General features: G+C 41.0%; 53 protein-coding genes and 1 pseudogene (1 of these 54 running past the window's edge). 22 read left to right on the top strand and 32 right to left on the bottom strand.

The genetic code is table 11. The features are described from left to right. The 9 genes and pseudogenes from E0H87_RS12595 to E0H87_RS12555 form a co-directional block, all read right to left on the bottom strand. Positions 1-452: pseudogene (locus E0H87_RS12595) on the bottom strand (protein TolA); the annotation flags it as partial. A gap of 1 nt (position 453) precedes the next feature. Then, complete coding sequence (gene tolR, locus E0H87_RS12590) at positions 454-903, bottom strand: protein TolR (protein WP_131323920.1); 450 nt, start codon at positions 901-903, stop codon at positions 454-456. Next, positions 903-1,601, bottom strand: a complete 699-nt coding sequence (gene tolQ / locus E0H87_RS12585) for a protein TolQ (protein ID WP_131323919.1) — start codon at positions 1,599-1,601, stop codon at positions 903-905. Before tolQ ends, tolR begins: the two co-directional genes overlap by 1 nt. Positions 1,602-1,624: 23 nt before the next feature. Then, positions 1,625-2,032, bottom strand: coding sequence for a tol-pal system-associated acyl-CoA thioesterase (ybgC, locus tag E0H87_RS12580; RefSeq protein WP_131263820.1), 408 nt, complete (start codon positions 2,030-2,032; stop codon positions 1,625-1,627). A 480-nt stretch (positions 2,033-2,512) separates the two neighbouring features. Then, entirely contained in the window at positions 2,513-2,917 is a 405-nt protein-coding gene (locus tag E0H87_RS12575) for an ExbD/TolR family protein (protein ID WP_131323918.1), read from the bottom strand. Next, positions 2,918-3,652: a MotA/TolQ/ExbB proton channel family protein gene (locus E0H87_RS12570; protein ID WP_131323917.1), complete on the bottom strand. Its 735-nt coding sequence runs from the start codon at positions 3,650-3,652 to the stop codon at positions 2,918-2,920. Positions 3,653-3,683: 31 nt separating this feature from the next. After that, positions 3,684-4,517, bottom strand: a complete 834-nt coding sequence (locus tag E0H87_RS12565; RefSeq protein WP_131323916.1) for an energy transducer TonB — start codon at positions 4,515-4,517, stop codon at positions 3,684-3,686. A gap of 441 nt (positions 4,518-4,958) precedes the next feature. After that, entirely contained in the window at positions 4,959-5,579 is a 621-nt protein-coding gene (locus E0H87_RS12560; protein ID WP_131323915.1) for a glutathione S-transferase family protein, read from the bottom strand. A 136-nt stretch (positions 5,580-5,715) separates the two neighbouring features. Next, on the bottom strand, positions 5,716-8,253 hold the full coding sequence (locus tag E0H87_RS12555; RefSeq protein WP_131323914.1) for a TonB-dependent receptor plug domain-containing protein: 2,538 nt from the start codon (positions 8,251-8,253) through the stop codon (positions 5,716-5,718). Positions 8,254-8,568: 315 nt separating this feature from the next. Between E0H87_RS12555 and E0H87_RS12550 the strand changes: the two genes are divergently transcribed. From E0H87_RS12550 to E0H87_RS12505, 10 genes are all read left to right on the top strand, one after another. Next, positions 8,569-9,573 carry an MsnO8 family LLM class oxidoreductase gene (locus tag E0H87_RS12550; protein ID WP_131323913.1) on the top strand — a complete coding sequence of 335 codons (1,005 nt, stop codon included), beginning with the start codon at positions 8,569-8,571 and terminating at the stop codon, positions 9,571-9,573. 13 nt (positions 9,574-9,586) lie between these two features. After that, positions 9,587-10,738 carry an amidohydrolase gene (locus E0H87_RS12545; RefSeq protein WP_131323912.1) on the top strand — a complete coding sequence of 384 codons (1,152 nt, stop codon included), beginning with the start codon at positions 9,587-9,589 and terminating at the stop codon, positions 10,736-10,738. 1 nt (position 10,739) lies between these two features. After that, positions 10,740-12,083: an LLM class flavin-dependent oxidoreductase gene (locus tag E0H87_RS12540; protein WP_131323911.1), complete on the top strand. Its 1,344-nt coding sequence runs from the start codon at positions 10,740-10,742 to the stop codon at positions 12,081-12,083. Then, positions 12,070-13,071: an ABC transporter substrate-binding protein gene (locus E0H87_RS12535; RefSeq protein WP_131323910.1), complete on the top strand. Its 1,002-nt coding sequence runs from the start codon at positions 12,070-12,072 to the stop codon at positions 13,069-13,071. Before E0H87_RS12540 ends, E0H87_RS12535 begins: the two co-directional genes overlap by 14 nt. Position 13,072: 1 nt before the next feature. Beyond that, entirely contained in the window at positions 13,073-14,041 is a 969-nt protein-coding gene (locus E0H87_RS12530) for an ABC transporter substrate-binding protein (protein WP_131323909.1), read from the top strand. Between the two features lie 9 nt (positions 14,042-14,050). Next, a complete protein-coding gene (locus tag E0H87_RS12525) occupies positions 14,051-14,599 on the top strand; it encodes a GNAT family N-acetyltransferase (RefSeq protein WP_131323908.1) in 549 nt (182 codons plus the stop codon). Beyond that, a complete protein-coding gene (locus tag E0H87_RS12520) occupies positions 14,596-15,513 on the top strand; it encodes an amino acid ABC transporter permease (protein ID WP_119063594.1) in 918 nt (305 codons plus the stop codon). The genes E0H87_RS12525 and E0H87_RS12520 overlap by 4 nt, the downstream gene beginning before the upstream one ends. Next, positions 15,503-16,291 carry an amino acid ABC transporter ATP-binding protein gene (locus tag E0H87_RS12515; protein WP_131323907.1) on the top strand — a complete coding sequence of 263 codons (789 nt, stop codon included), beginning with the start codon at positions 15,503-15,505 and terminating at the stop codon, positions 16,289-16,291. The genes E0H87_RS12520 and E0H87_RS12515 overlap by 11 nt, the downstream gene beginning before the upstream one ends. A 182-nt stretch (positions 16,292-16,473) precedes the next feature. Then, on the top strand, positions 16,474-17,649 hold the full coding sequence (locus E0H87_RS12510; protein ID WP_131323906.1) for an aminotransferase class V-fold PLP-dependent enzyme: 1,176 nt from the start codon (positions 16,474-16,476) through the stop codon (positions 17,647-17,649). A gap of 466 nt (positions 17,650-18,115) precedes the next feature. Next, positions 18,116-18,688, top strand: a complete 573-nt coding sequence (locus tag E0H87_RS12505) for a hypothetical protein (protein WP_131323905.1) — start codon at positions 18,116-18,118, stop codon at positions 18,686-18,688. 103 nt (positions 18,689-18,791) lie between these two features. On the opposite strand, the gene E0H87_RS12500 is transcribed toward E0H87_RS12505, so the two are convergent. From E0H87_RS12500 to E0H87_RS12485, 4 genes are all read right to left on the bottom strand, one after another. After that, positions 18,792-20,144: an amidohydrolase gene (locus E0H87_RS12500; protein ID WP_131323904.1), complete on the bottom strand. Its 1,353-nt coding sequence runs from the start codon at positions 20,142-20,144 to the stop codon at positions 18,792-18,794. A gap of 219 nt (positions 20,145-20,363) precedes the next feature. Then, on the bottom strand, positions 20,364-21,371 hold the full coding sequence (ruvB, locus tag E0H87_RS12495) for a Holliday junction branch migration DNA helicase RuvB (RefSeq protein WP_044739349.1): 1,008 nt from the start codon (positions 21,369-21,371) through the stop codon (positions 20,364-20,366). Between the two features lie 273 nt (positions 21,372-21,644). Beyond that, positions 21,645-22,247: a Holliday junction branch migration protein RuvA gene (gene ruvA / locus E0H87_RS12490; protein ID WP_131323903.1), complete on the bottom strand. Its 603-nt coding sequence runs from the start codon at positions 22,245-22,247 to the stop codon at positions 21,645-21,647. 109 nt (positions 22,248-22,356) lie between these two features. Continuing rightward, on the bottom strand, positions 22,357-23,694 hold the full coding sequence (locus tag E0H87_RS12485; RefSeq protein ID WP_131323902.1) for a deoxyguanosinetriphosphate triphosphohydrolase: 1,338 nt from the start codon (positions 23,692-23,694) through the stop codon (positions 22,357-22,359). 412 nt (positions 23,695-24,106) lie between these two features. On the opposite strand from E0H87_RS12485, the gene purL reads away from it, so the two are divergent. After that, a complete protein-coding gene (purL, locus tag E0H87_RS12480) occupies positions 24,107-27,940 on the top strand; it encodes a phosphoribosylformylglycinamidine synthase (RefSeq protein WP_131323901.1) in 3,834 nt (1,277 codons plus the stop codon). A gap of 83 nt (positions 27,941-28,023) precedes the next feature. Here the strand turns inward: purL and E0H87_RS12475 are convergent, their stop codons facing one another. After that, a complete protein-coding gene (locus E0H87_RS12475; protein ID WP_131323900.1) occupies positions 28,024-28,902 on the bottom strand; it encodes an alpha/beta hydrolase in 879 nt (292 codons plus the stop codon). Positions 28,903-29,091: 189 nt separating this feature from the next. On the opposite strand from E0H87_RS12475, the gene E0H87_RS16265 reads away from it, so the two are divergent. Beyond that, on the top strand, positions 29,092-29,217 hold the full coding sequence (locus E0H87_RS16265) for a KGW motif small protein (RefSeq protein WP_264757392.1): 126 nt from the start codon (positions 29,092-29,094) through the stop codon (positions 29,215-29,217). A 56-nt stretch (positions 29,218-29,273) separates the two neighbouring features. Here E0H87_RS16265 and E0H87_RS12470 read toward each other — a convergent pair whose 3' ends face one another. The 5 genes from E0H87_RS12470 to E0H87_RS12450 all read right to left on the bottom strand — a co-directional run bounded on the left by E0H87_RS12470 (position 29,274) and on the right by E0H87_RS12450 (position 33,476). Continuing rightward, the gene (locus E0H87_RS12470; RefSeq protein WP_131323899.1) at positions 29,274-29,663 is read right to left on the bottom strand and encodes a carboxymuconolactone decarboxylase family protein; all 390 of its coding nucleotides are present in this window, start codon (positions 29,661-29,663) and stop codon (positions 29,274-29,276) included. Between the two features lie 84 nt (positions 29,664-29,747). After that, complete coding sequence (locus E0H87_RS12465) at positions 29,748-30,929, bottom strand: thiolase family protein (protein WP_131323898.1); 1,182 nt, start codon at positions 30,927-30,929, stop codon at positions 29,748-29,750. Positions 30,930-31,013: 84 nt separating this feature from the next. Beyond that, a complete protein-coding gene (locus tag E0H87_RS12460; protein WP_131323897.1) occupies positions 31,014-31,670 on the bottom strand; it encodes a CoA transferase subunit B in 657 nt (218 codons plus the stop codon). Between the two features lie 2 nt (positions 31,671-31,672). Further along, positions 31,673-32,374: a CoA transferase subunit A gene (locus E0H87_RS12455; protein ID WP_131323896.1), complete on the bottom strand. Its 702-nt coding sequence runs from the start codon at positions 32,372-32,374 to the stop codon at positions 31,673-31,675. 208 nt (positions 32,375-32,582) lie between these two features. Next, complete coding sequence (locus tag E0H87_RS12450) at positions 32,583-33,476, bottom strand: LysR family transcriptional regulator (RefSeq protein WP_131323895.1); 894 nt, start codon at positions 33,474-33,476, stop codon at positions 32,583-32,585. 502 nt (positions 33,477-33,978) lie between these two features. On the opposite strand from E0H87_RS12450, the gene E0H87_RS12445 reads away from it, so the two are divergent. Continuing rightward, on the top strand, positions 33,979-35,409 hold the full coding sequence (locus E0H87_RS12445) for a GntP family permease (RefSeq protein ID WP_131323894.1): 1,431 nt from the start codon (positions 33,979-33,981) through the stop codon (positions 35,407-35,409). Positions 35,410-35,467: 58 nt separating this feature from the next. Then, entirely contained in the window at positions 35,468-36,253 is a 786-nt protein-coding gene (locus E0H87_RS12440; RefSeq protein ID WP_131323893.1) for a 3-hydroxybutyrate dehydrogenase, read from the top strand. 139 nt (positions 36,254-36,392) lie between these two features. Here the strand turns inward: E0H87_RS12440 and E0H87_RS12435 are convergent, their stop codons facing one another. Further along, positions 36,393-36,680, bottom strand: coding sequence for a hypothetical protein (locus E0H87_RS12435; protein ID WP_131323892.1), 288 nt, complete (start codon positions 36,678-36,680; stop codon positions 36,393-36,395). Positions 36,681-37,109: 429 nt separating this feature from the next. Beyond that, entirely contained in the window at positions 37,110-38,342 is a 1,233-nt protein-coding gene (locus tag E0H87_RS12430) for an acetamidase/formamidase family protein (RefSeq protein ID WP_131323891.1), read from the bottom strand. 356 nt (positions 38,343-38,698) lie between these two features. Between E0H87_RS12430 and E0H87_RS12425 the strand changes: the two genes are divergently transcribed. Next, complete coding sequence (locus E0H87_RS12425) at positions 38,699-38,956, top strand: hypothetical protein (RefSeq protein WP_131323890.1); 258 nt, start codon at positions 38,699-38,701, stop codon at positions 38,954-38,956. 83 nt (positions 38,957-39,039) lie between these two features. On the opposite strand, the gene lipA is transcribed toward E0H87_RS12425, so the two are convergent. Then, positions 39,040-40,053, bottom strand: coding sequence for a lipoyl synthase (lipA, locus tag E0H87_RS12420; RefSeq protein ID WP_131323889.1), 1,014 nt, complete (start codon positions 40,051-40,053; stop codon positions 39,040-39,042). Between the two features lie 195 nt (positions 40,054-40,248). Between lipA and sthA the strand changes: the two genes are divergently transcribed. Beyond that, positions 40,249-41,664 (top strand): Si-specific NAD(P)(+) transhydrogenase, encoded by a 1,416-nt coding sequence (gene sthA / locus E0H87_RS12415; protein WP_131323888.1) that lies wholly within the window; start codon positions 40,249-40,251, stop codon positions 41,662-41,664. Positions 41,665-41,739: 75 nt separating this feature from the next. Here the strand turns inward: sthA and E0H87_RS12410 are convergent, their stop codons facing one another. The 6 genes from E0H87_RS12410 to map all read right to left on the bottom strand — a co-directional run bounded on the left by E0H87_RS12410 (position 41,740) and on the right by map (position 48,532). Further along, the gene (locus tag E0H87_RS12410) at positions 41,740-42,696 is read right to left on the bottom strand and encodes a TauD/TfdA dioxygenase family protein (RefSeq protein WP_131323887.1); all 957 of its coding nucleotides are present in this window, start codon (positions 42,694-42,696) and stop codon (positions 41,740-41,742) included. Between the two features lie 107 nt (positions 42,697-42,803). Then, entirely contained in the window at positions 42,804-42,941 is a 138-nt protein-coding gene (locus tag E0H87_RS16075; protein WP_165493964.1) for a hypothetical protein, read from the bottom strand. Continuing rightward, positions 42,934-44,148, bottom strand: a complete 1,215-nt coding sequence (locus tag E0H87_RS12405; RefSeq protein ID WP_131323886.1) for an MFS transporter — start codon at positions 44,146-44,148, stop codon at positions 42,934-42,936. Before E0H87_RS12405 ends, E0H87_RS16075 begins: the two co-directional genes overlap by 8 nt. A 384-nt stretch (positions 44,149-44,532) precedes the next feature. Continuing rightward, positions 44,533-45,879: an MFS transporter gene (locus tag E0H87_RS12400; RefSeq protein ID WP_131323885.1), complete on the bottom strand. Its 1,347-nt coding sequence runs from the start codon at positions 45,877-45,879 to the stop codon at positions 44,533-44,535. A 429-nt stretch (positions 45,880-46,308) separates the two neighbouring features. Continuing rightward, complete coding sequence (locus E0H87_RS12395; RefSeq protein WP_131323884.1) at positions 46,309-47,379, bottom strand: OmpW/AlkL family protein; 1,071 nt, start codon at positions 47,377-47,379, stop codon at positions 46,309-46,311. Positions 47,380-47,686: 307 nt separating this feature from the next. After that, a complete protein-coding gene (map, locus tag E0H87_RS12390; protein ID WP_016167394.1) occupies positions 47,687-48,532 on the bottom strand; it encodes a type I methionyl aminopeptidase in 846 nt (281 codons plus the stop codon). A gap of 208 nt (positions 48,533-48,740) precedes the next feature. Here map and rpsB point away from each other — a divergent pair, with 208 nt between their 5' ends. The 6 genes from rpsB to E0H87_RS12360 all read left to right on the top strand — a co-directional run bounded on the left by rpsB (position 48,741) and on the right by E0H87_RS12360 (position 53,169). After that, positions 48,741-49,481: a 30S ribosomal protein S2 gene (rpsB, locus tag E0H87_RS12385; protein WP_131323883.1), complete on the top strand. Its 741-nt coding sequence runs from the start codon at positions 48,741-48,743 to the stop codon at positions 49,479-49,481. A 144-nt stretch (positions 49,482-49,625) separates the two neighbouring features. Beyond that, positions 49,626-50,501: a translation elongation factor Ts gene (gene tsf, locus E0H87_RS12380; RefSeq protein WP_131323882.1), complete on the top strand. Its 876-nt coding sequence runs from the start codon at positions 49,626-49,628 to the stop codon at positions 50,499-50,501. Positions 50,502-50,564: 63 nt separating this feature from the next. Beyond that, positions 50,565-51,041: a DUF3465 domain-containing protein gene (locus E0H87_RS12375; RefSeq protein WP_131323881.1), complete on the top strand. Its 477-nt coding sequence runs from the start codon at positions 50,565-50,567 to the stop codon at positions 51,039-51,041. Between the two features lie 96 nt (positions 51,042-51,137). Beyond that, positions 51,138-51,968, top strand: coding sequence for a helix-turn-helix transcriptional regulator (locus E0H87_RS12370; protein ID WP_131323880.1), 831 nt, complete (start codon positions 51,138-51,140; stop codon positions 51,966-51,968). 176 nt (positions 51,969-52,144) lie between these two features. After that, positions 52,145-52,858, top strand: coding sequence for an AzlC family ABC transporter permease (locus tag E0H87_RS12365; RefSeq protein WP_131323879.1), 714 nt, complete (start codon positions 52,145-52,147; stop codon positions 52,856-52,858). Next, positions 52,855-53,169, top strand: coding sequence for an AzlD domain-containing protein (locus E0H87_RS12360; RefSeq protein WP_131323878.1), 315 nt, complete (start codon positions 52,855-52,857; stop codon positions 53,167-53,169). Before E0H87_RS12365 ends, E0H87_RS12360 begins: the two co-directional genes overlap by 4 nt. Positions 53,170-53,231: 62 nt before the next feature. Here the strand turns inward: E0H87_RS12360 and E0H87_RS12355 are convergent, their stop codons facing one another. From E0H87_RS12355 to mltB, 4 genes are all read right to left on the bottom strand, one after another. Then, the gene (locus E0H87_RS12355; protein WP_131323877.1) at positions 53,232-53,687 is read right to left on the bottom strand and encodes a DUF962 domain-containing protein; all 456 of its coding nucleotides are present in this window, start codon (positions 53,685-53,687) and stop codon (positions 53,232-53,234) included. A gap of 181 nt (positions 53,688-53,868) precedes the next feature. Next, positions 53,869-55,647, bottom strand: coding sequence for an amidohydrolase (locus tag E0H87_RS12350; RefSeq protein ID WP_131323876.1), 1,779 nt, complete (start codon positions 55,645-55,647; stop codon positions 53,869-53,871). Between the two features lie 128 nt (positions 55,648-55,775). Then, entirely contained in the window at positions 55,776-56,387 is a 612-nt protein-coding gene (locus E0H87_RS12345) for a septal ring lytic transglycosylase RlpA family protein (RefSeq protein WP_131323875.1), read from the bottom strand. A gap of 292 nt (positions 56,388-56,679) precedes the next feature. Then, a protein-coding gene (gene mltB, locus E0H87_RS12340) for a lytic murein transglycosylase B (RefSeq protein ID WP_131323874.1) crosses the window boundary here: on the bottom strand, positions 56,680-56,885 show its 3' portion. Its footprint extends 796 nt past the window's final position; only the last 206 of its 1,002 coding nucleotides appear in the window; its start codon lies beyond the right edge, outside the window — the gene reads right to left on this strand; it ends in the stop codon at positions 56,680-56,682.

Below are 56,885 nucleotides of genomic sequence, written 5' to 3'. Positions count from 1 at the left end.
GCTTTTGCGGCAGCATCCGCCTGTGCTTTGGCTTTTGCGGCAGCATCCGCCTGTGCTTTAGCTTTTGCAGTAGCGTCTGCTTGCGCTTTGGCTTTCGCAGCGGCATCCGCTTGTGCTTTTTCCTGAGCTAAACGAGCTGCCTGTTGTTCAGCAGAGTTAGTTTTTGGCGGTGCCACAGGAATGACAGGAGCGGGTTCTATCGCAGGTTCAGCTGTTTGCGTAATTTCAGGGGCAATATTCTCATGCGCAGTTTCTGTAAATTCTGTTTCTTCAAGCGGAGTAGGTTGTAAATCTTGCGGTTTAATTAATATGGTTTTGATTTGCTCTGGTGGTTTAGGTGGTTTACTCATACCTAAATAAAGCAAGCCAACAACCGCAAGTACGTGTACACCGAAGGTAAAACCCAGTGCAATTGCGTTTTGTTTAAAAGGTGGCTTTTTAAAATTCTTCATATTACTTTAAAGGTTCGGTCAGTAAACCCACTTGGGTTAAGCCTGCATCTTGAAGGCTTGACATTAAAGCCATTACTTCTCCATATGGACGAGTTTGATGACCATTGATCACAACATTGAGTTTTTTATTATTTTGTTGAGCTTGTGCTTGAGACTCCACTAAGCGTTGCGTGAGTTCTGCAAGTGCAAGCGGCCCAGTCGTTTGACCTTTTTGTTCTAAGAAGTATGTGCCATCAGCTTTTAAAGAGACAATAGATGGAGCATCTTCAGACTGTAGCGGGGTGCCATTGGCTTGTGGTAAATCGACTTTAATGCCACTGGTGATCATGGGTGCTGTAACCATAAAGATCACCAAAAGCACCAACATGACATCAATGTAGGGGACGACATTCATGTCACTTTTTAAGGGTTTTTTAATGCGCTCAAAGCGTCCTGAACGTTGAATTGCCATCAGTCATTTTCCTGAACAGAACCAACTGATTGGCGTTGTAATAGCGCCACCATTTCTTCTGCGAATAAAGCACGATCTGAATAGACTGCTTCACCTTTCGCGGTGAAATGGTTAAATGCGAGTACTGCTGGAATCGCTGCAAATAAACCAATTGCTGTGGCAATTAATGCTTCTGCAATCCCTGGTGCAACAGTCGCTAAGGTGACTTGATCGACATCTGCCAGCCCAATAAAGGCATTCATAATGCCCCAAACTGTTCCAAATAAACCGACGTAAGGCGCGACTGAACCAATACTGGCTAAAGCGCCTAAACCATGTTCCAAGCCACCTTGGTCACGACTTAAGCCAACACGTAAAATACGTTCAGTACCTTCAATGGTTTGTTGTGATGGAGCTTGACGCTTTTTGAGTTTTAGGTATTCACCTAAACCTTGATAGAAAATATCTTCTAGCCCTACGCGTTTAGAGTTGAGTTGGGCATTGTTATAAAGCGTATTCAGTTCAGCACCAGACCAGAAGATTTTTTGGAAATGTTCATCATCCGCCTGAGCTTTTTTATAGCTCTGATGTAACTTGGCAATTAGAAACCAACTGTAGAGTGATGCAAGTAAAAGTAAAAGCATCACCAGTTGTACGACAGGACTTGCTTGTAAAATGAGGTCTGAAACGTGAAGAGTGGTGTCTAATTGATTTGCCATAGTTACACTGGAGCCGAGTTTTCTTAGATTTGTTCTAACTCTTTACGAATTAGATCGCGAATTACATCTGGCAAACGACGAGGTTTCATTTCTGCACTGATACATGCTAACTCGACTTCGCCAGAAGCCAATAAGATTTCACCACGATAAATATTTTGTTGCAATACAAAAGACGTAGCTTTACACGAAACTACACTTGCAGTAACAGTAATAAGGTCATCCATAAGAATTGGACGCATATATTTAACATTAATTTTGTGCACCACAAAGTTATAGTCTTTTTGGTGCCAGTAATGGTCTACACCAGAGGCACGTAACCATTCGGTACGGGTACGTTCCATAAAGCGAATATGGTTGGCATGATAGACAATACCGCCTGCGTCAGTGTCTTCAATATATACACGAATCTGAAATTCGAACTTATTCGCCATGATAGTGTTCCATGTCTAGATTTAATATTTCGTTTCAAAACCCAAGACTGTCCAAAGCTGCAGGGAGGAATTGCAGTGAATAGGTTGGTCAGTATTATGGGTTAGGTAATGCCATGAAGTTTAGCAGTTTGAAATGACGGTCCAATGGCACAAGTTTTCAATCTGAAAACCAGCAAGGCACGATCAAAAAACTAAAAACGGACATTTTCGATAAATATTTGAGGGCAATCTACACCGTAAGGCATAGTTGATAAGGCTGATATTGACTGTTGTTGAGCATTGCTCTTGCTAGAAATTTATGTCGTCGCTTCAAAGAAAGTGGAGTGATGCAGGAACGACGTACAAACAGTGGATAAAAATATCAAGATGCATTGGGGTGCTTAATACAGGATGTACTTGAGGTTTAAGGCTATTTCGTTTTATTTGATATAAAAAAGACCTATTCAAAAAATAGGTCTATCTAGAGAATGGATAAATGCATTATTGAGGTGTTGTGATCACGGATAATTTCTCTACCCCAACACGTTCTATACTGGCTAAAAGTTTGGCCACAGTGCCGTAGGGAACGGTTTCATCGGCATTTAAATTCAATGCTAACTTGCCGTTGGCATTTTTACGCTGTGTGATTGCTTGCTCAAAATTTTCGAGATTGACAGGGTCTTTATCTAAAAAGATAGCCCCATCTGGTTTTACACTAATTACCAGTGCTTTGTTTTGATCTGTAGATTGTGTCGGTGCAGCTTTGGGTAGATTGACCTTTACGCTATTGGTTAATAAAGGTGCCGTGACAATAAACACGATCAATAACACCAACATTACATCGACCAGTGGGGTAATGTTGATGTCACTGACCACATCGTCATCTTGAGAAGTTGAAATCGCCATTTAAGCCAAAGCCTCCTTGTCTTGAGATGATAACGGATGTGCTACCACAGGTTTTGCGGCAAGATGTGAACTTTGAGTTTTGGTTGGAAGTTGGAAACCTACTTTTTGAGTGAGGCTGACAAAGTCTGTTGCAAAGTCATCTAAATCTGCACCAATCCCTTTTACTTTACGGACAAAATAGTTATAGGCAAGTACAGCAGGCACAGCCACAGCAATCCCAATGCCTGTTGCAACTAACGCTTGACCAATTGGACCTGCAACTACATCCATACTGGCACTGCCAGATTGGGCAATTGCTTGTAAGGCATGAATAATCCCAAACACGGTGCCAAATAAACCAATAAATGGGGCATTATTTCCAATAGATGCGAGAACGGCTGAGCCTTTTTCGAGTTGGCGACGTTCAGCAAGAATTTGCTTGCGTAAGTGTCGCTCTAATAAATCCTGACGGCTCCAGGTTTGCTGTAAGTCTTGATGGGTTTTTTCATTGGCTTCAGTCAAGGTTTTAAAACCAGTTTGGGCAATACGTGCTGTCGGTCCCTGCGCATCTTCAGACTGACCAATTGCATCTGCCAAGTTCTGAGCTGACCAGAAACTATCGACAAACAGCTTACTTTGTTTAGTGGCTTTTGCAGTTTGTATGGCTTTCACCACAATTAACACCCACGTTACGATCGAGAACCCGATCAATAACCAAATGGTGGCATCATGAATAATCGTATTAATATCAGACATATCGAATTTTCCTAAGATAAAATTTTACAGTTTAATTGGGTAATTTGAAGTGAATCGGAACATCGACCCAACCTTCTATTGGTGTGTTGCCACGCAGTGCAGGTGAAAATTTCCAGCGTTTCACCGTTTTTACAGCCGCATCATCTAGTACTTTTTTGCCGCTACTATTTTTTAGGTTGATTTCTAAAGGGCTGCCTGTGGGTGAAACTTTTACACGCAACATCACAACGCCTTCCCAACCACGGTCTAACGCCACTTCTGGGTATTCAGGGGCAGGATTGCTCAGATAACCGGCATAACCTTTGGCTGCTGTCACAGGTAAGTTTTCTTGTGCGGGCTTACTCACAGGTTCAGCAACTTTTTGGGTCGGTGTGACGTTTTCTGTAGGTTCAGCCTGCGGTACTGGTTGCGTAACGGATTTAGCAACGGGTCTAGGCTGCTCAATTGGCTTCTGTTCGACAGGTTTCTGCACGGACTTTTCAACCACGGTTTTTTGTACAGGCTGAGGCTTTGCTGAAACAGGTGGAATGATCGGTTTTTGTATTTCCTGTTTGAGTTTGGGTTCAATCACCTTAGGCGGCTCTTCCTTGGGTTTTTCAATTACAATCGCGATAGGTTCGGGTTTTTTCACGACTAAGGGCGGTGTTGGAAGATGCTCTGCAAGATAAAAAATGCCGTAATGTAAAGCCAGAACAGCACCAATCGCCCAAAAGATCTTATGGGTTTGAACAGGTTTTTCTGCTGCGATAGGATTCGTCAAATGGGCAACAAATGGATCTACAGCATGAAATACATTGGACTGAACATTTTGAAGTTGTTCAAACAAAATTGCCTTTTTATAAGGACTTCGACTGACTTCACTCATATCAGTAATGCACCATTCAATAAGATTTAATTTGTATTGCAGAATATTTTTTATTTCATTAATTAAATTCGCTTAATTTGAATAAGGAAATATTCTTTCAATTTTAGATTTTTAATTAATTCACAGATGAGTGAGTTAATTTAAATAAATGAGATATTGAAAATATAATGAGTGATTTTTTTAAAATAGAAAAAGAACTTTTTTAGATTAGTATTTTGATAAAAAGGGATAGAAGAATAATCAAAGATCGTGTTTTAGAATAATTTTAGATAATTTATTTTATATTCAAGATATATTTATGGTTGTATTTGTTTTTTATTATGGGGCTGATTTTATATCTCTGCTAAATAAATCTTTTTATATGCAATAAGGCCGTCCATAGATAGAACAGCCTTATGCTATTTAAAGCTAAAATTTTTAAAATAAAAGAATAACGCTTAACTAAAGAATATTGGCCACTTTTAAAAAGTGCTCTCGTGCTCTAATGCGTTCGATCCATGCTTTTAAGTGCGTATGATCATGCTTGCGTTCAACATCTAAATTGAACCAGTGATTGAGGGCTAAAGCCAAAGGAATATCGGCAACGCCAAAATTTGAACCAGACAAATAGGGCTGTTTAGCCAGCTCGCTATTGGCCACATCCAATATCTTTTCTAGTTTTTCTGCTGCGATTTTAACGGCAGCTAAATCTCTTTTATCTTCAGGCTGTCGAACCAAATTAAAAAATACAATTCCAAACACAGGCAAAACTGTGGTGGTGTACCAATCAATCCATTTTTCTGCGCTAAAGCGTAATTTGGGGTCTTCAATCCATAATGAATTTTTCCCATATACTTCAGTTAGATACCGTAAAATGGTGTTGGATTCCCACAAAACTGTGTCACCATCTTGAATGACCGGAATCAGACCATTGGGATTGAGTGCTAAAAACTCGGCAGTATCAATCACACCATACTGTTGTCCCGCAGGAATATGTTCAAATTGAAGTCCAAGTTCGGCTGCTAGCCAAAGTACTTTGTGGACATTTAAAGAATTGGGTCTACCCCAAATGGTGATGCTCATATATTTTCTCTAAGATTTGGAATGTGAAGATGCCGTACTTTGGTGAAATCCAGTATTTAAGCAATCGCCATTCTGAACAGTCAAAATGGCTTAGGCGATATTGAAATTTCACCAAAGCATTCAGCTTTAAATATTTTTAGAAACGGTAGCTGACACGACCATAGTAATAGCCCCCATAGAGCCCAAAAGGTGAAAGCTGGGCATAATAGTTTTCACCTAAGCCATCGACAATGTTGGATTTTTCAGGGTAGGTGTTGAATAAGTTATCTGCACCTAAAGTCAAGGACAGGCTGTCTGTAAGGTTATAGGTTGCGTCTAGGTCTACAATCCATTTAGCATCAAAAGTTTGGTCTGTCGCCGCGGTTTCGCTGCGTGCAATGTAACTGCCATAACGGGACAGGCGCGTATTTAAATCCAGTTTTGCGTATTGCCAATTCGCAGCCAACGTGAATTTGGTTTTCGGATCTGCATCGGTGATCATACCTTTGGTACGACGGGTGATACGATCAATGTTGATACCGTCTAACTGGCTTGGATTATCTGCAATTGCTGTAATATCGGTTTCATTCCAGTTGAAGCCCAAGCTCCAGCGGATACGACCATATTTGTTTAACTGTTGAGTATAGTCCGCAATAACATCGACCCCATTAGTTTCTGTATCAAATAAGTTGGCATAGTAGGTGACATAGTTAACGTTAGAAAAACCGTTTGCCGCCAAGATGTTATTGATACCCGTTCCTGTAAGTCCCGCCGTGGATGCAATACGATCTTTCAGTTCAATTCGATAAGCATCGATTGCAAGGTTGAAATTTTTGAATGGACTATAGGTTAAACCCAGAGAAAAGTTCGTCGATTCAGTAGGATCAAGGGCCTCTGCACCTAAAGCTTTTCCTAATGCTGAATCGGTACGTACGGATTTACTGTAGACATCAGATCGGACGCCATTGTTTACCGTACTGACAATACCTGTACTGGCAAAACCTTGTTGGTATAAAGAGGGTGCAATAAAGCCTGTGCTAGCTGTTCCACGTACTGCCAGTTGTGGGTTAAATTCATAACGGCTGTTAATTTTTCCGTTAAATGTATCGCCTGAACTGTCATCATAATGCTCGAAGCGCCCTGCTAAACCGACAAACCAGTTCTCAGTCACATCTAAACCTAAGTCTAAATAGGCAGCAGTATTGCTACGGCTAATATCTGCTTCATCTTCAGGTAAGAGCACACGGGCACCAAAGGTTCCGACTGTTGCAGGTAAGCCAGCATTATCACCCGTAGGGATAATATAACCGCCATTTTTATAGGCTAAAGGATCAGTGGCTTTAGATGTCCAACCTTCTTTACGATAGTCCAGTCCCCACGCAACACTCAGTGGGTTTGCTCCAAAACCAATATCGAAGGTTTTTTTAAGGTCAAGGTTAGTGACCCATTGATAAGCATCATATTTTTGTAAACCAAATGACGTTGGGCTAGACGGCCCAAGAGATGGATTTAGGTTATTTCGCGTAGAGTGATCTTGTGTATTTTTTCCGTAAGAACTACTCGCATCCCATGCCCAGCCGAGTACATCATCACCTTTTAGTCCCCAAACAGTTTGCACATCCGTTTCATTTAAAATGACATCGGGTGTTGTACCATTCGGGAAGATTTCAACAATACCTGATCTAGAGTTCGGACGACGATAGGAAGCTCCTGTAGAAGCATCACGCCAACCTGCAGTGGTGTAGCTATAAAGGGTTGCAGCTTTACTTAAAGGCAGTTCAGCATTTGCAGAAACATTAAACTGCTCGACCGAAGGTAGACCTAATTTATTTAAATTACGATCTATTGCGGCTTCACGTGGGTCATCTTGACCATTTACTTTAGAGTAGATTCTGCCTGAAACAGGGCCAGCACGGGTGGTAGCATCTTGATTTTTCAGGTCAAAACCAAAATTGATAAAACCCTCTTGACCCAAAGGTGCACCAGCATTGGCATTGAGTTGAAAAGTTTCTCCGTTTCGACCTGTGCCATCATAATGTTCTCGCCCGCCATAGGTCGTACTAATATTGCCGCCATGATCCGCCGATTTGAGCACAATGTTGATCACCCCAGCAATCGCATCGGAACCATACTGCGCGGCAGCACCATCACGTAAAACTTCAACACGTGCAATAGCACCAATCGGGATGAGGTCTAAATCTGCGGCTTGGTAGCCTTCGCCAAAACCGTATTTGTTAATGGCTAAAGCACCGACATGACGACGTTTTCCATTCACCAATACGAGGGTATGACCACCACCCAAACCACGTAAACCCGCAGAACGGGCAACAGCGCCGTAACCATCAGGTTGACTAGGTACGGTAGCAACACTAAAAGACGGAATCACTTTTGCCAAAATGTCTCTTAGCGCAAGGGTATTGCCTTGCTTGACAAGTTGTTCGCCACTAATCACGTCTACGGGTGCAGGGCTTTCAGTGATGGTCCGAATACCGCCGCGGTTGCCTACCACCACCACGCTTTCGAGTTGTTGAACATCTTCTTTTTCAACGGCTGTTACGGTTTTTTGCTGAAGATCTTCAGCGTAGATTGAGCCTGTAATTCCGCAAGTTAATGCAAAAAAAATGGATTGATAGAGAGGGGATATTTTAAAACCCAGCTTTTCAGGCTGAGACGGTATTAACTTGGTTTGCCACATTATATTTTCCAATGATGATGTAATTCGAGGAGTTTTTTGAATCAATAATCTGATGAGTATTTCGACTCTGAGAGTCAATATAGCGATTGTTTTTTTATTGTTAAATATTAAATAATCATTTAAATATCAGTTTTGAATAAATATATTTTTATTAAATTATTAATAAGCTTTTCTTTATTTTTAATAATAATTCAATCACTTTATGAAAATCATATTTTCACTTTTTTATATAACTTTAAGTTTATTTAATATTTAATTTTTAAAACCTAAATCCGTTTAATAGGTTCCAACTTTATATTTTTTGGAAAATAGAAAATGGGGCTGAGTTATAAATTAAGCATACTGGATAAATGTCCCAAAGCTGAAGGCATCAGCGTAGAACAGTCATTTAAAAATGCATTGCAAATTGCTCAAACGGCAGAAGCTTTAGGCTTTTATCGTTACTGGGTGGCTGAGCACCATTCCACAGCTTTGTTATCCAGTCCATCCCCCGAAATTTTGATTGCATGGTTATTGGCACAGACTAAAACCATTCGAATTGGCTCGGGTGGAGTAATGTTGCAGCACTACAGCCCTTATAAAGTTGCAGAGAATTTTAATGTACTGGCGGGTCTAGCAAACAATCGAGTGGATTTAGGCGTTGGCAAAGCACCTGGTGGTTTTCCTGTCTCAACTCAGGCACTACAGCTCGGGCTTGATCAGTCACTAAAAGGGAGTTTTAAAGCACAACTAGAAGCATTAGATCGTTATTTACATTCTAAATTTGATCGTAATCAGCCAGATCAGGTCGCTGCAACTCCAACACCAGATCAGGTCGCAGAGAAGTTCTTGCTGGGTGCAAGCATTGAAAGTGCTCGACTTGCAGCAGATTTGGGCTGGAAATTTGTATTTGCAGCACATTTAAATGGCGATGCCACCTTACTGCAAGATGCTTTACAGACTTACTCGCACTATTCGTCAGGAAAAAGAGCCATTGTTGCGGCACAAATTATTGTGGCTGATAGCCGTGATCAAGCAGAAGAACTGGCAGCAGGACTATCTGTTTGGACGTTGGAACTTGAGAACGGTCAACGGGTAAAAATCCCGAATGAACAAAGCGGACAGGAGTTTTCGAGACAAGCTCAATCTCCAATTAAAAGCCTTAAAAAAGAGCAGTTAAATATTATAAAAGGTACGGTCGATGATGTTCATCAGCAGTTATACGCCTTACATCAACAACATGGAATCCATGAATTTATTGTTGAATCACCACTGTTAGATCATGCAACGCGTTTGAAATCTCTAACTTTACTGGCGCAGCACGCTGTGCTTGCAGCTTAAGTTGGAGAAATTGATGTCAAATAGACCATTACTTGAACAGCAGTTGCTTAGTTGGAGACATGAATTACATCGTCATCCAGAATTATCAGGGCAAGAGTTTCAAACCACCGACAAATTAAAACAATGGCTGTCTGAATACGGCATTGAAACTTCAACTTGGGGTTTAAAAACAGGACTGATTGCAGATATTGGCACGGGTTATCCTATTGTGGCTATTCGTGCAGACATCGATGCTTTACCTATTCATGAAGAGATTGAGCAAGACTTTCGTTCAACACAAGACGGGGTCATGCACGCCTGTGGGCATGATTTGCATAGCTCAAGCATTTTAGGCGCTGCGATTTTACTCAAAGCGCAAGCGTCTGAATTAAAAGGTACGGTACGCGTTATTTTTCAGCCCGCGGAGGAAACTTATAGCGGCGCTTATGAAGTACTCAATAGCGGTGCCTTGAAAGATGTATCCGCCATTTTTGGTTTTCACAATGTTCCCGAGTTAGCTCTAGGCACTTTTGCAACACGCTCTGGTGCATTTTATGCCAACGTCGACCGATTCAAAATTGTGATTAAAGGTAAGGGCGGTCACGCAGGGCGTCCGCATGAAACCAAAGATCCAATCGTTGTGGCAGCGCAGTTGATTAGTGCTGTGCAAACCATTGCCAGTCGCAGCATTAATAATTTGGACACCTGTGTGGTCAGTATCACCCAAGTGCATGCAGGCACCAGTTGGAACATTCTGCCAGAAGAAGCGCACTTGGAGGGTACGGTACGAACCCATTCTCCAGAGGTTCGCTTAGCTGTTGAACAAAAACTCAAACAAATTGCACAAGGTATTGCACTTGCTCATTCAGTTGAGATTGCTGTGGATTGGGACAATGGACCCGCTGCATTAATTAACACTGCAACATGGGCTGAACTGAGCCAAAGCGTTGCGCGTGCACAAGGTTATGAGGTGCAAGATGCGCCACTTTATTTGATCGGTGAAGACTTTGGCGCCTATTTAGAGCAGATCCCCGGTGCCTTTGTCAGTATCGGCAGTGCCAGTTCCTTCGGGCTGCACCATCCCCAATATCAACCCAATGAATCTTTAATTTATCCAGCTGCTCAGTACTTTGCTGCCTTAGCAACACAAGCACTTGAGTCTATTCATAAAAATGCAGAGGTCTAACATGAGTAATCACAAACAAATTCGCCTTGGAACTATCTTACACGGTGCAAACGGAAATATGTCTGCATGGCGCCATCCTGAAGCAGTAGTCGATGCCAGTATCAATTTTGAATTTGCAAAAAACGTCGCACTTCAAGCAGAACGGGCAAAGTTTGATTTTGTCTTTGTGGCTGATGGTTTATATATCAACGAAAAATCAATTCCTCATTTTCTCAACCGTTTTGAACCGATTACCTTGCTTTCAGCCTTAGCCAGTGTGACGCAAAATATTGGTTTAGTAGGTACAGTGTCGACCTCATATAGTGAGCCGTTTACGATTGCGCGTCAGTTTGCCAGTCTGGATCATTTAAGTGGTGGGCGTGCAGGATGGAATGTGGTGACCACACCACTTGAGGGCACTGCAAAAAATCATACCCGAAAACAGCATCCTGAGCACAGCCAGCGTTATGAAATTGCCGATGAATATTTGCAAGTGGCAAAAGGGCTTTGGGACTCATGGGGTGAGGGCGCTTTTGTTCGCAATAAAGAAACAGGGCAATTTTTTGAACGCAGTAAATTACATACTTTGAACCATAAAGGTAAACATTTTGAAGTGGCAGGCCCACTCAATGTAGAGCGTTCGCCACAAGACCGTCCGATTCTATTCCAAGCAGGAGCATCAGGTGCAGGTCGTGCATTAGCCGCGAAACATGCCGATGCCATTTTTACCCATCAAGCCACACTCGAAGAAGCACAAGCATTTTACTTAGATGTGAAACAGCAAGTGATTAAGAATGGTCGTGACGCAGATGATTTGCTCATTTTCCAAGGGATTGGGGTGTTGATCGGAGATTCTGCTGAAGATGTAGAGCGTCAATATCTTGAAACAGCAGCATTAGTCACGATAGATGACGCGCTGAATTATTTAGGACGTTTCTTTGAACATCATGATTTTTCTCAATATGAACTCGATGCACCTTTTCCTGAACTGGGCACACTGGGTGAAAACAGCTTCAAAAGTGGCACTGATGAAATTAAACGCAAAGCCAAAGCAGAGAATTTAACTTTACGTCAGGTTGCACTGCAAGCCGCAACTCCACGTCCACCTTTTGCTGGAACGGTAGAAGAAGTGGCAGATCAGTTAGAACTGTGGGTAAAAGAAGAGGCGGCTGATGGCTTCATTATTGCGGGTGCAACCCCTAAAACTTTAGATACTTTTGTTGAAAAAGTTGTGCCATTGCTGCAACAACGCGGGCTATATCGTACCGAATATCCGGGCACTACTTTACGCGCTAGTTTTGGTTTAAAGCGACCAGAAAATCAATTTGAACGATCAGAAAAGGAACACCTTCATGCGGTTGAATAAAACACCTTTGACGATTGCTTTGGCACTGCTTCTCGGAATTTCTCTGGTTGGATGCAGTAAAGAACAGGCATCTACACAAACGGCTAACTCAACAGCCGAGTCTACAAAATCGACCGATAAAACCGATTTTTATAGCCGCGAGCTTGCAAAATTAAAACAGAATATGACGCCGATTCATGTTGCTCAAAATGCAAAAGCCAGTCAAAAAATTCCGAAAGATTTTAAGTTTGTAAATGCGGGTTATTTTACCGTTGCTGCAATTTCAGGAGCGCCACCTTTAAGTGTATTAGGGCCTGATAATCAAACCTATATTGGAACTGAAATTGATATTGCCCGTTTGATTGCAGACAGTTTGGGCTTAAAACTGAAACTGGTTCGTACCTCGTGGGAAGACTGGCCGCTCGGTGTCCTTAGTGGCAAATATGATGCAGCCATTGCCAATGTAACCGTCACCAAAGAGCGTAAGGAGAAATTTGACTTTGCGACCTATCGTCAAGACGTATTGGCTTTTTATGTCGCAGAGAAAAGTAAAGTCAAAGCCATCAAAGGTCCTGATGATATTTCAGGTTTAAAAGTGATTGTCGGCTCTGGTACCAATCAGGAAAAAGTGCTGTTGGACTGGATTGAGGACAATAAAAAGAAAGGGCTGCCACCGGGGCAAGCACTTTATTACGATGATGGTGCATCCGCAAGTTTGGCGCTTCAGTCTGGGCGGGTTGATGCCTTATTTGGTCCTAACGTTGCTTATGCATGGCAAGCGGCAAATGGTGCAAAAATCCGTTTGGCAGGCACAGCACTCGGTGGTGGAACACGACCTGCCGAATTGGGGGTCACGCTGAAAAAAGGCGGTGGTTTGGCCGATGCGGTACAGACAGCTTTAAATGGAGTAATTCAAACAGGGGAATATCAAAAAGTCTTAGCGCGTTGGGGGGCACAGGCAGAAGCGATTCAGCATTCTGTAATCAACCCGCCGGGGTTGGGAGACTAAAATGTACAAGGTCCAGACAGCGGTGGTTTTTGGTCTGACACTGGCGGCTTTAAGTGTGACGGGTTGCTATAACAATGAGAGAGCAACTCATGCACAAGAAAATCGTTTGAAAACTGAGTTTTCGGAAAAAGAGCAACAGACCTTAAGAAATAACATGGTGGCTATTCATAGTACTAAAAATGTAGAGGCAATTGCTCAATTGCCTCAAGGTTTTAAGTTTGTAAATGAGGGCTATTTTACTGTTGCTGTGGGGACCAACAGTTTTCCACCCCTCCATGTTTTGGCAGAAGATAACCAGACCCGTATTGGCAGTGAAATTGATATGGCACAGTTAATTGCTGACAGCTTAGGTCTCAAACTTCAGGTGATTCCAAGTTCGTGGGAGAACTGGCCGCTCGGTTTAGCATCGGGAAAATTCGATGCTGTACTCAGCAATATTGCGGTCACAGAACTGCGTAAGCTGAAATACGATTTTGCGACTTATCGTCAGGACATGTTGGCTTTTTATGTGACTAAAGACAGCAAAATTCAAACGATTAAAACGCCTGATGATATTGCGGGACTCAAAATCGTGGTTGGTTCTGGCACTAATCAGGAACGACTGCTGTTGAACTGGATTGAAAACAATCAGCAAAAAGGGCTGAACCCAGCACAGCCTATTTATTTGGAAGACGGTGCAGCCGCAGCTTTGGCATTGCAATCTGGTCGTGTCGATGCCTACCTCATTCCCAATGTGATGGGTGTCTGGCAACAAGCCAATGGTGCCAATATTAAAGCCGTTGGCGAATTAGATGGAACATGGTCAGTTGCTGTTGCTGTGAAAAAGGGTACAGGCTTGGTGAATGCTGTTCAAGCATCTATAAACGGGGTCATTGCGAATGGGACATATAGCCAAGCCCTATCACGTTGGAGTTTACAAAATGAAGGAATTCCACAATCAGTGATTAACCCACTGATTCAGGATAAATAAGAGGTCATTATGCAAGAAAAATTTATCCAAATGCCTGTTGATGTGCCTGAAGCACAGCCTTTACTGGATCAGTTATTTGCTGAATATGAAGAAATTTATGGTGATTTTTTTTCACGTCAAGATGCTCAAGTCATTGATGAACGTAAAAAAGCCACACATCGGGAACGCTATGAAGGGGCGGAAGATTTTTTACCGCCACATGGATTGTTTGTGGTGCTGAAACGTGATGATGAAGTGATTGCAATGGGTGCCTATAAACGCTATGACGCAGAAACCGCAGAGCTGAAACGTATTTGGTCGCATCAAAATTTACGTAAACAAGGGCTGGCTGCAAAAATAGTTAAAGAGCTAGAACGAAGTGCGCTTGCTGCGGGGTATAGCAAAATTTTTCTCACTACAGGGTTTAAGCAAATTCCAGCCGTGAAATTGTATTTGAGCTTAGGTTATGAACCTCAGTTTGAACTCACTCCAGATTTTAATTTTGATCGATACATTGGTGCGCCTTTATACGGTGGACTTCCTTTTAGAAAGACTTTACTGCAAAAGGAGGTCGCATGAGTTTAGAACATTATAAAATCGTTCCAGCACGTCATCCACTGCGCTACATTGGTGTCGCATTTTCGATATTAATTATTGCAGTGGTTGCTGAGTCGATTTTTTCCAACAAAAACTGGGGTTGGCCTGTTTTTAGACAGTGGTTCTTTGACCCTGCGATTCTTCAGGGCTTGTTGATGACGCTGAAACTGACCTTTTGGTCAATCGTGTTTAGTTTAATTTTGGGCACCATTGTAGCCATGATGAGACTGTCTTCCTCATGGTTAATTCGCTCATTGGCATGGGTGTATATCTGGATGTTCAGATCATTACCACTGCTGTTGGTGTTGATTATTCTCTATAACTTTTCTTATTTATATGAATATATCAATGTCGGTGTACCGTTTACTGACACGGTCTTTGCCCAGTTTAAAACCATCAATGCACTGGATCAGTTCTCAACGGCTTTAGTTGGTTTGGTGATTGTACAAAGTGCTTATACAGCCGAAGTCATCCGAGGCGGTATTTTGTCTGTTGATCATGGTCAATTTGAAGCAGCAGCAGCATTGGGTTTGTCATGGTGGCGCCGTACGACACGGATTATTTTACCGCAATCCATTCGCAGTATTATTCCAGCGATTATCAACGAATGTGTCGGTTTATCTAAAGGCACATCAATTGTGTATGTTTTGGCAATGCCTGAACTTTTTTATACCGTGCAAATGATCTATAACCGCAACCAAGAAGTGATTCCGTTGTTGATGGTTGCCGCCGTTTGGTACGTAATCGTCACTAGCGTATTTTCCATCGTGCAATGGTATATCGAAAAAATATTGGCAAAAGGCGAGCGGAAATCAGCCATTAATAGTTTTGCTTTTTTCAAGAAAACGCAGCCACACACGACTCAACCGCGTATAGGAGCTAGTTATGATCATTAATCAAGCAACATCTCCTGCAAATGGTCATATCCAAGTGAGCCACGTATTTAAAAACTATGCGGGACATGCGGCATTACACGATATTAGCCTTGATATTCCTGCGGGTTCTGTCACGGTAATTATTGGCCCTTCAGGGTCGGGTAAATCAACTTTATTACGCACTATTAATCATTTAGAACGTGTAGATGCAGGATTTATTCAAATTGATGATGAGTTTATCGGCTATCGGAAAAAAGGCGATAAACTTTATGAATTAAAAGAACGAGATATTTTAAAACAGCGTAAATCTGTGGGTTATGTGTTTCAGAACTTTAATTTATTTCCACATTTAAATGTTTTGCAAAATATTATTGAAGCACCCTTAGCACATAAAAAACTGAGTAAAGATCAAGCAATTGTAAAAGCCAATCAATTATTGGGTTTAGTGGGGCTTCGAGATAAGGTTGCAGCATGGCCTAAACAACTTTCTGGGGGGCAACAGCAGCGTGTAGCGATTGCCAGAGCTTTAGCCTTAGACCCCAAAGTGATTTTATTTGATGAACCTACTTCTGCTCTAGACCCTGAGCTGGTAGGGGAAGTCTTGAATGTAATCAAAAACTTGGCGAAATTAGGTAAAACCATGGTGATTGTAACGCATGAAATTGCTTTTGCACGAGAAGTTGCCGACCATGTGGTGTTTATGGATCAAGGCAGAATTGTTGAACAAGGAACAGTTCAACAGGTTCTGGAACATCCCAAAGAAGAGCGGACTCAAAACTTTTTATCTCGGGTTTTATAAATTTAAGTCTTATTTTTTATGATATATATTTTAATGTTATATATTAAAAATCGTTAGTGAATTATAAAACTAACGATTTTTTTATAAGTTTAATTTGTTGATAAGGTATGATTAAATCCATATAAATAGAATAAATTTCATCCTTTATAATCATTTTAAATTTCTTTTTAATAGTGATTAAAATGAGCAGATTAATTTATTTGGATTATGCAGCAACAACACCTATTCTTCCTGAAATTACGCAAGCAATGATTCGATGTTTGTCCTTAGACGGCGATTTCGGAAATCCTGCTTCGCAGTCGCATCATTATGGTTGGGATGCGGCAAAACATATCACCACGTCTAGACAACATGTTGCTGATTTAATCCATGCAAATGCTCAAGAAATTATTTGGACCTCAGGTGCGACAGAGTCAAATAACCTTGCAATCAAAGGCACTTTAGATGCCTATAAAAATCAAAATAAACACATTATTACCAGCAAAATAGAGCATAAGGCCGTGTTAGATACTTGTGCAGAGCTAGAAAGCCTCGGTTTTCAAGTCACTTACTTACAGCCTGAATTGGGTACGGGGCTGATTCGTCCAGAACAGGTCGCACAAGCCATTCAACCCAATACAGTTTTGATCTCGTTGATGATGGTGAATAACGAAATTGGCACCTTAACGGACATTCAAGCGATTGGTCATATTGCACATCAGCATCAAATTTTATTTCACGTTGATGCTGCGCAAGCGGCGGGAAAGGCTGAGATTGATGTACAGGCGATGCAGATTGATTTACTCAGTCTATCTGCACATAAAATCTATGGACCCAAAGGCATTGGTGCGCTCTATGTTCGTCAAGATATTCAAAAACACATCAAGACCCAAATTCATGGCGGTGGGCATGAGCAAGGCTTACGTTCGGGAACTTTAGCCACCCATCAAATTGTGGGTATGGGAGAAGCGTGCCGACTGGCTAAATTAGCCTTAGGGGATGAACAAAAGCGGATTCAACATCTAAGGAATAAGCTATTGCAAGGTTTACAGGCTTTGACACCCGTGAACTTAAATGGTCATGCTACACAGCATGTCGCAAATTATTTAAATGTGAGTTTTTTAGGCGAACGAGCCCATTCGATTATTGCCGCGATTAAACAGGTTGCCGCAGTTTCAAGTGGTTCAGCTTGTAATTCGCATCATGCAGCACCTTCTCATGTATTAAGTGCTTTAGGACTGAGTGAAAATTTAGCGTCAAACGCGGTACGTTTTAGTTTTGGTGCGTATAGCACACAAGAGCATATCGAAGTGTTAATGCATGAATTGCGTACTCTTTTACAGTCAAGTGAGAAAACACTTCAGTTGTCCTTTGTGTAAGCCCTATGCGGCTATCAATTTAGCACCCGTTTAAAGCGGCACCATTGATCTGGACTTTAAAAGTTTTGAACTAGATGGAGGGCAATTCGATTAAAATAACGGATGTAGATAAGACGATTTTGCAAGGCTTATTCAGCTTGATCCTGTTTCAATGAATAAGCCTGAAAGCGATTGTCCTTTATTTTTATAAAGGTAAGACGTAATTTAATAATGGTTGATTTTTTATTTAAATATTCATCATAGCCATCTAGCCCCAATTTCAAGCAAAGCCCGTGGTTGTCCCAAATAAGATGAACCTATTGTCAGTAGAATAGGGCGGTGTCATAGCGCATCTTATGTATCTTGTCTTGATGTGGCATCGAGAGCAATAATCATATCAGCACACAAGATTTTAATTTGTATACTAGCGGGAAATGAAATAAATAGGATAAAAAGAGCGTTGGCAATTCAATCTTTTGGGGGAGATATGAGCCGCAGAGCCTATTTAATTTGGTTGATTGTGATTATTGCAGGGCTAATTTATTGGTGGAAGCCAAGTCCTAGTATTGAAAATGCTCAAGATTATCAAAGAGTCAGTGACACAGTTCAAAGCTTTAATGGTTATACCATGACCAATTTGGCTGATTATGAAGGACAATTTCGGGTTTTATCACGGGAAAACTATCGTTCAGGACGCGAAGCAGAGCTTAGCCCAGTCGATTTTGCACTTGGTTGGGGAGAAATGGCTGATCCTGCGGTGTATAAACAGCTTTCGATTCGTCAAAGTAATCGTTGGTATTACTGGCGTTATGAAAATCAACCACCGATTCCACGCCAAGAGATTGAAACACACAGTGCCAATACACATTTAATTCCTGCCAATGCATCCATTGCAAAACAACTGGCAGATGTTGATCAAGATGACCTGATTTATTTAAAGGGACATTTGGTCGAAGTGAAATCGGCAGATGGTTGGACGTGGCGCAGTTCACTGAGTCGTGAAGATACAGGGAATGGGGCCTGTGAGCTGATGTTGGTGGAAGAAGTGAGGGAGCTTTAGGGTGTTGACCCTCTGGGCTTAAAGGGAATGGGTAGATGATCTAGACAGTATAATGCATTAAAAAGGTGATCCTGAATGACCACCTTTCTTCATATCATGTTAATTAGAGTTTTTCATTTTGTTGCTTCCATTGGCTTTGGATTTGCTTGGCAAACTTAGGATAGTCCTGAATAAAACGAACATGGAGTTCTACGCCTGTTTTCAGGGTGGCATCGTCAACCATAAAATATGGATTATGGTTTGGTGCAGCCTGCTCCATTTTTTGTGATGGAGCTGTTGCACCTAAAAAAACAAAAAGGGAAGGCATGAGTTGGCCATAATATGAAAAGTCTTCGCTGGCACTCGCATTATTATTGAGGACATGCAGTTTATCTTCACCTGCAACCTGTTTGAGTGTCGGTTGCATCAGTCTGGTTAACGTTGGATTGTTTGACGTGACAGGTGCATAGGCAGCAATTTCGACTTTTGCCTGTACATCATTGGCTAAAGCATTGTGTTCTAACATGATGGGGATATTTTTTAATAGGTTCTGGCGAATGTCTTCATTGTTGGAGCGGATGGTGCCGACCATATTAACTTGCTCTGGGATAACATTGCCTGTTGTTCCAGCCTGAATACTGCCAATACTAATCACACCCATCCCTTGTGTAAGATTGGATCTGCGGCTAATCAGACTTTGTAAATTGTTAATCATTTGTGAAGCTGCATAAATCGGGTCACGACCATCCCAAGGCATAGAACCATGAACTTGTTTTCCATTGACTTGAATGCGCAGGTGATCCGCACTATTAAGCATCACACCTTCTTTATAAAAGAGATTGTTACTTGGCATGCCCGCCATCACATGCAAGCCAAAGATTACTTCGGGTCTAGGATTTCTAAGTGCACCATCTGCAATCATTTTACGTGAACCAATTTCAGCACCTTGCGTGAAATTGTCTATATCAGCGCCACCTTCTTCGGCAGGCTGGAAAATAAAAACAACTGTTCCTACAAGTTTATCTCGATGATCAGCTAATACTTTAGCAGCACCAAGTAACATCGCCGTATGGGCATCATGCCCACAAGCATGCATGACAGAAACTTCTTTGCCTTGATAAGTAGCTTTGGTTTTACTGGCAAAAGGGAGCTGAGTTTTTTCTTCTATAGGCAATGCATCCATGTCTGCGCGTAATGCCATGGTTGGACCGGGTTTTCCACCTTTTAATATGCCAATCACACCAGTTTTCGCAAATCCTGTTTTCACCTCTATGCCATAAGATTTTAGTTGCTGCTGCACCAGTTTAGATGTTTCAAACTCCATGTTCCCCAGTTCTGGATGCTGATGAATGTGATGGCGAAGTTGAATAGTCTGCGCCTCATTTTTTTCGACCGCAGTATGAACCCAATCGGCAAAACTTAAGGGACTACAGAGTAGAAGCGATGTAACAAAACAGGACAGTCGAAATGGTTTCATGCAATACACAGCCTTGTGATCATTCATTATTGAACTGTAAAACATGCCATTGTGCTGAAGATAAGGCAAAAACCCTATAGGTATATTTTTTGATTTTTAAAGTATTGGTTTATATTGTGAATGCTCGAACTTATCATTAGATAGACGAGTTGTTGGCTCAAATAACCGCTATTTTCGAGTTTTATTTAAAAGAAAAAGGGAGAATAAATCTCCCTTTATTTATTTCTCTTTCGGTTCTGGTGGTGTCATCCCAAACTGTAAATACGCCATATTGGTGGCAATACGACCACGCGCAGTCCGCATTACATAACCTTGTTGAATTAAATATGGCTCAATCACATCTTCCAATGTGCCTGAATCTTCAGCCATGGCAGCAGCTAAGGCTTCAATACCTGCGGGACCACCATCAAATCGCTCAAGCAGCATGCTTAAATAACGGCGGTCTAGAGTATCTAAACCGTCTTTATCAACATTGAGCATATCGAGTGCACGTTGTGCCATGTCTTGGGTCACTTCACCTGTACCTTTCACTTGCGCATAGTCACGAACTCGACGTAGCAAACGGTTAGCAATACGTGGTGTTCCGCGTGCGCGGCGCGCAATTTCTGCCGAGCCTTCACGGGTAATCGGCACATCCATTAAATTGGCAGAACGCGTGACAATATGGGTTAAATCGGCCACCGAGTAAAATTCAAGACGTTGTACAATCCCGAAACGGTCACGTAGTGGAGACGTCAATAAGCCTGCACGTGTAGTCGCTGCGACAAGGGTAAAAGGGGGTAAATCCAATTTAATTGAGCGGGCTGCTGGACCTTCACCAATCATGATATCGAGTTGGTAATCTTCCATTGCAGGGTACAGAATTTCTTCAATGACTGGTGAAAGACGATGAATTTCATCAATGAACAGCACATCGCCTTCTTCAAGATTGGTCAGCATAGCAGCCAAATCACCTGCACGTTCTAATACAGGTCCTGAAGTCGATTTCAAGTTTCCGCCCATTTCGCGCGCAATAATATTGGCCAGTGTGGTTTTACCCAAGCCAGGTGGACCAAAAATCAAGGTATGGTCAAGTGCTTCTGCACGACCGCGTGCGGCACCAATAAAGATTTCCATTTGTTCGCGTACCACAGGTTGACCAATATAGTCATCTAGCGAGGTGGGACGGATGGCACGATCGATATGATCTTCGGGTTTTTCGGAACCACCGATGAGACGGTCTTGCATAGGTTTGACTTCAAATTAATACATTTTTTAAAACAAGAAACATGCAGTAAGCATGGTGGTGTCTTTTCAATAATATTTTTGCTTAGGGAATTACCTGCGGTTCGCCTTACTTTTGTTTTGGCAAAAGTAAGCAAAACCATTGTCATTCGCAAAACTCGTTGAATGAAAGTTCGTATCGACTATATCGCAGAAACTTTATTGTGCATATGTTTCCTGCCTCGAACAGTTGCGAATGACGTTCGCGCGTATCAAATACGACTTTGAATTGAGTACTTATTTATTCATCGACTTGAGTGCAGCACGAATAATGTCGCTGGCTTCCGTAAACTCACCTTTCGCCGCATTCACCAATTTCTGTGCTTCTAGGGGTTTGTAGCCTAATGATTGTAAGGCAGCTTCTGCTTCGGCAACGGCTGAATTCCCTGTAAATTGGATTTGTTCTGTCGTTGAGTTGCTTGGAACTGTACCTGTAGACATGGCTTTAAAACGGTCACGTAATTCAATCATTAGGCGTTCAGCAGTCTTTTTACCCACACCAGGGACTTTAACCAGTGTATTCACATCTTCATGTTCAACAGTATGAATCAGCATATCTACGCTTAAAGTCGAAAGAATCCCCAAAGCCATTTTGGGGCCGACACCATTCACTTTTAACAGTGTACGGAAGATGAGTTTTTCTTGCTGATGTAAAAAACCATACAATAATTGTGCATCTTCACGAACTGCCAAATGCGTCCACAACGTGACTTTTTGTCCTTTTTGTAATTGGCAAAATGTCGATAAAGGCGTGTCAATCTCATAGCCAACGCCGTTGACATTGAGCAGTACGGTCGGGGCTTCGAGGGCAAACACTTCGCCAATTAAACATCCAATCATTTTTAAAGCTTCACTATTTTAGGTGTATACGGTTGCCAGTAGGACAGTTGTGCTTTTAAGCTTACTTATTTAAAAGTCATGTTAAAAGCATGTTTATCTTTAATATGGGTTACATCAAACCAGACTTATTGCCTTGCAATTCTTGTGAAAGATTATAGGCTTGATGATCTGAAAATTTTGAAATAATATCCAGTACTTGCATAATATTTTCATAATGATTGTTGCCAAAACGCGCACCTGAACGTTGTAAAATAGTAAACAGGCGTTGCTCCTTAAAACTTAATGTTTTATGTGGCGTCGTAAGCGGAATGAAGGCATCTAGAATATTCTGCAAACTTTGATGTGCAATAATTTCTAATCCCGCTTTTTGTGGATGTTCAAAAATTTTATCGCGCGCCAGTTCTTTAGCACGGTTAATTCCTAACTCGATATCTTCGGCACAGTATTGTAATAGGCTACCTTTGAGCTGCCCAGTCAGAATTTCATAATGATGTTTGGCAAAGGCGGTTGTGACCTCATCCACCAGACGTTTCATCACCCGACCACGCAATGCTGCAATTTTTTGCTGCCAAGTCGTATCCATCGAAAGTTCAGAAGGTTTGCCATAGTCTGCAATTAAATCGAGAAAAATGGGTTCGACTTCTTCATAGCTGAGCATATTTAAAATAATGCCATCTTCTAAATCAATCAGAGCATAGCAAATATCGTCTGCGGCTTCTAATAAATAGGTCAGGGGATGACGGCAATAACGATCCTTTGCCAACTGGATTAGACCAAGTTGCTCTGCAATTTGCCCCAAGATTTCTTTTTCAGACTGATAACAGCCAAATTTGGCACGCATGCTGGCAGGAGTATTGCCTTGTTCGGCAATAGTTTTGGACAACCAAGGATATTTTAAGTATGCACCTAAAGTGGCATAGGTTAAACGCATGCCACCATCATTGGGATGATAGTCAATTTTGGTCAGTAGCCGTAAACCTTGTGCATTACCTTCGAATTGACGTACATCAGCTTCTTCTTCTGGGGTAAGTTTTGCCAAAAAATTACCATGAGAGGCATCATCAAACCACTCTCGAATGGCATATTCTCCTGCATGCCCAAAAGGGGGATTCCCAATGTCGTGTGCCAAACAAGCCGCTTGAATAATAGCGCCAACATCGGCAGGAGAAATCCAGACGGGGAGTTCGTCTTTTATTTTCTCAGCTGCGAGCATGCCGAGAGAGCGACCTATACAAGAGACTTCAAGTGAATGTGTAAGGCGCGTATGGATACCATCATGTTGCGTTAGGGGGTGGACTTGGGTTTTACGATTGAGCTGTCTAAAACTTTGCGAAAAAATAATGCGATCATAATCTTTATGAAAAGGGCTTCGTGCTTGTTCTGTACTTTGTTTTTTACGACCAATGCGAACTGTGGAAAGCAGTTCTAACCAACGCATTTGTTCCATGTATTATGTTTCATAGAAGGATTGTTTAAATCATGCCAAAAAATGTTGGGTTGCACTAGAGCAGTGCGACACGATTTGTCGGTTGGAATGTAAATAAACTGGAGTTGCGGTTTCAGTTGAAAGATCGAGGGGTGTAGAGGGATTTTGATTGTATTTTGAGCATCAGCCAATCTTTTCTATGAAAAAAATCACACTATTTCAGCTTTAGTAGTCAATCTAGTTATTTATTTTTAAGTCATTTTATCTAAAAAAGTGTAATAAAGTGGTTGTAAGTGAAATTCTTGCAGGATTAGGTTACATAATCAGGGTTATCCATCTAGCTGATTTGACCTTTTCACAGTAGAATATGTGCTCTCTTCAAAGTCACATTGCGGTAAAGTTCAAAAGACTTGCCCGTGGAGCCAAAATCAGCATGTTTATCGTGGCCGGTGCACCAGCACATTCTTCTTTTAAGCAAACACAACTATTATCACGTCTATCGTCAATTAGTTCTGTTCAATCAATAGAAAGCCAATGGGTCTATCTGTTTGACCAAGCGCTCAACGAGCAACAGCAGCAATCTGCTTTACAATTATTAAATGAAGGCGAAGTCTTCCAAATTCGCCAAGCCGCGAATGATGAAGTCCAAATTTTGGTGACGCCTCGTGTCGGTACAATTTCACCGTGGTCTTCTAAAGCGACGGATATTTTTGCCAACTGTAATACCCCGATACACCGCCTTGAACGCGGTGTTTTGTTTACTTTAAAAGGTATTTCTGAAGTATCGAATGAAGTAAAGCTGGCGTTACACGACCGCATGACTGAGAGCGTATTCAGCAGTATTGATGATGCTGTAGCATTATTTCAAGAAACTGCACCAAAACCTTTAAATTCAATTGATATTTTGGGTGAAGGTAAACAGGCACTGGTACAAGCCAATTCAGAATTTGGTTTTGCTTTGTCTGATGAAGAAATTGATTATTTAACGGCTGCTTTTAATAAGCTTGGTCGTAATCCGCATGACATCGAACTGATGATGTTTGCTCAAGCAAACTCAGAGCACTGCCGTCATAAGATTTTCGGTTCTGAGTGGACGATTGATGGTGAAGTACAACCATTATCATTATTCCAAATGATTAAAAATACTTATAAAGAATCACCAACTGACGTTTTATCTGCCTATAAAGATAACGCATCGGTGATTGTGGGTTATGACACACAACGTTTCTACCCGAAAAAAGACGAAGACACCGGTCACTATACGTATAAGTATAAGAGCCAAGCCGCGCACATCCTGATGAAGGTGGAAACCCACAACCACCCGACAGCGATTGCACCATTTGCAGGCGCAGCAACAGGTTCGGGCGGTGAAATCCGTGATGAAGGTGCGACAGGTCGTGGTGGTAAGCCAAAAGCAGGCTTAACAGGCTTTACTGTATCGAACTTGAACATCCCAGGATTTGAACAACCGTGGGAAGAAAACTACGGTAAACCATCGCGTATGGCATCTCCACTTCAAATCATGATTGAAGGTCCATTGGGTGGTGCGGCGTTTAACAACGAATTTGGTCGTCCTGCATTAAATGGTTATTTCCGTACTTTCGAACAGAACGTCAATGGTGAAGTGAAAGGCTTCCATAAGCCAATCATGATTGCAGGTGGTTACGGTAATATTCGTCCTGACCATGTCGAAAAAGATGCGATCCAACCGGGCGATTTACTGATCGTTTTAGGCGGTCCAGCGATGCTGATCGGTCTTGGTGGTGGTGCTGCATCATCTGTAGACAGCGGTACGATGGGTGAAAGCCTAGACTTCGCTTCGGTACAACGTGAAAACCCAGAAATGGAACGCCGTTGCCAAGAAGTGATTGATACTTGCTGGCGCATGGAAAATGAAAACCCGATTGTGTCTGTACATGACGTGGGCGCGGGTGGTATTTCCAATGCCATGCCTGAGTTAGTTAATGACCACGAACTCGGTGCTATTTTAGATCTTCGTAAGATTCCTTCGCTTGAATCAGGCATGTCTCCAATGGAGATTTGGTCAAACGAAGCGCAAGAACGTTATGTACTCGCGATCAAACCAGAATCTTTAGCGCTGTTTGAGTCAATTTGTGCGCGTGAACGCTGCCCATTTGCGGTATTGGGTGAAGCGACTGAAGCACGTCAATTGACTGTAAACGATCCATTGTTCGAGAACAAAGCCGTGGATATGCCAATGCAAGTCATGCTTGGCGGTACTCCACGCATGAGCCGTTCATACGAAACCATCGAGCGTAAAGGCGATGATTTTGATGCTGCTCAAGTGGACTTGAAAGACGCGATTTTCCGTGTGTTAAAGAATCCAACAGTTGCCTCTAAATCATTCCTAATCACGATCGGTGACCGCTCGATTACGGGTATGGTTGCGCGTGATCAGCTCGTAGGTCGTTGGCAAGTGCCTGTTGCAGACGCAGCAGTAACAACCACGAGCTTACAAGGTTACACAGGCGAAGCGATGGCAATGGGTGAACGTCCACCTGTGGCATTGTTAAACCCTGCGGCATCTGCACGTTTAGCAGTTGCGGAATCAATTTCAAACATCATGTGTGCCAACATCGAACAGATCAGCGACATTAAGTTGTCTGCAAACTGGATGGCAGCAGCAGGGCAAAAAGGTGAAGACCAAGCCTTATTTGAAGGTGTGAAAGCCATTGGTATGGAAATGTGTCCTGCTTTAGGTATTGCAATTCCTGTTGGTAAAGACTCACTTTCGATGCGGACGACTTGGAATGACGAAGGTCAGGACAAGGCTGTAACTTCTCCGATGAGTGGCGTGATTACCGCATTTGCACCTGTGAATGATGTACGTAAAACATTAACGCCTGAGTTAAAAAATACAGATTCAGTTTTAGTCCGTATTGATTTGTCTAAAGGTCAATTCCGTTTAGGTGGTTCGATCCTTGCGCAAGTGTATAAAGCAATTGGTTCAATCACGCCAGATGTCGATAGTTTTGCTGATTTCAAAGCGTTCTTTGATTTGGTGCAAGACTGGAACAACCGTGGCTTAATTCAAGCTTACCATGACATTGGTGATGGTGGTTTATTGGCAACTGTTGCGGAAATGATGTTTGCTTCACGTTTAGGTGTCGCACTAGAAGATCAGTCTACAGCAGGCTTATTCGCTGAAGAAATTGGTGCAGTGCTTCAAATTAGTACTTCTGACTGGGCGACTCTTGCAGAAGAAGTTGCAGCATCAAGCTTAAAAGATGCGATTTCGGTTGTAGGTTCAGTCAATAACACAGATCAGTTAACTGTAAACGGTTTAACTTTGGCACGTGTTGATTTACAGCAAGCTTGGGCTGAAGTATCTCATCAAATCCAACGTTTACGTGATAACTCTGAAACTGCCGATCAAGAATTTGCCTTAATTGCAGATAACGCGCATCAGGGCATCATCGCACAGCCTACTTTTGATTTGAATGAACCAGTTGAAGCGCCGTTTATTAATTTACGCCGTCCAAGCATGGTGATTTTGCGTGAACAAGGTGTAAATGGCCAAACTGAAATGGCAGCTGCATTTGACAAAGTCGGCTTTAACACAGTCGATGTGCACATGAGCGATTTGCTTGCAGGTCGAGTGGATTTAAATGACTTCGAAGGTTTAGTGGCTTGTGGCGGTTTCTCTTACGGAGATGTCATGGGTGCTGGCGGTGGCTGGGCAAAATCAGTGTTGTTTAACCCGCGCTTACGTGATCAATTTGAGAAATTCTTTAACCGTCAAGAAACATTTACTTTAGGTGTGTGTAACGGTTGTCAAATGATGTCACAACTTGCACCGTTAATTCCTGGCGCAGATGCTTGGCCACGTTTCCATCGCAACACTTCAGAAGTGTTTGAAGCACGTGCAGTGAACGTTCGTATTGAAAAGTCACATTCTGTATTGCTTGAAGGTATGGAAGGTTCGATTCTTCCGATTGCAGTAGCACATGGTGAAGGTCGTGTTGTTGCAACTGCGGATCAATTGGCTGCGTTAAATACGGGCAACCAAGTGACTTTACGTTATGTCGATAGTCACGGTAACCCAACTCAGCACTATCCATTGAACCCGAATGGTTCTCCAGAAGCGATTACAGGTGTAACCTCTAAAGATGGTCGTGCAACCATTATGATGCCGCATCCAGAGCGTAATTTCCGTGCGATACAGCATTCTTGGAAACCTGAAGAGTGGACTGAAGATGGTGCATGGTTACGTATGTTCCGTAACGCACGTAAGTTTATTGGTTAATCCAAAATAAATTGAAAAGCCACCTTCGGGTGGCTTTTTTATGTGGACAAAGGAAACCTGATATTCAGGTGGTTTCATTTAACTTACTTTAAATGCTGCTGCATAAATTGATTAACTTGACGGGTATAGTCGTTATTCTGTCCCAAGTTTCGATTAATTTCGGCATGCGACAAGGGCAGAGGCAAATAGGCTGTGGTTGTGCCTAAAGCTTTGGCTTGTTCAATAAATGAATGTGCCTGTATACAAGGCTGATCAGGACGAATGGTAGAGCAGACTGCCAAAAAAGCTGGTAGTGAATGTTTTAATTGAACTTTAGGGGAAACTAAACGCCAGTTCTCTTTAGAAGCTCCAAAAACACGATCATAAAATTGAGCATGTGGTCTAGACATTAGTGTTTCTAAATCATAGACCGCACTATCTAAGGCAATCGTTGCTTTCCAAGGTTGAGGGAAGTTGCTGATCCAATCTGGATGTGTCGAAAGTAGGGTCACCAGATGTGCACCTGCGGAATGCCCCATAATCACGATTTTGTGATTATCAGCCTGCCAATGTGAGGCATTTTTTTGTACATAGCTGAGGGCATCAGCAATATCTTGAGTTTGCTGTTGCACCGTAACTTTAGGGACGAGGCGATAATTCACTGAAATGACCACCCAACCTCGCTGATTCCAATAGGCTGCTTTAGGTCGAATCAAACCTTGATGAGACTTATCTCCAATACGCCATGCTCCACCATGTACAATCATTAAAATAGGTGCAAGTTTTTGATTTTTTAGGTTTGAATGGTTGGATTTCGGCAGATAGACATCTAGTTTTTGTAAGGTATCTGGCCCATAAGCAATATTACGTATTGTATTTTTTGGCCGAAAAATTTCAAGATTTTGAAAAAAGTTAGCATAGCTAGTCTGTGTATTAAAGAATACGAGCAGGCAGAAAGTGATTAGGGGTGCTATACGTTTCATTGTTATCCCATTTTTTTTCTTGTTTATATTTTACACTGCTGTAGACGCAGTTGTACGACTTTAAAATCATCAGGATAAGGTTCGAAAAATCTTAATTGTGTGAAGCTCTAAAAAGTTGGTGTAAAATTTGCTTAATAAATAATCGAAATATGCAGTTTATTAAAACGATAATAGTGTTGGAGATAGCAAATGATAAAAACAGCAACATATCCGAATAAGATCGTGCTTCAACAAAAGGGCTGGAAATGGTTTTCCATCGTCATTGGTTTACAATTATTTTTCATGCTTGGTTATATTGTTGTGCAAAATTTATAACATGCTTTAAATTCAGCATTTAGAGCCAGAAGAGATGGCTCTAAATGGTTTATAAATTATGCGTTGTTATTTTGGTATTCGGTAATCACTTCTAAAGCTGCACGGAAGGCTTCTTGCGTAGCAGGAGCACCACAATAAGGCAAGCTGTGTAGTAACACTTCCTGAATTTCTTCAACTGTTGCACCATTGTTGAGTGCACCACGAACATGTCCTTTTAGTTCTGTCGGGCTTTTGAGTGCGGTTAAAAAGGCAAGCGTAATCAGCGAGCGATATTTACGCGGTAAAACACCTTCACGCTGCCAAGTTGAGCCCCAAGCATGTTCATTAATCCAATCTTGTAACGGCTGGGTAAAAGGGACGGTATTGTCTTGGGCTCGTTTGACAAAACTTGCGCCCATTACTTCGGTGCGTACTTTTAATCCATTTTCATAATCTTGCTGAGACATCGGTATCGCTCTTCTTCATTAAAAAGTGATAAAAGTTTAACCTTTTATCACTTTGATCTGTATGATTTTTTCAAAACTTGACAGTTAAGCGACAAGTTCTACGGCAATTGCGGTTGCCTCACCACCACCAATACAGAGTGCAGCTACACCTTTGGTTTTACCTAAACGTTTTAATGCATAGATTAACGTTAAAATAATGCGGGAGCCTGAAGAACCCAAGGGATGACCCAATGCGCATGCCCCTCCGTTTACGTTAACTTTTTCAGGGTCAAGATTGAAAGCATCAATCGCTGCCATAGTCACCATAGCAAACGCTTCATTAATTTCCCATAAATCCACATCTTCTACAGACCAACCCGCTTTTTTCAGGACTTTTTCAATTGCAGCCACAGGTGCAATGGTAAATTCTGAAGGGTGCTGTGAGTTGGTTGCTGTAGCACGAATATGTGCCAGTGGGGTTAGACCACGTGTCGCCGCTTGTTCAGCAGACATCACTAACATGGCAGATGCACCATCTGAAATGGAACTTGAGTTGGCTGCGGTGATGGTGCCATCTTTGGCAAAGGCAGGACGTAGGTTCGGAATTTTATCAATATTGGCATTAAGCGGATTTTCGTCCTGTGCCACAACCACTTCGCCTTTGCGGCTCGATACAGTCACGGGTGCAATTTCTGCTTGTAAAAAACCATTTTGAATGGCCGCTTGTGCACGGGTTAAAGAGCGAATTGCAAACGCATCTTGTTGTTCACGAGTGTAGCCTTTTTTATTGGCCATTTTTTGTGCCAGAACCCCCATTGAAAGTCCAGTTTCTGCATCTTCTAGACCTTCTTGGAACATGTGGTCTTTAATTTCACCATGTCCCATTCGGTAACCTGAACGTGCTTTCGGTAGTAAGTAAGGTGCATTACTCATGGATTCCATACCCCCCGCCATGACAATTTCTGCATTACCTGCGCAAATAGCATCAGCCGCTTGCATGACAGCTTTCATGCCAGAACCACAAATTTTATTAATGGTGGTTGCACCAACATGGTCGGGTACGCCAGCAAGACGCATGGCTTGACGAGCTGGAGCTTGTTTTAAGCCTGCAGGCAGAACGCAGCCCATAATCACTTCATCAATATCTTGAGCGGCTACGTTTGCGCGGTTTAAAGTCTCTTGAATAACGGCTGCGCCAAGTTCTGGAGCTGAAAGACTCGATAATGCGCCTTGGAAACTTCCCATTGCAGTACGACTACCAGCAACAATGACGATGTCTTTATTCATGTTTATCTCCGTGTATGAATTTCTATGTTCCATTCGTTTTTATTTAAAAATTCAAGCAGCCGAAGCTGCTTGAATAAATCTGATTTATGCGCTTACAGTTTCTTGAATATCATCGACAATCAATTGTACGCCTGTGACCGCTTGAATTTGTTCTAAGCTGACATCTTTTGCTAGCTCAATCAGTTTCACACCTTGAGGGGTAATATCCAGCACGCCCAAATCACTGATGATACGATTGACTACACCTTGACCCGTCAGTGGTAGGCTACATTGTCCCACTATCTTAGGGCTGCCATCTTTGGCACAGTGTTCCATTAGTACAACGACTTTTTGTACGCCTGCAACCAAGTCCATTGCACCGCCCATGCCTTTGACTTTTTTACCTGGAATCATCCAGTTGGCAAGATCGCCTTGTTCCGAAACTTCCATGGCACCTAAAATGGCGATGTTGACATGACCACCACGGATCATGGCAAAAGATTCAGAGCTTGAGAAAAATGCTGCGCCTTTACGTGCAGTGACAGTTTGTTTACCTGCATTAATCAGGTCGGCATCAACCGTTTCGTGAGTGGGGAATTCACCAATCCCCAATAAACCATTTTCAGACTGTAACCATACATTGATATTTTCTGGAATATAGTTTGCGACTAGTGTGGGTAAACCAATACCTAGATTCACATAAAATCCATCTTCGAGTTCTAGCGCAGCACGTGCAGCCATTTCATTGCGTGTCCAAGCCATGATTAAGCCTCCTGCTTAACGGTAAGTTGTTCGATGCGTTTTTTTGGGGTGGCATTTAAAATAATGCGGTTGACATAGATGCCGGGTAAATGGATGTCATCGGGATCGAGCTCACCAATTTCAACCACATGCTCGACTTCAACTACGGTAAATTTACCTGCCATTGCGCATTCTGGATTAAAGTTACGCGCAGTTTTACGGAAGATCAAATTACCTGCTTTATCTGCTTTGTAGGCTTTGACTAAGGCAACATCTGCTGTTAATGAGTTTTCGAGAATATAAGGTTTGCCATCAAACTCGCGATGTTCTTTACCTTCGGCAATGAGTGTACCGACACCTGTTTGGGTAAAGAAAGCAGGAATACCTGCGCCACCTGCACGTAATTTTTCAGCAAGCGTACCCTGAGGGGTAAGTTCAACTTCGAGTTCGCCATTCAAATATTGACGTTCAAATTCTTTATTTTCACCGACGTAAGATGAAATCATTTTTTTAATTTGTTTGGTTTGTAAGAGTTTGCCTAAACCGAAATCATCGACACCTGCATTGTTGGAAATACAAGTAAGTTCGTTAACCCCAGTTTGTTTGAGCGCTTCAATCAGGGCTTCTGGAATACCACATAAACCAAAACCACCTACAGCAATCGTTTGTCCATTTTGCACGACATCTTGCAAAGCAAGTGTTGCATTTGAATAGAGCTTATTCATATCAACTTCTCTAAATCCCTTAGTTTGTATGCACTCATTATTAGCATTGCTCATGCGTAGAATGAAGTTGAAATTTTCAAACAGTTAATCAGAAAAACTCAATAATAGGGCGAAAAATAGACAAAATTCAGCATAAAAAAGCTGAATCCTGTACTCAAATTAAATAAGGCGGTGAGGAGAAAAAATTAATTTGATTTATTTTATTGATTTATATGTGATTTTTATAATTGTATTGTTTTAAGGTTTCGATGAATTGTGCTGTGATGTTAGAAATCTCAAAATTCTTTTTATAAATAATTCCAACTGGTTTAATGAGATCCTGATCTTGCAATTCAATCAGCACATTTTTTTCAGTATCAATAAATTGTTGAAAATGGCGTGGAATTACACTGACCCCAATGCCGAGCGCAACAAAACTCGATAATGAACTAATTTGATGACACTCTACTTTTAAGTCCAATTGAATATTATTATTTTTGCAATTCTCTTCAATCAGATAGCGCACAATCGAGGGCTGTTGCAAGGTGACGAAAGGATTGGCACAGAGTTCTTTCCATGTAATGGAATCTGCATGTGCCAAAGGATGTGCTTTGGGTAATAACGCCAGAAAATCTTCATTAAATAGCGGTAAAAATTCAAGTATATCCATCTGTTGTGGCTCAAAACAGATACCCAGTTCAAAAATACCATCGAGTACATTTTCAATAATTTTTTCATTGGTAATGTCATGAATGGAAAAATTAATATTGGGATGTAAGTTTAAAAAATGTTGAATCACGTTTGGCATGATGGCATGTGTGACAAAAGGCATAGAGGCAATATTGAGTGTCCCACGTTGTAATTTAAAACGTTGTTTCACATCTTTTTCCATATCTTCCCAATTGGCCAATAGTTTTTTGGCATAAGGAATTAGGGATTTTCCCTCAAAGGTCAATTCTACTCGACGGGTGTTTCGCTTAAATAATTTTCCACCCAGTTCTTCTTCTAGGGTTTTGATGGTGAGGCTTAAAGCAGATTGGCTGAGGTGAAGTTCATTCGATGCATTAGCATAGTTCAAACTGCGAGCGAGAGCCAAGAAGGCTTTTAGTTGTTTTAAAGTCATAAGTAGGTGTGTACCGCGAGGGCTAAGCGAAATATGAGGTCTGGATTGATTTTGAGCTTTTTTCACATGAAATGCAAAAAAACAATGAAGTTACAAATGATTAGATTTATTTAAAATTTATTTTATTATAATAATTTTAAATATTATTAACCTTTAAACTTTAATTATAATAAATTGATTGATGAGTTTTTTAAAATAATTAATCATATTTTTAAATATATTGTATTTTGTTTTATTTTTATATGTAAGTAATTGATAATATTTATATTATAAAAATAATTATATTATTTATAATATTTAAATGTTGTCTTTTGGATTTTTGGTGTTATTTTTTAAATATTAAAATTGATATTAAAAGTGGTTTTGCTTGTTATTTTTATGTAGGGTTTAGGATAACTCTTAATAAAATTGAGCATATTTTTCGGTCAAAAAATAAAGGTCTATCACGTTGTCTATTGCAATGTGTGCACCCTTATATATTCTTTATCAGGGAGAAAAGAATATGTGGGATTTCTTTGTCATCCTGCTGTCTTTAGGCTTGTTAATGTACACAGCCTACAAAGGATTTTCGGTCATTCTCATGGCACCCCTCTGTGCCTTGCTTGCGGTATTTTTGATTGCACCTAATCATGTTTTACCATTTTATTCAGGCGTATTTATGCCGAAGATGGTGAACTTCATTAAAGACTATTTCTTGGTCTTCTTACTGGGTGCAATTTTTGGAAAAGTGGTAGAAATGTCGGGGATTGCCTCCTCGATTGCGAAAACCATTGTCAGTTTGATTGGGGCTAAGCGTGCAATTTTAACGGTTGTATTGTTAGGTGCTATTTTGACTTATAGCGGTGTGAGCCTATTTGTGGTGGTGTTTGCAGTTTATCCGTTTGCCAACCAACTGTTCCAAGAAGCGAACATTCCAAAACGTTTAATTCCAGGCACAATTGCACTTGGTGCGTTTACCTTTACCATGGATGCCTTGCCAGGTACGCCACAAATTCAAAACGTGATTCCTACGACCTTCTTTGGTACCAATATTTATGCAGCACCTTTTCTAGGGATTATTGGTGCAATTTTCGTACTGTGTATGGGTTTGCTTTATCTACAATGGCGTTGTCGTGCAGCGGAACAAGCGGGTGAAGGCTATGCGGGTTTCGCGAATGAACAAGTACAAACAGCGGCAGAGTCAACCGCATCAGTCAATCTTTTAGATAGCCAAAATGGGACTAAAGTGCGTCAGGCACTGGCTTTTGTACCGCTTATTTTAGTTGCGGTGATGAACAAGTTTTTATCTACTGCAATTCCAAAATGGTATCCAAACGGTTTCGATTTTAATGCGATTGGTTTAGCCAATTACACTGTGGATGTAGCAAAAACGGGTGCGATTTGGGCGGTGGGTTTGGCATTGATTGTCGGCATTATCAGTGCATTTTTATATGACTATCAACGTGTGATTGTACAGTTCAAAGAAGGTGTGAATACCAGTATTAGTGGTGCGTTACTCGCGGTGATGAATACGGCTTCGGAATATGGTTTTGGTGCCATTATCGCGGCATTACCTGGTTTTGCCTTAATTAGTCACGGTTTAAGTTCAACTTTTACCAATCCATTGGTGAATGGTGCAGTGACGACAACGGTATTGGCGGGGATTACTGGTTCGGCTTCTGGAGGTATGAGTATTGCCCTGAGTGCGATGGCGGAACAATACAATGCAGCAATTCTCGCGGCAGGTATTCCGCCTGAAGTCATGCACCGTGTAGTGTCTATGGCATCGGGAGGGATGGATACCTTACCGCATAATGGTGCTGTGATTACCTTACTTGCGGTTACAGGTTTAACCCATAAGCAAGCGTATAAAGATATTTTTGCTGTCACCATTATTAAAACCACAGCGGTATTTGTGGTGATTGCTGCATTTACAATTTTCGGTATCGTCTAAAATTACGTTGAGGACTAGGCCTGTGCAAGTCGCAGGCTAGATGTAAAAGGAGTAAGTCATGAGCTTGCAGTTAGAAAATAAAGTTGCATTTATTACAGGTTCGGCCAGCGGCATTGGCTTGGAAATTGCCAAGAAGTTTGCACAAGAAGGCGCAAAAGTCGTAATTTCTGATATGAATGCTGAAAAATGTCAGGAAACGGCTGAGGCATTAAAAGCACAAGGTTTTCAGGCACTTTCAGCACCTTGTGATGTAACTGATGAAGCCCAGTATCAGGCAGCGATTGAGTTAGCTCAAACTACTTTTGGTACCTTGGATATTTTAATTAATAATGCAGGCTTTCAACATGTTGCACCCATTGAAGAATTCCCAACGGCAGTCTATCAAAAACTGATTCAAGTCATGTTGACGGGTTCTTTTATTGGAATTAAACATGCCTTTCCAATTATGAAGGCACAGAAATCAGGTCGTATTATTAATATGGCATCGATTAATGGCTTAATTGGATTTGCGGGTAAAGCAGGCTATAACAGTGCCAAGCATGGTGTGATTGGCCTGACGAAAGTTGCTGCTTTAGAGTGCGCACGTGATGGTATTACCGTAAATGCACTTTGCCCAGGCTATGTGGATACGCCATTGGTTCGTGGGCAAATTGCGGATTTGGCTAAAACACGCAATGTGAGTTTGGACTCTGCACTTGAAGATGTGATTTTGGCGATGGTGCCACAAAAGCGTTTGCTCAGTGTCGAAGAAATTGCCAATTATGCAATTTTCTTAGCCAGTGACAAAGGCGCTGGCATTACAGGGCAGGCTGTAGTTATGGATGGTGGATACACCGCGCAATAACAATACTTATAAATAAAGATACGGCGCTATCCAGCCATAAAAGAATCACAATTCTTTAGATAGCAGCGTAACTTTTTCCTTGACCAGTCGGAAACGACTGGTTCTTTTTTAGAGGGTGAGTGTCTATTCGCTTGGCTCTTTATTTTTCGCTTTTAAAAAACAGCAACAGCATGGAAATAAAAGTCAGTATAAAAATTACCGGCCAGATAATGAGTAAATCAATACGAATATTGGCGTCTGGTGATTTGAGCTGAACTAAAAATTCCCAGAGCGCATAAAGCAGCCATGAAATTGAGGTTAGGCCTAAATATTTTGCACTATGCTGGTGGCTAAAATTACGTACGATTAAATAGCCGATAAAAAAGATACAGGCAATCCAGAAAATGGACAGAGGTTTGGCGACCAATAAATTTGTCAGAAAATTCATATCAACCTCCTGTAAAATTGTTATTTGTATAAATTACAACTCGAAGATGACGTATTGATTTGAACTCATTCAGTTCACGCTGTAAGTCGATAATCTGATGTTTTTGGGATTTTTCAAGATATCTACGACTTATCTCAGCAGATGATAAAGCTTTTGTGCACTCAAGTGCTTAGAATCTCATTATCGTCATAGGTGTATGCATGGTTTGAATCTTGTCAGTATGCCTAATCCGTTGGTTATATGAATAGTTTATGACTTTGCTGATTTTTTAATCAATTGCTTGACGTATAAATGTGGTGATGAGATGTAAACAATAGTGAATTTAAATTGGTGTAATGGGTACGAGAATCACCTCTGTCGATTGTATTGAAACTATTTATTTAATGAAGGTGATTGGGTAATCACCTTCATTTTCATATTGATAATAAATTATTTACTTTGATTTTCTGAAGCAAACTCTTTGAAATCGGCTTTACGAATTTTGGCATGAATGCCTTTGGTACGGTCAACCACTTGTGAAACTTCAAAATCTGTTGCGGCACTTAAGTAAGCATAGGCAGTCGCTTCATCAATTCCATATTCTTGATTTAAAAAACGGATCGCTTCACGGGTTGATTTTTTCATCGCTTCATCCAGATCAGCATCTAAACCAGGGGTAATCCAGAACTCTGCATTTTCAGCTAAAGGTTGTTTAATTTCTTGCCCCGGAATCTTGTCCTTACCTGCCTTTAATAAGGTAAATTTGAGGGTCGCACGTGCTGATGCTTCCAATGCCGTCAGTGCGACTTCACCATCACCTTGCGAGAAATGGCTGTCACCCGTGTAAAAAAGTGCGCCTTTGACTTGAACTGGATAATAGGCAGTTGCACCCGCACCAAGCTCATTAATATCAATATTTCCACCATACAAGGCTGGTGGTACAGAGTGAACAGGTTCCGAGGTGTTTGCAGCTACCCCCATAATGCCCATAAAAGGATAAAGCGGGAAACGAATCGCTTTACCCGATGCGGTCTTTAACACACCTTCATATTCACCTTGAGCATTCTTTTCAATCGGGGTGAAAATTGAAACATTGCCGAAGCGTTCAGGATGCTCAGCAGATGGATTATCTTGTTGAGGTGTCTTTGGGAATTCTCCGACCAAGGCTCCTTTGCCGTGTCGATTCGAAATTACACCATAGGGTACACGTGGTTCGACCTTAATCACTTCAACTTTTAAAATATCCCCGGGCTCAGCACCTGCAATGGCGACTGGTCCTGTAACAATGTGTGGACCATCTTTATGGAAGTCATGTGCTAGTTTGGATTGGGTAATTTTTTTGGCTTCATCTAGAATATATTCAGACTTAACCCCTTTAGATTGGAAATATTTGTCTGCATCTCGTCCTTGATCTTCAAGTAAACCTTCGTGGGAGACCGTATCAAAAGTCACAATACTGCCAGAGTTTACCGTTAAAACAGGTTTTGCATCTCGATTGGGTAAATAGCCCCAAGTAATGGTATTTAGTGTGGATGGTACATAGTAGTTGCCTTTATATGTACCCTCTTTAAGTAAGGTTGGTTTTTCAGATATTTGTTTAAGAATTTTGAAATCATCGGCATAGGTGAATGCTGAGCTCAATGTCGTTAATACAGCCAATGAAATAAGTTTAATTTTCAACATAAGTTTGACCTTTACTTAATTTATCTCCAATCTATGTATTTGATATATAGCAATCCTTATGCCAATTTTGATTTCTCAATCAATTCAATACTTCCAATAAATTATGTGAAAATTAAATTAGTTAATTTGACTTATGATGATGCATTTTATTGATCATTTTATACTGATAGGTAAAAAATGCTTATTTTGGGAGCAACTTCTGGTGGATGGAATTTTTTAAAAGTGAGGTTGCTTTAATTTTTTAAAATAGATGATGTGAGAAATTTAAAGATAAAATTCGTATAATTTTTCAACTGTATCTCTATTCTGTTTGCTATGATCAAAAGAAATAATTCATCAATACCAAGAGAACAAGAATGAGCTTTATTACCGCCGAACATGCCAAAATTCTTATGGCAACCGCCAAATTAGATATCAATCTCTATAAAGAGCGCTTAGCAAAATTAATTGAAGAAAGTGCTCAGCAGGGGAATACAGCAGTCTTTGCTGTTTTACCGAAGCATTTACCTTTAATTGAAATTCGGGAGCTTTCGGCTGAATTGACCCAATTGGGTTATCAAGTTCGCTTTGAAGTGAATGAATTTTTTTATAGTTTTAATGTGTACTGGATATAATGTAATCGCTTTAATTGATGCTCATGATAATAAAAAACCCTTTAAATATATGATCTAAAGGGTTTTTTAAATCAAAGCCTTAATTAAGCTTCAATTGTTTGTACGGCAATTTTCTTTGCTGGGTCAACTTTACGACGCACTGCGGGTACAGGTTCGCCATGGTATTGACGGTCTGCAAAGTAACTTGAACGAACCATCGGTGCCGACCAGATATTTCTAAAACCAAGTTTGCGACCATGTTCAGCGTAACGCTCGAATTCTTCTGGGCTGACAAAACGGTCAATCGGTGCATGTTCTTTAGAAGGCTGTAAATACTGACCAATAGTCACGTAATCAACATCATGCGCGCGTAAGTCATCTAATAAGGCAATGACTTCTTCTTCAGTTTCACCAATACCGACCATCAAACCACATTTGGTTGGAACATCAGGGCAGTACTCTTTAAACATTTTAAGGAGTGTTAAAGAGTGTTGGTAATCTGAACCTGGACGCATGGCTTTATACAAACGTGGCACAGTTTCAATATTGTGGTTAAACACGTCTGGCGGACATTCGGTCATAATGCGTAGAGCAATATCCATACGACCACGGAAGTCTGGTACCAAAATCTCGAGTAGAGTTTTTGGGCTTAAACTACGTGCTTCTTTAATACAATCGACAAAGTGCTGTGCGCCACCATCCAATAGATCGTCACGGTCTACCGAGGTAATCACGGCATATTTCAAACCTAAATTTGAAATGGTTTCCGCCATATGACGCGGCTCATCAGCGTCAAGCGCATTTGGACGACCATGTGCAACATCACAGAATGGACAACGACGGGTACAGATGTCACCCATAATCATAAAGGTTGCCGTACCACCACCAAAACATTCAGGTAAATTTGGGCAAGCAGCTTCTTCACACACGGTATGTAATTTTTGCGCACGTAAAGTTGTTTTAATGCGTTGAACTTCCTCAGGCGCTGTCATCTTGACACGAATCCAGTCTGGCTTACGAGGCACTTCAACCGTAGGAACAACTTTGACAGGAATACGTGAAACTTTTTCTGCACCACGAAGTTTGACACCCTGTTCAGGTTTACGGCTTTCAGACATATTCAACTTTTCCACTGTTTACACGGAGAGATATGACCACATTATAACGGAATTGCACATTGATAGGGCGAAAACACTATTCATTTTCTAAATGTCGTTATCATTCAATATATGACTATGAAATACAGCAAAGTCAGCTATTTTCAGTCATAATAGAGCGAAAATAGACACAGATTTATAGAAAAGGAGCGTTGAATGGCACGTAAGAAAGAGGTCGTTAGTGGAACTTTTGTGAAATACGATGCGGTCGTTCTCGGTTCAGGCCCTGCTGGTGAAGGTGCGGCAATGAAACTTGCCAAATCGGGCAAGCGTGTTGCAATTATTGATATGCGAGAGCAACTGGGGGGTAACTGTACCCACGTTGGCACAATTCCGAGTAAGGCATTGCGTCAAACTGTATCGAGCATTATTCGCTATCAACGCGACCCAATGTTCCAAAAAGTGGGGGATTGGAAACAATTCACCATGAAACAAGTGCTACGCAATGCGCATAAAGTCATTCAACAACAAGTTGAGACGCACTCGCGTTTTTACGATCGTAACAAGATTGATATTTTCCACGGTCGTGCTTATATCCAAGATCAAAACACAATTTTGGTTTTTACGCCCGAAGGGATTAAAGAAACCATCATGTTTAAGCAGTTGGTGATTGCGACAGGTAGCCGTCCATATCGTCCTGCGATGCTTGATTTTAATCATCCGCGCGTATTTGATTCAGATAAAATCTTGGATTTGGATTTCTCGATCCAGAAAATCATCATTTATGGTGCGGGTGTGATCGGCTGTGAATATGCGTCAATTTTCATTGGCTTAGATCATAAAGTTGATCTGATCAATACCCAAATGAAATTACTCAGCTATTTAGATGACGAAATTTCGGATGCACTCTCTTATCACTTGCGTGAGCAGGGTGTATTGATTCGTCATAATGAACAGATTGATCATCTTGAAACTTTCGATGATCACGTTGTGATGCATTTGCTCAGTGGTAAGAAAATTAAAGCCGATGCGATTTTATGGTGTAACGGTCGTTCTGGTAATACCGATGGTTTAGGTCTTGAGAATGTGGGTATTACACCAAACAGCCGCGGTCAAATTACCGTGAATGATCAATACCAAACTGAAGTTGACAATATTTACGCTGCGGGTGATGTGATTGGTTGGCCATCACTGGCTTCTGCTGCCTATGACCAAGGTCGTTGTGCAGGGGCAAATATGAGTGGTGAAGAAGGTGTTGAACCCGTAGTTGATATTCCTACAGGGATCTACACCATTCCAGAAATTTCTTCGATTGGTAAGAACGAACAGCAATTAACGGAAGAAAAAATTCCGTATGAAGTGGGTCAGGCCTCTTTCCGTCATTTAGCTCGTGCGCAAATTACAGGGGATACCGTCGGTGAATTAAAGATTCTGTTCCATCGTGATACCTTGGAAATTTTAGGTGTGCATTGCTTTGGTAATAACGCTGCGGAAATTATTCACATTGGTCAAGCAGTGATGAACAGTCCAAATAATACCATCAAGTATTTTGTGGAAACGACATTTAACTACCCAACAATGGCGGAAGCATACCGTGTAGCGACTTTGAATGGTATGAACCGTTTGTTCTAAACATTCAGTGAAGTGAATAAAAAGCCCATTTTAATTAATGGGCTTTTTTATGCGTTGAGGAATGATGAATATCGTTTAGAAAGGTCGAGCACCTGCCAAGCTAATACGTTTTAATAAGCGACGTTGTTCAGCGGGAAAGGGTGTTCTGGAATGTAATGTGGCTTGATTGTCCCAAAACACAATATCTCCCGTTTCCCAATGATGTTCGTAGCGAAACTCTGGTTTTAGGAGATGTGCTCGAAGCTCTGCGATGAGTTCACTGCCTTTAACATCATCCACATTAACCAATTCAACTTCCGAACGCGTATTCAGCCACAATGCTTTACGTCCAGTTTCAGGGTGAGTACGTACAAGTGGATGGGGATAGGCATGTCCTAAAATTGGCTGATCTTTAAAGCGATAGTAAGGTGAATCTGCATAACCGTTCGTTCCTGTATTGCTTTGTGCACGGACAAAGGGGTTATAGGTAATGAGCTGTAACGAATCGATTTTCTTTTTAATCTCATTTGGGAGGGCGTCATAGGCTTTAATGGTATTGAACCAAGCGGTTTGTCCACCGTTTTGTGGAAGTTCAATCGCATAAAGCAGTGAGCCGAAAGAGGGAAGAGGTGTCCATTGGTGATCGGCATGTGGACTGAGCTCGCCGTGACCTGTGTAGTCTCCTTGACCTACTGCATTTGACACAGGGACAACATCAGGTGGAACACCAGTATCGGATTGGCTAGCAAGTACGGGATTATCTGCGCTTGGGCGGAAAATTGAACCAAAGTAGCTGGCAAAGGCTAAATATTGTAAATCATCTAAACTTTGCTGTTTAAAGATCAAAATTAAATGTTTTGCCAGAGCTTGTTTAAGACGAAAAATGGTCTCACCTGACTGGGCTTTACGTGCATCTAAGCCTGTCACAACTGCACCTAAAGCTTGGTCTTTCAATGGGGTAATTTGAATTTCATTTGGATGTTGAAATGCTTCAGCTAAATGCCATTGCGGTGCATCATGAATGGCTTGAGAAAGTTGTGTAAGACTGGTCATTGTTATTACTCTAAATTTCTTGTTGTTTTAAACTAAGAAAAACTCAGCATTTTTTGAAATAAGAATAAATGCTGAGTTTATGAAAACTAGAGCCAGTCTTGAAGAGATTAATGTGGGCAGAAGGCTTGATTGAAATATTCAAATAGCTGAGGAGTTTGCATCCATAAAATAATTGCGAGCGCCAATAAACTGATGATGAGCATCACAACAGAAGTTTTAATCCAAAATACAGATGAATTATTCATGGACCACCGCCTTTTCATCGACAAAGAAATGAACCAGGACACCTAAAACACTGAGTGCAATTGAAATCATCCAAACAGCTTGATAATTGCCAGTCATGTCATGATTAACGCCTCCGAGCCATCCACCAAAAAATGAACCGACTTGATGGGTAAAAAATACAAGACCGCTCAGCATGGATAAATAGCGAATACCGAACATATTGGCCACAATCCCGTTAGTTAATGGTACGGTAGATAACCATAATAAACCCATAATGACGCCAAAACTATAGACCGTCCAAGTGCTGAGCGGTAAGGCTAAAAAGGCAATCATGGCGATGCCACGTAACGCATATAAGCCCATAAGTAGTTTGGGTTTAGAAAATTTACCTCCTAACCAGCCCGCGCCGTAAGTGCCAAAGATATTGAATAATCCCACTAAAGCGAGAAACACGGTGCCTGTGGTCGCATCAAAACCATGATCAATCAGATAGCCAGGCAGGTGAATACCAATAAACACCACTTGGAAGCCACACACCATAAAACCTAAAGATAAAAACCAGAAAGGTTTATGTGCTTTTGCAATGTTTAAGATTTGTTTGAAGCTGAGTGCGGGTGCAGTACTTGTAGTTTGGCTATTTGGTGCCACATACATGGGCGCTTTTAGCATCCAAGCAAGCGGAACTATAAAAGCAATTAAAATAGCACTGACAATTAAAGCGGCTGACCAACCAATATTTTGCAAAAGCAATAAGGTGGATGGCAGCATAATAAATTGCCCAAACGAGCCTGCGGCACTGGCAATGCCCATAGCCAAACTACGTTTTTCAGGGGGAGCTGCGCGACCTACCGCTGATAATAAAACAGGGAATGAGGTAGCTGATAAAGCTAAACCTAAAATCAGACCGACACTGACATTCAGCATAAAACCTGTAGAGCTGACGGACATGAGTAATAAGCCAATCGCGTAGAGGATTCCCCCTACCGTGACGACAATTTTACTGCCATATTTATCAGCAAAAGCTCCCGTAATTGGTTGTACAGCACCCCAAATCAGGTTTTGTAATGCGATTGCTAAACTAAAAACGTTATGCCCCCAACCAAATTCATGGCTCATAGGAACCAAATAGAGTCCAAATGCATGTCGAACACCTAGCGAAAGCGCCAAAATGATGGCGCTACCAATCAGCATATAAATAAGGGGTTTTGAAAATTGACTTTGGGTCATTGCCGCATTCGTCTTTGAAATATAAGTTTGGCAGTATTGTACGCAATATATCGATTAATTTCGATATTTGATTAAAACATTTGAAAAGTGACGTAATGATTGAGGGATTAGTGCAGCATTATGAATATGTGAAAACTATTGAAACAGTGATTGTTTGTATATTTAGGACACTGAGGAGTAACATAATCTTTAAGTATATGGATGGTACGAATGCGTCATTTATTTTGCAGAATTTATACTTATAAAAATTAATTTTATATTTAATACTGAGTCATGGGGGATTAGGTTGCGAGCCAATTTCATTTTTTATTTAAGATACAGTAGATTATTTTGATCAAGTACAGATGATTGATAGATCATCATCTGTACTCAGGGACTAAAGTGTTACGCTAAACTCTTTCGTTCTAAGATAGCTTGATCAAAAAGTTGTTTTTCTTTGATTTGATGTTCTACAGAGAAGCGAATGAAAATCACACTGAAAGCTGCAACCGTTACGAGTCCACCTAAAATCATAAGACAAGTTTGAACATCAAGCAGACCTTTAAGCAGGAAACCTGCTGCGACTGCACCCACATTACCCCCAGCACCGATGATGCCTGCAACACCTCCTAGAGCATCACGGTCAATAAAAGGCACCAGTGCATAAGTGGCACCACACGCCATGTGGGTAAAGAGTGCAAAAACGGTCATGCTGATGATTGCAAGGCTAACCACATTCATTTGCGAAAATAGTATAAGGAATAAACCTTCGCATAAAATCAGGATGAATAAGATTTTGGTACGTCCATCTAAGCCTTTCGTAACAGCTACTTTATCCGAAATAATACCACCCAAAGCACGAGCAAAAAGTGCCAATAGCCCAAAAATACCCGCAGTTAAACCTGCCTCTTTAAGCCCCATATTGAAGTGATCTACATAATACATTGCAGCAACATTATGAATGAAAATTTCAATACCAAAACATGCAGCATAAGACACGAACAGAATCCAAACGCGATAATTGCGTGCAGCTTGCAGCAAAATTGCTGTACCACCTTTTTTACCGCTACCGACTTCAATACCTTGCGCACGGAGTTCTTTAAAATTCCCTTGAGGGCAATCCTGAGTGAGCTTCCAATATAAGATGCCCACAATCACCATCATGATGCCCGGTACAAGCAGAGCAATGCGCCATCCCATACTTTGCTCTACGCCAAACATTACAATTGCACCAAGAAGAAGCGGCATGAGGGCTTGTGTTGCACCACCGCCTGCATTACCCCAGCCAGCCGCCGCTGCATTCGCTGTACCCACGACATTCGGTGCAAACATAATACTGGTATGGTATTGGGTAATCACAAAACTCGCACCAATGGCACCAATCAGTAGACGAAAAAATAAAAAGGATTCGTAGGTATTGGCAGATGCAACGCCAAATACAGGAATACTGCCGAGTAATAGAAGGGCAGTATAGGTTTTTCGAGGGCCATATTTATCACACAACGGGCCGACAATCAGACGGATTAAAATAGTAATCGCAACGGCTGCAATATTAATGTTGGCAATTTGATCTTTGGTTAAATTAAATTCGCCTTTAATTACAGGCATGAGTGGTGCACAGGCAAACCATGCGAAGAAGCAGACAAAAAATGCGAGCCAAGTCATATGGAACGCACGCATGGCGGGTGTAGAAAAATTAAAAAGTTTAATTTGTGTCGCTTTTTTTTCATCGCTATTTATTGCTGAAGACATAACCATCCCCTGAACTGAGCGTAATTTTGTTTACAAGCTTTTTAAGTTGCTTGTAATCCGATCAGAACGGACATCGTTGGCCGTCTACATACTGTGTGAATCGACGTTGATTCATCTTATAAATTATAAAGTGCAAGCAATATGCCAAAAGTGCGGATTTTGCATTGATTCAACAGATACAGTGATTAAACACTTGAGTCTATTGGTTAATATGAGTTCAGAGATCATGAAATTCAGAGAAAATGACGCTGGATAAAAAGGATAAAATCTGATCAAAAATAATTCATTCTTTAAAGTATTCAATAAAAGTGCATCAGAACAATGCACTTTAGGTGATGAGTTGGATGGATAAAATTCAGCAGATATTCCACTGTATTCATACTATTTGAATGAATACCATGAAGATAACTCAGAATGCGTTTTCGCATTTTAAAAGCGATAACCAATCCCTGCATAAGCGAGAATTGGATTGATTTCAATATCGGCTTTGGAGCGGATAAGTTCACCGAGTTTGGCATCGGTCACGGTAATGGTGGTGTCATTACTGAGTTGAGCATAACTGACCGAACCGACAGCAAACCAATTGCTATTAAAATCGTAGGTAAATCCAACTGTGGCAATCGGTGCAAAGGCATCAGATGCTTCAAGATCCACTTGAGGATTGGCTGAACTGGTTTTACCTTCTAAAGATCCGCCAGCATGACCTTCTTTAATATTGGCAATCATATGACCAGCGGCAATTAAATCTTGTTCAATGCGTGGGTTCATTTCTAATTCATTAAAATAAGCATACATGACGCCTAAACCAACATAGGGACGAAATTTATTCACCCCAGTTTTGCCAAAGTGATATTGCAATTCAAATGCAGGTGTCCATGCTCGAGCTGAAGCAGCGGCACCATGCGCAGCCAAATCGGTGATGAAAATATCATTTTCAAGTTCAAGCTTTCCTAAAGCACCACCTAAAGGACTTGCAATCGCTGAAAAGGGGGCATAGATTTTTCCTTGACCTTGTAAATCGACTTTAGGAGGAATCCCAGCTTTAACCTCAAGGGACACATGGTCGGTAAAGAAATAATTGCTCATGATGCCTAAAGTTGTCACATCATCCGCCTGAAGCCCCGTACCTGCATTATCCCATTGGCTTAAACCCTGTATTTCGGCAGTACCACTGAGACTCGAAGGGACGGGTGCATCAATGGCAGCCAATCCTTTAAGAGTTGCATTCAACAGTGGATTAACGTCACTGCCTGATTGAATATTGTCTAAAACGGTTTGCGCTTGAATACTGCCCACATTCGCGGTTTCACCTTCCTTGACTGCCGTGTTGACTCGAAATGGTTGGGCTTGGCCTTGTGGCATAACATGTAATGCACCGACAGAAATAGAGAAGCGTTTAAAGCCATCACCATCTTGTAGGCTAAAATAGGGTGATTTAGCATGGCTAAATGTCGGGATAAGGGTAATCGCAATTGAAAATGCTAATCCTGTTTTTTGCATAGGGGGGACTCCATGTCCATTTTCATCATTTTTATTCAGGGGCATTATTCAATACAGCGGAGAAAGAAAACTGTTGTTTTTGAAAGGGAATCCTTTTGAAAGATTGTGAAAAATACCGTAATTTTTTTGTGATTCTGTTAATTTTAAATGTATCGTGTAAGGGGAGAAAAGCACGGTTGATTCAAGTTTTTAAGAAAAAGAGTACGATTAAATGTCAATAAATCAATAAGAAAATAGAATCAAAGAATAACTTTGAATATAAAAAAAGATCACCCGAAGGTGACCTTTTTGACAACGGACTTAGCTTTTAAGCCAATGACACAGCTTCAGTTTGAAAACGTGATAAATCTTCTTCAGGGCGTGCAGTTAAAATTTCCACACCATCCTTAGTCACTAAAATGGTGTGTTCGTATTGCGCAGAAAGCTTATGATCTTTGGTCACAACTGTCCATTTGTCACCCAGTAATTTGGTTTGCCATACACCTGCATTGACCATTGGTTCAATGGTAAAGGTCATGCCTTCTTCTAGAATCATGCCACTGTTACCTTGGCCATAATGCAATACTTGAGGTTCGTCATGGAATACGGTACCGATACCGTGACCACAGTATTCACGAACGACGCTAAAGCGCTCAGACTCAACATATTTTTGAATTGCGAGACCAATATCACCAATGGTCGAACCCGGTTTTACAGTTGCAATACCGCGGTACATGGCTTCTTGTGCTACTTTACATAAGCGGTCAGCAAGAATAGAGGTTTCTTCTCCAACCACGTACATCATATTGGTATCGCCGTGATAACCATCTTTAATCACAGTGACGTCAATATTTAAAATATCGCCTTTCTTTAAGATTTTGCTTTCAGATGGAATCCCGTGACATACCACGTGGTTCACAGAAGTACAAATGGTGTGCTGAAAAGCTGGACGACCTGGTGCCGCACCATAACCTAAACATGCAGGGATCGCATTTTGCACGTTCACAATATAATCGTGACAAATCGTGTCTAATTCGAGGGTCGTTACCCCGGGTTTGATATGCGGTTTGATCATATCCAACACTTCCGCCGCCAGTCGTCCTGCCACACGCATTTTTTCAATTTCATCGGCAGTTTTAATTAATCGACGAGGAGCTTGATAGGTTGTATTCATGATCTCTAAAAACTTTTGGAAATTTATATGTGACTATGGTATAAATAGCCGCCCATTTTATCAAATGCTTTTTCGTGAATAAATTTCACGGGCTTTGTGCGATGGGGCAATAAAATCCGCACATATATCGACACATTACTCTGGGTGCCCTTAAAGGGTGGAGAATGCGGATATATGGAGGCCTAACCCAAACTTTAAGGTAAAGAAAATGGCAGATTACAACGTAAGCATGCGCGACCTTCTTCAAGCAGGTGCGCACTTTGGTCACCAAACTCGTTTCTGGAACCCAAAAATGCGTCAATACATTTTTGGCGCGCGTAACAAAATTCACATCATCAACCTTGAGCACACTGTTCCTGCGTTAAATGATGCTTTGAACTTTGTTAACAATCTTGCAAGCAAAAAGAACAAAGTATTGTTCGTTGGTACTAAACGTGCTGCTTCTAACATCATCCGTGAACAAGCTCAACGCGCTGGTCAACCATATGTAGATCACCGTTGGTTAGGTGGTATGTTGACGAACTGGAAAACACTTCGCCAATCTATCAACCGTTTAAAAGACCTTCAAACTCAATCTCAAGACGGTACTTTTGCTAAGCTTACTAAACGTGAAGCTTTAGAACGTACTCGTGAGATGGACAAACTTGAACGTGCTTTAGGCGGCGTTAAAAACATGGGTGGTTTACCTGACGCATTATTCGTAATCGACGTTGACCACGAATCAATCGCGATTAAAGAAGCTAAGAACCTTGGTATTCCTGTAATCGGTATCGTTGATACAAACTCTAACCCAGACAACGTTGATTTCGTTATCCCGGGTAATGACGATGCGATCCGTGCAGTAACACTTTACGCTTCTGCTATGGCTGATGCGATCCTTGCTGGTAAAGAGTACGCTCAAACTCAAGCAAATGCACAAGCGAAAGGCGAAGAAGCTCCTGAGGCTTAATGCGTTTTGACGCAAGCTTGTCATTTTTGCGACATGTGATGGTGGCAAAGTAAGCGTCATGTATGCAGACGGCCCATGAGCATCCCTCTGGGCCGTTTCTGTTCTAAAAAGAATTCATTTTCTACCGATTTTTAGGAGATACACATGACTGCTATTACTGCAAGCATGGTTAAAGAATTGCGTGACCGTACTGGTTTAGCAATGATGGAATGTAAAAAAGCATTAACAGAAGCGAACGGTGACATCGAATTAGCGATTGATAACCTTCGTAAATCTGGTCAAGCTAAAGCTGCTAAAAAAGCGGGCAACATCGCTGCTGACGGCGCGATCACAATTGCTCAAGAAGGCAACAAAGCTCTTCTTTTAGAAGTAAACTGCCAAACTGACTTCGTTGCTAAAGACGAAAACTTTGCTGGCTTCTCTGCTAAAGTTGCTGCTGCTGCACTTGCTGCTGGCGAAACTGATGCTGCTAAAATTGCTGAACTTAAACTTGAAGACGGCACGACTGTTGAAGAAGCGCGTATTGCTCTTGTTCAAAAAATCGGTGAAAACATTCAAGTACGTCGTGCTAAAATTGTTGAAGGTGAAAACCTTGCAGTTTACAAACACGGTTTAAAAATTGGTGTTGTTGTTGCTTATACTGGTCAAGCTGATACTGGTAAAGGTATTGCAATGCACGTTGCTGCGTTCAACCCAGTTGCTGTAACTGCTGAAGGTGTTTCTGCTGATCTTATCGCGAAAGAGAAAGAAATTGCTGAAGCGAAAGCGATCGAATCTGGCAAGCCAGCAAACATCGTTGAGAAGATGGTAACTGGTTCAGTTGAGAAATACTTGAATGAAGTTGTTCTTGAGCGTCAAATGTACGTAATTGACAACGACAAGAAAGTTGCTGACGTATTAAAAGCGACTGGTACAACTGTTGCTCAATTCGTTCGTTTCGAAGTGGGTGAAGGCATTGAGAAAAAAGCTGAACTTTCTTTTGCTGAAGAAGTTGCTGCTGCTCAAGCTGCTGCGAAATAATTTTATTTTGCAAAAAAAGCCCCGTTTGGGGCTTTTTTTATATCGAATAAAAAGGATAACAAAATGATGAATAAAACAAATTTAAGAATTGGCGTTGTTATTTTGGTTCTCATTGCTGCCTATCTAGGGATAAACCGAGAACAGCATACGCTTCCTAAAAATGAGTCTTCAACGACGATTTCATCGGAAATAATATCAACGGTTGATGATAGTCAGAAAATACAACAGGCCTTTCAGCAACAGCAAAAAAATGTTCAAGTCCGTGCAAGTGGCGTAGTTAAGGCGATTCTGGCTGATGATCATGAAGGCTCAAGGCACCAGAAATTTATATTGTCCTTACAGAATGGCTTGACTGTGTTGGTCGCGCATAATATTGATTTGGCTCCTAGAATAGAAAATTTAAAAAAAGGGGATGTGGTTGAATTTTATGGCGAATATGAATACAACCCGAAGGGTGGTGTCATTCATTGGACGCATCATGATCCACAGCAGCATCATATCGATGGTTGGTTAAAACATCAGGGCAGAATTTATCAATAAAGAATGAGAGAGCAATTTTGTTCTATACAGCAAAAATAGACATGTTATTTTGCATGTGAAAGTAAGTTTAGCTGACATGAATAAAGAATTAACGAGATGAGTAAAGTGAAGCATGAATTTGTTAAGTTTAAGCATGTCCAAGAATTGGGCGGCTTAGAGTTACTGAATGCTTCTTATGTGCAAAAACAATTCTCTAAACATGTGCATGAAGGTTATTGTATCGGTGTGATAGAGGAAGGGGCACAGTCATTTTATCGTACAGGTGCACTGCATATTGCACCTAAAGGGCATATCATTTTAGTGAATGCTGATGAAGTGCATACGGGTTCATCCGCAGTGGAGACGGGTTGGCGTTATCGCGCCATTTATCCGACACCTGAAATGTTAAGAGATGTGAGTCAGGATTTTTTTCAACCTTCAGGAACGATGCCGTGGTTTCCACACGCCGTGATTCAGGATGAAGGCTTGGCACAACAACTGAGCTTATTGTTCGATTTATTAGAAAATAAAGATAATCAATTATTTAAACAAACATTATATCTGTCCACACTGGCTTATTTGATGTCACATCACAGCCGCACGAAGCTGGGTGAGTTGCCTTTGCCTGAAGCACAAAATCGCATATTGATGATTAAAGATTTATTGGCAAGTGCGCCTGAAAAGGAATATTCACTGAACGAATTGGCGGAAACAGCAGGCTTAAGCCCTTGGCATTTTTTGCGACAATTTAAAAAATATACGGGTCTTCCACCCCACGCATGGCTAATTCAGTTTCGCTTACACCAAGCTAAGCAGCTTTTAAAACGCGGTGAAAATATTGCCTTGGTGGCGGATTTATGTGGTTTTTCAGATCAGAGTCATTTTAATCGGCATTTCAAAAAATCAGTGGGGGTGACACCTTTGCAATATGTGATGAGTCTACGTTAGAGGAAACGACTCTAATTTGAATTTGTTATTTAAGTGATTAAAATTTATCAATTTAATTGAGATTATTTGCTTCGTTTCTACAACATAATCATTTCACAGTAATTCAGCAATTTTGTACAAGATCAGCATGCTGCAAAACACCTATTTTATTGGTGTGTTTATTCAGTAGATGTATTATGGATCTTTCTCAACAGCAATTGACTGCTGCAAGTCATCATAAATCTCACGATTTTATCCAAGGTGCTTTCGATATCGTTCCTTTATCGATTGCGGTACTGCCATGGGGAATTTTAGCGGGTTCAGTTGCCATTGATGTGGGACTGAGCATTCCGCAGGCGGTGGCTATGTCGGCAATCGTGTTTGCGGGTGCCGCACAACTGGTAAGTTTGGGGATGTGGTCTGCGGATGCAACAGTATTGACGATTGCAATTACCGTATTTTTCTTGACCAGCCAGCATTTTATTTATGCTTTAACCTTGCGTAAAGATATCTCGGTTTTGGCGAGTTATTACCGCATTCCATTGGGTTTTTTATTGACGGATGAATTATTTGCAGTCGCCATGACCAAGCAACAGCGTCGTCCATATTACTTATTGGGTGCTGGCTTGTGTTTTTATCTCGCTTGGGTGTTATTTAGTCTCTTGGGAATTTATTTGGCTTCGACTGTTCCTAATTTGTCGAGCTTGCATTTGGATTTTTCTATCGTTGCTGTTTTGGTGGCGATTGTTGTTCCATTTATTAAAAATTGGATGAGTTTAATTGGTGTCATCACCACAATTTTAAGCTCGTTGTGTTTAACCGCGCTGCATATAGAAGCCTCCATTTTAATTTCTGGCATGTTGGGAATGTTTGTTGCGGCGTGTCTGGAGCATTGGGGGCAAGAAAAATGAGTTGGACCTTTATTTTTTTGTTGGCTGCAATTGTGTTTTTTAATCGTTATGTATTTTTAGAACCTAAAGTTGCTCTTCAATTTCCAATGTTTTTCGAACTCATGTTGAAATATTCAGCACCATGTTTATTAAGCGCAATTTGTATGCCGATTATTTTCTTTGATCACGGTGAGTGGAGATCATTGCAGGGCAATAGTTATTTTTATGCGGCGATATTTTGCGTGTTTGTATCCTTATTTTTAAGGAAAGTTTTAATCAGTTTGGCTTTAAGTTTGCTGTTTTTTTATGCATTAGAAGTTTGGGTGTTTTAAGCAAATTTACAGTGGAAGCATGCCGAAAAGCGTAATTCCACTGTGAAAAATTTGCTTATGCGCTAAATGGCGTTCATTTGCGCTCTAGCGTGGGTTTTTAGTTTGGGTATCAGTTTACTTAGATATGCATCCATACACCAAATTGGGCCAATGAGGAGGAATTGGAGGTCTTTGAAGAAAGAAGGTTTCTTTCCTTCAATTTTATGCCCGTAAAATTGCCCAATCCAAGCAAAAATGAACAATGCAATATAAAAACCGACCCCAACAGGTAAAATCAAAATAAGCCATGCCATTACAAATATGAGGGCTGCCATTGCTATGGCTAAAACAATATCGAGTCGACTATAAAAAATAAGGGTGAGAATTACAATGAGGGCAGTCAGCAGTACGCTGAAATGCGCCAAAATGCCAATGATGGAAAAAAGAATTGTCGGTACGCAAAGCCAGTGAATCATTTTATTGGTTTTATTTTGGTGGCTTTCACTGTATTCATCGAACCATTCGTTTATCGTTTTCATGCGTTGCTCCTGCAAATGCTTATTGTATTTTTTATATCCTTGTTCTTGAGAAACTATAAAATAGAAAACAAACGAGGTCAAAATTTGAAATTAAATTTTAGCCCGTTTCTATCATTTGTTTTGTTATGCAGTAACGCAGTTCAATTAGTTTGAACTGCGTTTTAAGTTGGTCTTCACAAATTTAATTTCCTGCATGAAAAATTTCTTTGCCTTCTTTAAAGGTCGCAAGCACTTTAATATTTTTGATCTGATCGCTAGGTACCGTCATCGGGTTCTTATCTAGAATCACAAAGTCAGCTAATTTCCCAGCAGCCAGTGTACCTTTGCTGTCTTCTTCAAAATATTGATAGGCAGCCCAACTGGTCATGCTCTTGAGCGCAAGATAAGGATTGACACGTTGATCCGCACCTAAAATTTTACCGCTACGGGTCACACGGTTTACGGTGGTGTCCAAAGTCATCATGCTATTTGGAGGAATGACGGGTGCATCATGATGTTCGGTAAATAAAATCCCTTTTCTTAAAGCTGAGCCAGTAGGGGAAATATTTTGAGCACGTTGTAGACCTAAAGTCTCATGAATGTGCCAGTCTCCCCAGTAATAAGTATGCAGAGAGAAGAAAGACGGAATGAGCTTCAATTCTTTGGCCTTATCCAATTGGTCTTCGCGCATGGTTTGTGCGTGAATAATCACATTGCGCCGATCTTGGGTTGGAAATTTAGCTGTAGCTTTCTCAATGGTATTTAAATATTGATCAATTGCAGCATCGCCATTGGCGTGCGCTAAAATTTGCCAATTATTTTGAAAAGCTAAATCAATCAGATTTTGTACCGTACTTTGTTGTGGGAAGGCTGCATAACCCCGATAAGATTTTTTTTGACCTTCAGGCGGGACTAGATAGGGTTTGGTGAGCCAAGCAGTTTTACCTTGTGGAGATCCATCCAGACTAATTTTGACGCCCCCAATTCTATAATGGTGTTTATATTCCCGAGTAGTGCCATGTTGCAGCATATAGTTTTTTTCGGTGCTGATATCTGGATAGACCACCAAATCTACTGGCAATTTGCCATTTTTCGCTAAATCTCGCCACATTTCTGAAGTCCCTGCATCTGCTCGACCTTCTTGAATGGTGGTGTATCCATTTTTGACATAAGTCTGAACAGCCGTCAGCGCCATGTTTTCCATGGTTTCGGGTGGCATATGCTGGAAAATTTGGATCATGGCTTTAAAAACTACACTTTCTTCAAGTACACCATTGGGTTCTTTAGAATTAGCTTTACGACGAATAACTCCACCAGTTGGATTTGGGGTTTGGGCATCAATTTTGAGTAGTTTGAGTGCTTTGGTATTAACTGTAGCCAAATGACCAGATTGATGTAAAACAATCACAGGTTGTTCGGTTGAGATTTCATCCAGTTCCTTAGCGGTAGGATGGCGTTGTTCTTTTAATTGGGCATCATCATATCCATTGCCAATAATCCACCCCGAAGCTTGTTGAATAAAGGTGGGATTATTATTTTTCCATGCTTGCATTGCTTGAATTAAAGAGGGGATATCGGTGACTTTGCCATCTGGGGGAGAATAAAGATTGGCAACAGTTTGCTGTAAGCCGACGCTATTAGCATGGCTGTGCGCATCGATGAGTCCGGGAATCACAGTATGATTTTTTAAGTTAAATCGTTGAGCACGCAAATTGAGTCGTTTGGCATCAGCAAGAGAGCCAGTAAATTTGATCATCCCATTTTCGACCAACATCGCTTCTACGTAAGTCGGGGTATCGCCTTGCATAGTAAGAATGGGACCGCCATGCAGAATAAAAGTAGAATCTTGTCTGGGGTCTATTTTTTGACCGCGATGGATATGCTTTGAGATGGAGTAACTACAAGCAGACAATAAAACCGTACTGAGCACAGCAAAAACTTTTAAATGTGAAATTGTTAAATATTGGATTGATTTTGTCATTAGATCGTTTCCCCCCACAGGTCGTCGATTTATTGTCTTTTTTTTAAAATAACATATTAATTAAATGAGAAAATAAAAAAAGCCACTGAGATGTGGCTTTTTGTCAAATGTATTGTGCATCTGTGAAATTAAGAGTTGGGGCCTGCAACGCGTTCAATACTTACTTTTGCTGTCCCTGCATTGGTAATACCAAGCTGTTTGGCAGCACCATAAGAAAGATCGACCACACGGTTGCCATGGAATGGACCACGGTCATTGACTTTAACAACTACGCTTTTGCCGTTGTTTTTGTTGGTCACACGAATGTAGCAATTAAGTGGCAGGCTACGATGAGCGGCTGTTAACGCATTCATGTCAAATGTTTCACCATTTGCAGTTTTACGACCATGGAACTGACGACCATACCATGAAGCTACACCAGTTTGGCTAAATTGACGAACTGTGTTTGACGCAACATCATTTAACTTGTCAATGACTGAAGGCTCATTTGCTGGGATTTCAATTTTCGCTGCAATGGTTTCGCGGCGAATTTTATCTCCAGAACTCTCAGTAATTGAAAGGCTATTTAGATTTGAAAAGTGAGAGTTAAAACTCTGAGCATCTTTGTTTAAAACACGTGCTGCTAAACGTGAATTATCATTGTCATTATTTAATGACGATGATTGAACCAATTCAGCCTCAGACTGGGTCAGGGCGAACGTGGTCGCTATGGCAAGAATATATTTCACTGAAGAATGCATAAAATCTCCTAAAGACGGGTTTGCAGAGTAGTAATTCAGCAGTAAAACCTTGAATTACAAGCAAACGGGTCGATTTATTCACTTGTGCAACTACATTTGACGAGATGGATAATATTCATGCCGCAGTGAAGGTGTCTAGTCTTTATACCGAAATCTTTACAAAAAGTAGGTAATTAAATTGTTTTATGGTTAATAAATATACAGTATTGTAACTAAATATTTAATTTGCACATTTTATGCACATTGTTGCTAAAAAAAAGATTGACATTTTTATTTAAATTAAAAGCTAACCTTAACGGCTAGCGATTTCAGTGCCTAATTGCCATACAGCAGTGGCATACATGCGGCTCTTATTATAAGTGGTAATGACTTGAAAATTCGGGTAAGTAATATAGTAAATCGAGCCATAATTCTCTTGAAGTTGAATGACATTAACCATATCTAAATCATCAATTTGCACCACTGGATTGATGGGTGAAATACCCTGCGGTTTTAATA

Origin of the sequence: Acinetobacter sp. ANC 4178 (assembly GCF_004331175.1) — a bacterium.
In the GTDB taxonomy this organism is placed as follows: domain Bacteria; phylum Pseudomonadota; class Gammaproteobacteria; order Pseudomonadales; family Moraxellaceae; genus Acinetobacter.
This window is presented reverse-complemented; position numbering and strand designations above follow the sequence as displayed.

Excerpts from the sequence above, each read along its gene's own strand:
- E0H87_RS12450 (WP_131323895.1), bottom strand. The coding sequence starts at position 33,476 with ATGACTTTAAAACAACTAAAAGCCTTCTTGGCTCTCGCTCGCAGTTTG.
- tolQ (WP_131323919.1), bottom strand. The coding sequence starts at position 1,601 with ATGGCAAATCAATTAGACACCACTCTTCACGTTTCAGACCTCATTTTA.
- map (WP_016167394.1), bottom strand. The coding sequence starts at position 48,532 with ATGAATACAACCTATCAAGCTCCTCGTCGATTAATTAAAACTGCCGAT.
- E0H87_RS12395 (WP_131323884.1), bottom strand. The coding sequence starts at position 47,379 with ATGCAAAAAACAGGATTAGCATTTTCAATTGCGATTACCCTTATCCCG.
- E0H87_RS12520 (WP_119063594.1), top strand. The coding sequence starts at position 14,596 with ATGAGTTTAGAACATTATAAAATCGTTCCAGCACGTCATCCACTGCGC.
- E0H87_RS12410 (WP_131323887.1), bottom strand. The coding sequence starts at position 42,696 with ATGACCAGTCTTACACAACTTTCTCAAGCCATTCATGATGCACCGCAA.
- E0H87_RS12355 (WP_131323877.1), bottom strand. The coding sequence starts at position 53,687 with ATGAAAACGATAAACGAATGGTTCGATGAATACAGTGAAAGCCACCAA.
- E0H87_RS12535 (WP_131323910.1), top strand. The coding sequence starts at position 12,070 with ATGCGGTTGAATAAAACACCTTTGACGATTGCTTTGGCACTGCTTCTC.
- E0H87_RS12485 (WP_131323902.1), bottom strand. The coding sequence starts at position 23,694 with ATGGAACAAATGCGTTGGTTAGAACTGCTTTCCACAGTTCGCATTGGT.
- E0H87_RS12360 (WP_131323878.1), top strand. The coding sequence starts at position 52,855 with ATGAGTTGGACCTTTATTTTTTTGTTGGCTGCAATTGTGTTTTTTAAT.
- E0H87_RS12430 (WP_131323891.1), bottom strand. The coding sequence starts at position 38,342 with ATGTTGAAAATTAAACTTATTTCATTGGCTGTATTAACGACATTGAGC.
- E0H87_RS12475 (WP_131323900.1), bottom strand. The coding sequence starts at position 28,902 with ATGAAACGTATAGCACCCCTAATCACTTTCTGCCTGCTCGTATTCTTT.
- E0H87_RS12400 (WP_131323885.1), bottom strand. The coding sequence starts at position 45,879 with ATGTCTTCAGCAATAAATAGCGATGAAAAAAAAGCGACACAAATTAAA.
- E0H87_RS12540 (WP_131323911.1), top strand. The coding sequence starts at position 10,740 with ATGAGTAATCACAAACAAATTCGCCTTGGAACTATCTTACACGGTGCA.
- E0H87_RS12515 (WP_131323907.1), top strand. The coding sequence starts at position 15,503 with ATGATCATTAATCAAGCAACATCTCCTGCAAATGGTCATATCCAAGTG.
- E0H87_RS12560 (WP_131323915.1), bottom strand. The coding sequence starts at position 5,579 with ATGAGCATCACCATTTGGGGTAGACCCAATTCTTTAAATGTCCACAAA.
- E0H87_RS12425 (WP_131323890.1), top strand. The coding sequence starts at position 38,699 with ATGAGCTTTATTACCGCCGAACATGCCAAAATTCTTATGGCAACCGCC.
- E0H87_RS12435 (WP_131323892.1), bottom strand. The coding sequence starts at position 36,680 with ATGAATTTTCTGACAAATTTATTGGTCGCCAAACCTCTGTCCATTTTC.
- E0H87_RS12545 (WP_131323912.1), top strand. The coding sequence starts at position 9,587 with ATGTCAAATAGACCATTACTTGAACAGCAGTTGCTTAGTTGGAGACAT.
- lipA (WP_131323889.1), bottom strand. The coding sequence starts at position 40,053 with ATGTCTGAAAGCCGTAAACCTGAACAGGGTGTCAAACTTCGTGGTGCA.
- E0H87_RS12440 (WP_131323893.1), top strand. The coding sequence starts at position 35,468 with ATGAGCTTGCAGTTAGAAAATAAAGTTGCATTTATTACAGGTTCGGCC.
- ybgC (WP_131263820.1), bottom strand. The coding sequence starts at position 2,032 with ATGGCGAATAAGTTCGAATTTCAGATTCGTGTATATATTGAAGACACT.
- E0H87_RS12505 (WP_131323905.1), top strand. The coding sequence starts at position 18,116 with ATGAGCCGCAGAGCCTATTTAATTTGGTTGATTGTGATTATTGCAGGG.
- E0H87_RS12455 (WP_131323896.1), bottom strand. The coding sequence starts at position 32,374 with ATGAATAAGCTCTATTCAAATGCAACACTTGCTTTGCAAGATGTCGTG.
- E0H87_RS12350 (WP_131323876.1), bottom strand. The coding sequence starts at position 55,647 with ATGACAAAATCAATCCAATATTTAACAATTTCACATTTAAAAGTTTTT.
- E0H87_RS12500 (WP_131323904.1), bottom strand. The coding sequence starts at position 20,144 with ATGAAACCATTTCGACTGTCCTGTTTTGTTACATCGCTTCTACTCTGT.
- tolR (WP_131323920.1), bottom strand. The coding sequence starts at position 903 with ATGGCAATTCAACGTTCAGGACGCTTTGAGCGCATTAAAAAACCCTTA.
- E0H87_RS12345 (WP_131323875.1), bottom strand. The coding sequence starts at position 56,387 with ATGCATTCTTCAGTGAAATATATTCTTGCCATAGCGACCACGTTCGCC.
- E0H87_RS12405 (WP_131323886.1), bottom strand. The coding sequence starts at position 44,148 with ATGACCCAAAGTCAATTTTCAAAACCCCTTATTTATATGCTGATTGGT.
- E0H87_RS12530 (WP_131323909.1), top strand. The coding sequence starts at position 13,073 with ATGTACAAGGTCCAGACAGCGGTGGTTTTTGGTCTGACACTGGCGGCT.
- E0H87_RS12510 (WP_131323906.1), top strand. The coding sequence starts at position 16,474 with ATGAGCAGATTAATTTATTTGGATTATGCAGCAACAACACCTATTCTT.
- E0H87_RS12445 (WP_131323894.1), top strand. The coding sequence starts at position 33,979 with ATGTGGGATTTCTTTGTCATCCTGCTGTCTTTAGGCTTGTTAATGTAC.
- rpsB (WP_131323883.1), top strand. The coding sequence starts at position 48,741 with ATGGCAGATTACAACGTAAGCATGCGCGACCTTCTTCAAGCAGGTGCG.
- E0H87_RS12575 (WP_131323918.1), bottom strand. The coding sequence starts at position 2,917 with ATGGCGATTTCAACTTCTCAAGATGACGATGTGGTCAGTGACATCAAC.
- E0H87_RS12370 (WP_131323880.1), top strand. The coding sequence starts at position 51,138 with ATGAGTAAAGTGAAGCATGAATTTGTTAAGTTTAAGCATGTCCAAGAA.
- E0H87_RS12555 (WP_131323914.1), bottom strand. The coding sequence starts at position 8,253 with ATGTGGCAAACCAAGTTAATACCGTCTCAGCCTGAAAAGCTGGGTTTT.
- E0H87_RS12375 (WP_131323881.1), top strand. The coding sequence starts at position 50,565 with ATGATGAATAAAACAAATTTAAGAATTGGCGTTGTTATTTTGGTTCTC.
- E0H87_RS16265 (WP_264757392.1), top strand. The coding sequence starts at position 29,092 with ATGATAAAAACAGCAACATATCCGAATAAGATCGTGCTTCAACAAAAG.
- ruvA (WP_131323903.1), bottom strand. The coding sequence starts at position 22,247 with ATGATTGGATGTTTAATTGGCGAAGTGTTTGCCCTCGAAGCCCCGACC.
- E0H87_RS12365 (WP_131323879.1), top strand. The coding sequence starts at position 52,145 with ATGGATCTTTCTCAACAGCAATTGACTGCTGCAAGTCATCATAAATCT.
- E0H87_RS12525 (WP_131323908.1), top strand. The coding sequence starts at position 14,051 with ATGCAAGAAAAATTTATCCAAATGCCTGTTGATGTGCCTGAAGCACAG.
- E0H87_RS12460 (WP_131323897.1), bottom strand. The coding sequence starts at position 31,670 with ATGGCTTGGACACGCAATGAAATGGCTGCACGTGCTGCGCTAGAACTC.
- E0H87_RS12550 (WP_131323913.1), top strand. The coding sequence starts at position 8,569 with ATGGGGCTGAGTTATAAATTAAGCATACTGGATAAATGTCCCAAAGCT.
- E0H87_RS12565 (WP_131323916.1), bottom strand. The coding sequence starts at position 4,517 with ATGAGTGAAGTCAGTCGAAGTCCTTATAAAAAGGCAATTTTGTTTGAA.
- E0H87_RS16075 (WP_165493964.1), bottom strand. The coding sequence starts at position 42,941 with ATGAATAATTCATCTGTATTTTGGATTAAAACTTCTGTTGTGATGCTC.
- E0H87_RS12470 (WP_131323899.1), bottom strand. The coding sequence starts at position 29,663 with ATGTCTCAGCAAGATTATGAAAATGGATTAAAAGTACGCACCGAAGTA.
- E0H87_RS12570 (WP_131323917.1), bottom strand. The coding sequence starts at position 3,652 with ATGTCTGATATTAATACGATTATTCATGATGCCACCATTTGGTTATTG.
- E0H87_RS12465 (WP_131323898.1), bottom strand. The coding sequence starts at position 30,929 with ATGAATAAAGACATCGTCATTGTTGCTGGTAGTCGTACTGCAATGGGA.
- ruvB (WP_044739349.1), bottom strand. The coding sequence starts at position 21,371 with ATGCAAGACCGTCTCATCGGTGGTTCCGAAAAACCCGAAGATCATATC.
- purL (WP_131323901.1), top strand. The coding sequence starts at position 24,107 with ATGTTTATCGTGGCCGGTGCACCAGCACATTCTTCTTTTAAGCAAACA.
- sthA (WP_131323888.1), top strand. The coding sequence starts at position 40,249 with ATGGCACGTAAGAAAGAGGTCGTTAGTGGAACTTTTGTGAAATACGAT.
- tsf (WP_131323882.1), top strand. The coding sequence starts at position 49,626 with ATGACTGCTATTACTGCAAGCATGGTTAAAGAATTGCGTGACCGTACT.